General features: G+C 68.6%; 59 protein-coding genes (1 of these 59 only partly in view). 34 read left to right on the forward strand and 25 right to left on the reverse strand.

Features of this window, described 5'->3' with window-relative positions; genetic code table 11:
- On the reverse strand, positions 1-10 hold the 5' end (the start) of the coding sequence (locus tag FZC61_RS15665) for a glycoside hydrolase (protein WP_148615109.1). It extends 1,466 nt beyond the left edge of the window; the window shows 10 of its 1,476 coding nt (coding positions 1-10); it begins with the start codon at positions 8-10; its stop codon lies beyond the left edge, outside the window.
- Positions 11-175: 165 nt separating this feature from the next.
- Here FZC61_RS15665 and lpdA point away from each other — a divergent pair, with 165 nt between their 5' ends.
- Positions 176-1,558 carry a dihydrolipoyl dehydrogenase gene (gene lpdA / locus FZC61_RS15670; protein ID WP_148615110.1) on the forward strand — a complete coding sequence of 461 codons (1,383 nt, stop codon included), beginning with the start codon at positions 176-178 and terminating at the stop codon, positions 1,556-1,558.
- Between the two features lie 17 nt (positions 1,559-1,575).
- Positions 1,576-3,432 (forward strand): 2-oxoglutarate dehydrogenase, E2 component, dihydrolipoamide succinyltransferase, encoded by a 1,857-nt coding sequence (gene sucB, locus FZC61_RS15675; protein ID WP_148615111.1) that lies wholly within the window; start codon positions 1,576-1,578, stop codon positions 3,430-3,432.
- A gap of 337 nt (positions 3,433-3,769) precedes the next feature.
- Here the strand turns inward: sucB and FZC61_RS15680 are convergent, their stop codons facing one another.
- Entirely contained in the window at positions 3,770-4,225 is a 456-nt protein-coding gene (locus FZC61_RS15680; protein WP_148615112.1) for a tellurite resistance TerB family protein, read from the reverse strand.
- 131 nt (positions 4,226-4,356) lie between these two features.
- Here FZC61_RS15680 and FZC61_RS15685 point away from each other — a divergent pair, with 131 nt between their 5' ends.
- A complete protein-coding gene (locus FZC61_RS15685) occupies positions 4,357-5,271 on the forward strand; it encodes a TIGR01777 family oxidoreductase (RefSeq protein WP_148615113.1) in 915 nt (304 codons plus the stop codon).
- Here the strand turns inward: FZC61_RS15685 and FZC61_RS15690 are convergent.
- The gene (locus FZC61_RS15690; RefSeq protein WP_148615114.1) at positions 5,243-5,791 is read right to left on the reverse strand and encodes a hypothetical protein; all 549 of its coding nucleotides are present in this window, start codon (positions 5,789-5,791) and stop codon (positions 5,243-5,245) included. The genes FZC61_RS15685 and FZC61_RS15690 overlap by 29 nt on opposite strands.
- A 90-nt stretch (positions 5,792-5,881) precedes the next feature.
- Here FZC61_RS15690 and lipB point away from each other — a divergent pair, with 90 nt between their 5' ends.
- The 7 genes from lipB (at position 5,882) to FZC61_RS15725 (ending at position 12,779) form a co-directional block, all read left to right on the forward strand.
- On the forward strand, positions 5,882-6,628 hold the full coding sequence (gene lipB / locus FZC61_RS15695) for a lipoyl(octanoyl) transferase LipB (protein WP_211357275.1): 747 nt from the start codon (positions 5,882-5,884) through the stop codon (positions 6,626-6,628).
- 204 nt (positions 6,629-6,832) lie between these two features.
- The gene (locus FZC61_RS15700) at positions 6,833-8,008 is read left to right on the forward strand and encodes a lactonase family protein (protein ID WP_148615115.1); all 1,176 of its coding nucleotides are present in this window, start codon (positions 6,833-6,835) and stop codon (positions 8,006-8,008) included.
- A 130-nt stretch (positions 8,009-8,138) separates the two neighbouring features.
- Entirely contained in the window at positions 8,139-9,086 is a 948-nt protein-coding gene (locus FZC61_RS15705; RefSeq protein ID WP_148615116.1) for an ABC transporter ATP-binding protein, read from the forward strand.
- Positions 9,083-10,090, forward strand: coding sequence for a hypothetical protein (locus FZC61_RS15710; RefSeq protein ID WP_148615117.1), 1,008 nt, complete (start codon positions 9,083-9,085; stop codon positions 10,088-10,090). The genes FZC61_RS15705 and FZC61_RS15710 overlap by 4 nt, the downstream gene beginning before the upstream one ends.
- A gap of 40 nt (positions 10,091-10,130) precedes the next feature.
- Positions 10,131-11,000, forward strand: a complete 870-nt coding sequence (locus FZC61_RS15715; protein WP_148615118.1) for an NAD-dependent epimerase/dehydratase family protein — start codon at positions 10,131-10,133, stop codon at positions 10,998-11,000.
- A 29-nt stretch (positions 11,001-11,029) separates the two neighbouring features.
- Positions 11,030-11,980: a lipoyl synthase gene (gene lipA / locus FZC61_RS15720; protein ID WP_148615119.1), complete on the forward strand. Its 951-nt coding sequence runs from the start codon at positions 11,030-11,032 to the stop codon at positions 11,978-11,980.
- Between the two features lie 58 nt (positions 11,981-12,038).
- Entirely contained in the window at positions 12,039-12,779 is a 741-nt protein-coding gene (locus FZC61_RS15725; protein WP_148615120.1) for a DUF4191 domain-containing protein, read from the forward strand.
- A 19-nt stretch (positions 12,780-12,798) separates the two neighbouring features.
- Here the strand turns inward: FZC61_RS15725 and FZC61_RS15730 are convergent, their stop codons facing one another.
- Together FZC61_RS15730 and FZC61_RS15735 are read right to left on the reverse strand one after the other, a co-directional pair.
- Positions 12,799-13,632, reverse strand: coding sequence for a hypothetical protein (locus FZC61_RS15730; RefSeq protein ID WP_148615121.1), 834 nt, complete (start codon positions 13,630-13,632; stop codon positions 12,799-12,801).
- A 52-nt stretch (positions 13,633-13,684) separates the two neighbouring features.
- Positions 13,685-14,116, reverse strand: a complete 432-nt coding sequence (locus tag FZC61_RS15735; RefSeq protein ID WP_148615122.1) for an RDD family protein — start codon at positions 14,114-14,116, stop codon at positions 13,685-13,687.
- Positions 14,117-14,319: 203 nt separating this feature from the next.
- Here FZC61_RS15735 and glnA point away from each other — a divergent pair, with 203 nt between their 5' ends.
- Complete coding sequence (gene glnA, locus FZC61_RS15740; RefSeq protein WP_148615123.1) at positions 14,320-15,738, forward strand: type I glutamate--ammonia ligase; 1,419 nt, start codon at positions 14,320-14,322, stop codon at positions 15,736-15,738.
- A gap of 18 nt (positions 15,739-15,756) precedes the next feature.
- On the opposite strand, the gene FZC61_RS15745 is transcribed toward glnA, so the two are convergent.
- Complete coding sequence (locus FZC61_RS15745) at positions 15,757-16,071, reverse strand: hypothetical protein (protein WP_148615124.1); 315 nt, start codon at positions 16,069-16,071, stop codon at positions 15,757-15,759.
- 47 nt (positions 16,072-16,118) lie between these two features.
- On the opposite strand from FZC61_RS15745, the gene FZC61_RS15750 reads away from it, so the two are divergent.
- Positions 16,119-16,394: a helix-turn-helix transcriptional regulator gene (locus FZC61_RS15750; protein ID WP_148615125.1), complete on the forward strand. Its 276-nt coding sequence runs from the start codon at positions 16,119-16,121 to the stop codon at positions 16,392-16,394.
- Positions 16,395-16,499: 105 nt separating this feature from the next.
- Positions 16,500-17,687, forward strand: coding sequence for a site-specific integrase (locus FZC61_RS15755; RefSeq protein ID WP_148615126.1), 1,188 nt, complete (start codon positions 16,500-16,502; stop codon positions 17,685-17,687).
- Between the two features lie 129 nt (positions 17,688-17,816).
- Here FZC61_RS15755 and FZC61_RS15760 read toward each other — a convergent pair whose 3' ends face one another.
- Positions 17,817-18,620: a restriction endonuclease gene (locus FZC61_RS15760; RefSeq protein WP_211357276.1), complete on the reverse strand. Its 804-nt coding sequence runs from the start codon at positions 18,618-18,620 to the stop codon at positions 17,817-17,819.
- A 96-nt stretch (positions 18,621-18,716) separates the two neighbouring features.
- Here FZC61_RS15760 and FZC61_RS15765 point away from each other — a divergent pair, with 96 nt between their 5' ends.
- Positions 18,717-19,181, forward strand: coding sequence for a hypothetical protein (locus FZC61_RS15765; RefSeq protein WP_148615127.1), 465 nt, complete (start codon positions 18,717-18,719; stop codon positions 19,179-19,181).
- Between the two features lie 483 nt (positions 19,182-19,664).
- On the forward strand, positions 19,665-19,943 hold the full coding sequence (locus FZC61_RS24155) for a ScoMcrA-related endonuclease (protein ID WP_484214016.1): 279 nt from the start codon (positions 19,665-19,667) through the stop codon (positions 19,941-19,943).
- Positions 19,944-19,968: 25 nt separating this feature from the next.
- On the opposite strand, the gene brxL is transcribed toward FZC61_RS24155, so the two are convergent.
- The 7 genes from brxL to FZC61_RS15800 form a co-directional block, all read right to left on the reverse strand.
- Entirely contained in the window at positions 19,969-22,131 is a 2,163-nt protein-coding gene (brxL, locus tag FZC61_RS15770) for a BREX system Lon protease-like protein BrxL (RefSeq protein WP_148615217.1), read from the reverse strand.
- A gap of 11 nt (positions 22,132-22,142) precedes the next feature.
- The gene (pglZ, locus tag FZC61_RS15775) at positions 22,143-24,641 is read right to left on the reverse strand and encodes a BREX-1 system phosphatase PglZ type A (protein WP_148615128.1); all 2,499 of its coding nucleotides are present in this window, start codon (positions 24,639-24,641) and stop codon (positions 22,143-22,145) included.
- On the reverse strand, positions 24,638-28,108 hold the full coding sequence (gene pglX, locus FZC61_RS15780) for a BREX-1 system adenine-specific DNA-methyltransferase PglX (protein WP_148615129.1): 3,471 nt from the start codon (positions 28,106-28,108) through the stop codon (positions 24,638-24,640). Before pglX ends, pglZ begins: the two co-directional genes overlap by 4 nt.
- The gene (gene brxC / locus FZC61_RS15785) at positions 28,108-31,572 is read right to left on the reverse strand and encodes a BREX system P-loop protein BrxC (RefSeq protein WP_148615130.1); all 3,465 of its coding nucleotides are present in this window, start codon (positions 31,570-31,572) and stop codon (positions 28,108-28,110) included. Before brxC ends, pglX begins: the two co-directional genes overlap by 1 nt.
- 4 nt (positions 31,573-31,576) lie before the next feature.
- Positions 31,577-32,179, reverse strand: a complete 603-nt coding sequence (locus tag FZC61_RS15790) for a DUF1788 domain-containing protein (protein ID WP_148615131.1) — start codon at positions 32,177-32,179, stop codon at positions 31,577-31,579.
- On the reverse strand, positions 32,179-32,787 hold the full coding sequence (locus FZC61_RS15795) for a DUF1819 family protein (protein WP_148615132.1): 609 nt from the start codon (positions 32,785-32,787) through the stop codon (positions 32,179-32,181). Before FZC61_RS15795 ends, FZC61_RS15790 begins: the two co-directional genes overlap by 1 nt.
- 86 nt (positions 32,788-32,873) lie before the next feature.
- Positions 32,874-33,074: a helix-turn-helix domain-containing protein gene (locus FZC61_RS15800; RefSeq protein ID WP_107767050.1), complete on the reverse strand. Its 201-nt coding sequence runs from the start codon at positions 33,072-33,074 to the stop codon at positions 32,874-32,876.
- Positions 33,075-33,343: 269 nt separating this feature from the next.
- Between FZC61_RS15800 and FZC61_RS15805 the strand changes: the two genes are divergently transcribed.
- The 8 genes from FZC61_RS15805 to FZC61_RS23145 all read left to right on the forward strand — a co-directional run bounded on the left by FZC61_RS15805 (position 33,344) and on the right by FZC61_RS23145 (position 38,022).
- Positions 33,344-33,658 (forward strand): hypothetical protein, encoded by a 315-nt coding sequence (locus tag FZC61_RS15805; RefSeq protein ID WP_107767049.1) that lies wholly within the window; start codon positions 33,344-33,346, stop codon positions 33,656-33,658.
- Between the two features lie 98 nt (positions 33,659-33,756).
- Positions 33,757-35,106, forward strand: a complete 1,350-nt coding sequence (locus FZC61_RS15810) for an ATP-binding protein (protein ID WP_107767048.1) — start codon at positions 33,757-33,759, stop codon at positions 35,104-35,106.
- Positions 35,107-35,611: 505 nt separating this feature from the next.
- Positions 35,612-36,019: a hypothetical protein gene (locus tag FZC61_RS15815; RefSeq protein WP_107767046.1), complete on the forward strand. Its 408-nt coding sequence runs from the start codon at positions 35,612-35,614 to the stop codon at positions 36,017-36,019.
- A 111-nt stretch (positions 36,020-36,130) separates the two neighbouring features.
- Complete coding sequence (locus FZC61_RS23140) at positions 36,131-36,295, forward strand: hypothetical protein (RefSeq protein WP_170286123.1); 165 nt, start codon at positions 36,131-36,133, stop codon at positions 36,293-36,295.
- Positions 36,292-37,008, forward strand: coding sequence for a hypothetical protein (locus FZC61_RS15820; RefSeq protein ID WP_148615133.1), 717 nt, complete (start codon positions 36,292-36,294; stop codon positions 37,006-37,008). Before FZC61_RS23140 ends, FZC61_RS15820 begins: the two co-directional genes overlap by 4 nt.
- Positions 37,009-37,039: 31 nt before the next feature.
- A complete protein-coding gene (locus FZC61_RS15825) occupies positions 37,040-37,489 on the forward strand; it encodes a hypothetical protein (protein ID WP_148615134.1) in 450 nt (149 codons plus the stop codon).
- Between the two features lie 119 nt (positions 37,490-37,608).
- Positions 37,609-37,836, forward strand: coding sequence for a hypothetical protein (locus FZC61_RS15830; RefSeq protein ID WP_148615135.1), 228 nt, complete (start codon positions 37,609-37,611; stop codon positions 37,834-37,836).
- 9 nt (positions 37,837-37,845) lie between these two features.
- Positions 37,846-38,022 carry a hypothetical protein gene (locus FZC61_RS23145; protein ID WP_170286124.1) on the forward strand — a complete coding sequence of 59 codons (177 nt, stop codon included), beginning with the start codon at positions 37,846-37,848 and terminating at the stop codon, positions 38,020-38,022.
- A 32-nt stretch (positions 38,023-38,054) separates the two neighbouring features.
- On the opposite strand, the gene FZC61_RS15835 is transcribed toward FZC61_RS23145, so the two are convergent.
- Positions 38,055-38,921 (reverse strand): hypothetical protein, encoded by an 867-nt coding sequence (locus tag FZC61_RS15835; protein ID WP_148615136.1) that lies wholly within the window; start codon positions 38,919-38,921, stop codon positions 38,055-38,057.
- 220 nt (positions 38,922-39,141) lie between these two features.
- On the opposite strand from FZC61_RS15835, the gene FZC61_RS15840 reads away from it, so the two are divergent.
- From FZC61_RS15840 to FZC61_RS15880, 9 genes are all read left to right on the forward strand, one after another.
- The gene (locus FZC61_RS15840; RefSeq protein WP_148615137.1) at positions 39,142-39,507 is read left to right on the forward strand and encodes a hypothetical protein; all 366 of its coding nucleotides are present in this window, start codon (positions 39,142-39,144) and stop codon (positions 39,505-39,507) included.
- Complete coding sequence (locus FZC61_RS15845; protein ID WP_148615138.1) at positions 39,497-41,020, forward strand: hypothetical protein; 1,524 nt, start codon at positions 39,497-39,499, stop codon at positions 41,018-41,020. Before FZC61_RS15840 ends, FZC61_RS15845 begins: the two co-directional genes overlap by 11 nt.
- Positions 41,021-41,192: 172 nt before the next feature.
- Complete coding sequence (locus tag FZC61_RS15850) at positions 41,193-41,942, forward strand: hypothetical protein (RefSeq protein ID WP_107767039.1); 750 nt, start codon at positions 41,193-41,195, stop codon at positions 41,940-41,942.
- Between the two features lie 156 nt (positions 41,943-42,098).
- Positions 42,099-42,641: a hypothetical protein gene (locus FZC61_RS15855; protein WP_148615139.1), complete on the forward strand. Its 543-nt coding sequence runs from the start codon at positions 42,099-42,101 to the stop codon at positions 42,639-42,641.
- 171 nt (positions 42,642-42,812) lie between these two features.
- Entirely contained in the window at positions 42,813-43,445 is a 633-nt protein-coding gene (locus tag FZC61_RS15860) for a hypothetical protein (protein WP_107767037.1), read from the forward strand.
- Positions 43,445-44,266: a hypothetical protein gene (locus FZC61_RS15865; RefSeq protein ID WP_148615140.1), complete on the forward strand. Its 822-nt coding sequence runs from the start codon at positions 43,445-43,447 to the stop codon at positions 44,264-44,266. Before FZC61_RS15860 ends, FZC61_RS15865 begins: the two co-directional genes overlap by 1 nt.
- A 79-nt stretch (positions 44,267-44,345) precedes the next feature.
- A complete protein-coding gene (locus FZC61_RS15870; protein ID WP_107767035.1) occupies positions 44,346-44,600 on the forward strand; it encodes a hypothetical protein in 255 nt (84 codons plus the stop codon).
- A 312-nt stretch (positions 44,601-44,912) separates the two neighbouring features.
- Positions 44,913-45,707, forward strand: coding sequence for a protein NO VEIN domain-containing protein (locus FZC61_RS15875; RefSeq protein ID WP_148615141.1), 795 nt, complete (start codon positions 44,913-44,915; stop codon positions 45,705-45,707).
- A gap of 5 nt (positions 45,708-45,712) precedes the next feature.
- Complete coding sequence (locus tag FZC61_RS15880; RefSeq protein WP_148615142.1) at positions 45,713-46,396, forward strand: hypothetical protein; 684 nt, start codon at positions 45,713-45,715, stop codon at positions 46,394-46,396.
- Here the strand turns inward: FZC61_RS15880 and FZC61_RS15885 are convergent.
- From FZC61_RS15885 to FZC61_RS15910, 6 genes are all read right to left on the reverse strand, one after another.
- Complete coding sequence (locus tag FZC61_RS15885) at positions 46,369-47,607, reverse strand: competence protein CoiA family protein (protein ID WP_148615143.1); 1,239 nt, start codon at positions 47,605-47,607, stop codon at positions 46,369-46,371. The genes FZC61_RS15880 and FZC61_RS15885 overlap by 28 nt on opposite strands.
- Before the next feature lie 40 nt (positions 47,608-47,647).
- Positions 47,648-48,436 (reverse strand): GIY-YIG nuclease family protein, encoded by a 789-nt coding sequence (locus tag FZC61_RS15890; protein WP_211357277.1) that lies wholly within the window; start codon positions 48,434-48,436, stop codon positions 47,648-47,650.
- A 17-nt stretch (positions 48,437-48,453) separates the two neighbouring features.
- A complete protein-coding gene (locus FZC61_RS15895) occupies positions 48,454-49,161 on the reverse strand; it encodes a hypothetical protein (protein ID WP_148615145.1) in 708 nt (235 codons plus the stop codon).
- The gene (locus FZC61_RS15900) at positions 49,158-49,943 is read right to left on the reverse strand and encodes a hypothetical protein (protein ID WP_148615146.1); all 786 of its coding nucleotides are present in this window, start codon (positions 49,941-49,943) and stop codon (positions 49,158-49,160) included. Before FZC61_RS15900 ends, FZC61_RS15895 begins: the two co-directional genes overlap by 4 nt.
- A gap of 72 nt (positions 49,944-50,015) precedes the next feature.
- Positions 50,016-50,270, reverse strand: coding sequence for a hypothetical protein (locus tag FZC61_RS15905; protein ID WP_107767028.1), 255 nt, complete (start codon positions 50,268-50,270; stop codon positions 50,016-50,018).
- Between the two features lie 236 nt (positions 50,271-50,506).
- Positions 50,507-51,463, reverse strand: a complete 957-nt coding sequence (locus FZC61_RS15910; RefSeq protein ID WP_148615147.1) for an ATP-dependent DNA ligase — start codon at positions 51,461-51,463, stop codon at positions 50,507-50,509.
- A 62-nt stretch (positions 51,464-51,525) separates the two neighbouring features.
- On the opposite strand from FZC61_RS15910, the gene FZC61_RS15915 reads away from it, so the two are divergent.
- Positions 51,526-51,828 carry a hypothetical protein gene (locus FZC61_RS15915; RefSeq protein WP_148615148.1) on the forward strand — a complete coding sequence of 101 codons (303 nt, stop codon included), beginning with the start codon at positions 51,526-51,528 and terminating at the stop codon, positions 51,826-51,828.
- An 8-nt stretch (positions 51,829-51,836) separates the two neighbouring features.
- Positions 51,837-52,094 (forward strand): hypothetical protein, encoded by a 258-nt coding sequence (locus FZC61_RS15920; protein ID WP_148615149.1) that lies wholly within the window; start codon positions 51,837-51,839, stop codon positions 52,092-52,094.
- Between the two features lie 242 nt (positions 52,095-52,336).
- Here FZC61_RS15920 and dprA read toward each other — a convergent pair whose 3' ends face one another.
- Genes dprA through FZC61_RS15935 form a run of 4 tightly spaced genes read right to left on the reverse strand, consistent with a single transcriptional unit; the run spans position 52,337 to position 54,993 of the window.
- Complete coding sequence (gene dprA, locus FZC61_RS15925; RefSeq protein ID WP_148615150.1) at positions 52,337-53,383, reverse strand: DNA-processing protein DprA; 1,047 nt, start codon at positions 53,381-53,383, stop codon at positions 52,337-52,339.
- Positions 53,352-53,543, reverse strand: coding sequence for a hypothetical protein (locus tag FZC61_RS23150; RefSeq protein WP_170286125.1), 192 nt, complete (start codon positions 53,541-53,543; stop codon positions 53,352-53,354). Before FZC61_RS23150 ends, dprA begins: the two co-directional genes overlap by 32 nt.
- 15 nt (positions 53,544-53,558) lie before the next feature.
- On the reverse strand, positions 53,559-54,587 hold the full coding sequence (locus FZC61_RS15930; protein WP_148615151.1) for a DUF4192 domain-containing protein: 1,029 nt from the start codon (positions 54,585-54,587) through the stop codon (positions 53,559-53,561).
- A 16-nt stretch (positions 54,588-54,603) separates the two neighbouring features.
- Positions 54,604-54,993, reverse strand: coding sequence for a single-stranded DNA-binding protein (locus FZC61_RS15935; RefSeq protein ID WP_148615152.1), 390 nt, complete (start codon positions 54,991-54,993; stop codon positions 54,604-54,606).
- Positions 54,994-55,433: the final 440 nt, after the last annotated feature.

Here is a 55,433-nt window from a genome sequence, read left to right on the forward strand (position 1 = left end):
GTGCGATCACTCGGAGCATCCTCCTGCGTCGGCGAGGCCCGGGGCAACACACCACTCTGCGCCCGGCTGCGGACTTCGAGGGACCGGTGAGGCGCCCTTGCCGCGCGGCTCCCCGGTAATGCAAAGATGGGCGTCCCAGCGCCCTGGCGCTCACTGACCCTCGGAAAGGACCAGCGTGGCCGACTTCGACGTCCTCGTCCTCGGAGCGGGCTCGGGCGGCTACGCCTGTGCCTTGCGGGCGGCGCAGCTCGGCCTCAGCGTGGGCCTGGTCGAGAAGGACAAGCTCGGCGGCACCTGCCTGCACGTCGGCTGCATCCCCACCAAGGCCCTCCTCCACGCCGCCGAGGTCGCTGACAACACCCGCGAGTCGCAGCAGTTCGGCGTGCGCGCCACGCTCGAGGGCATCGACATGCCGGGCGTCAACGCCTACAAGGACGGCGTCGTCTCCCGGCTGTTCAAGGGCCTGGCCGGGCTGATCAAAGGCCGCGGCATCACCGTGATCGAGGGTGAGGGCAAGGTCACCGGCGACCGTCAGGTCACGGTCACCGGCGCCGACGGGCAGGAGGTCCACACCGGCAAGCACCTCGTGCTCGCCTCCGGCTCCTATGCCCGCACCCTGCCCGGGCTCCAGGTCGACGGCACCCGGGTGATGACGTCCGAGCACGCGCTGCGCCTGGACCGCGTGCCGGCCTCGGTGGTCGTGCTCGGCGGCGGCGTGATCGGATGCGAGTTCGCCAGCGTGTGGCGCAGCTTCGGCGCCGAGGTCACCATCGTCGAGGCGCTCCCCCGGCTCGTCGCCGCCGAGGACGAGGCGTCGTCGAAGGCGCTCGAGCGCGCGTTCCGCAAGCGCGGCATCGTCTTTCGCACCGGCACCCCCTTCCAGAGCGTCAAGACCACCGACACCGGCGTCGCCGTGACCGTCGAGGGCGGTGACGTCATCGAGGCCGAGCTGCTGCTCGTCGCGGTCGGGCGTGGCCCGTCGACCGACGGCCTGGGCTACGAGGAGGCCGGCGTCGCGATGGAGCGGGGCTTCGTGCTCACCGATGAGCGCTGCCGCACCAACGTCGAGGGCGTCTACGCCGTCGGCGACATCGTGCCCGGGCTGCAGCTGGCCCACCGGGGCTTCCAGCAGGGCATGTTCGTCGCCGAGGACATCGCCGGGCTCGACCCGCAGCCGATCGACGAGACCGCCATCCCGCGCGTGACCTACAGCAGCCCCGAGGTGGCGTCGGTCGGGCTCGACGAGGCAGCGGCCCGGGCGGCGTACGGCGACGAGGTCGAGACCCTCACCTACGACCTCGGCGGCAACGGCAAGAGCCAGATCCTCAAGACCCAGGGCTTCGTCAAGCTGATCCGCCGCAAGGACGGGCCGGTCATCGGCGTCCACCTGGTCGGCGACCGGGTCGGCGAGCTGATCGGCGAGGCCCAGCTCATCTACTCGTGGGAGGCGCACGCCGAGGACGTCGCCCCGCTCGTGCACGCCCACCCGACCCAGAACGAAGCCCTCGGCGAGGCCCACCTGGCCCTCGCCGGCAAGCCTCTCCACGCCCACTCCTGAAGGGGAACCGCCCACCCATGGCCACCGAAGTCAACCTCCCGGCACTCGGGGAGTCCGTCACCGAAGGCACCATCACCCGCTGGCTCAAGCAGGTCGGTGACAGCGTCGCGGTCGACGAGCCGCTGCTGGAGGTCTCGACCGACAAGGTCGACACCGAGATCCCCTCGCCGGTCGCCGGCACCCTGCTCGAGATCAAGGCCGCCGAGGACGACACCGTCGAGATCGGCGCCGTCCTCGCGGTGATCGGCGACGAGGGCGAGTCCGCCGGCGACGCCACCGGGTCCGCCGCGCCCGAGGCGCAGCCCGCCGACGAGGACGAGGCCGCGAAGAAGGCCGAGCAGGAGGAGCAGATCGCTGCCGAGACCGGCGAGCTGCCGCCCGGCGACGAGACCCCCGAGGCCGACAAGGCCGAGCCCGCACCGGCCGCGGCACCCGCGGCTCCCGCGGCCCAGTCGGCAGCACCGTCGGGCGGCGGGTCCGCCACGGCGGTCGTGCTGCCCGCGCTGGGCGAGTCGGTCACCGAGGGCACCGTCACCCGTTGGCTCAAGCAGGTCGGCGACGACGTCGCGGTCGACGAGCCGCTGCTGGAGGTCTCGACCGACAAGGTCGACACCGAGATCCCCTCGCCGGTCGCCGGCACCCTGCTGGAGATCAAGGTGCAGGAGGACGAGACCGTCGAGGTCGGCGCCGAGCTCGCGTTGGTCGGTGACGGCGCGGCCGCGCCCGCGGCTGCCGAGCCGGAGCCCGAGCCCGAGCCCGAGCCGGAGCCCGAGCCCGCCAAGGCACCGGAGCCGGAGCCGGAGCCTGCGAAGGCCCCCGAGCCGGAGCCCGCCCAGGCCCCCGAGCCCGCCCCGGCGCCGGCCGCCGGGTCGCAGGGTGACGGCCCGAGCGGGAGCCCCGCCGGTGAGCCCGCGAGCACGTCGAGCGCCCCGTCGTCCGACGGCGCCGGCTACGTGACTCCGCTCGTGCGCAAGCTCGCCGCCCAGAACAGCGTCGACCTCGCCACGGTGACCGGGTCGGGCGTGGGCGGTCGCATCCGCAAGCAGGACGTGCTCGACGCCGCCAAGGCCCAGGAGAGGGCTGCGGCGCCCGCGGCCCCCGCTGCGCCCGCAGGCCCCGCCGCCGCGTCGGCACCCGCCGCTGCGCCGGTGACGCCGTCCCCGCTGCGCGGCACGACCGAGAAGATGAGCCGCCTGCGCAAGATCATCGCCGAGCGCGTGGTCGAGTCGCTGCAGGTCAGTGCGCAGCTCACCCAGGTCATCGAGGTCGACGTCACCAACGTCGCACGGCTGCGCGACGCCACCAAGGCCGACTTCCTGGCCCGCGAGGGCGTCAAGCTGTCCTACCTGCCGTTCTTCGCCAAGGCGACGGTCGACGCGCTCAAGCAGCACCCGAAGTTCAACGCGACGATCGACACCGAGGAGGGCGTGGTCACCTACTACGACCGCGAGAACCTCGCCTTCGCGGTCGACACCGAGAAGGGCCTGATCTCCCCGGTCGTCAAGGACGCGGGTGACCTCTCGATCGCGGGCCTGGCCAAGAAGATCGCCGACGTCGCCGAGCGCACCCGCACCAACAAGATCGGCCCCGACGAGCTCGGCGGTGGCACCTTCACGATCACCAACCTCGGCAGCGTCGGGGCCCTGTGGGACACCCCGATCATCAACCAGCCGCAGGTCGCGATCCTCGGTCCCGGTGCCGTGGTCAAGCGCCCGGTCGTCATCGACGACGCCAACCTCGGCGAGACGATCGCGGTGCGCCACATGGTCTACCTCGCCCTGACCTACGACCACCGTCTCATCGACGGCGCCGACGCGGGCCGCTTCCTGCAGGACATCAAGAAGCGCCTCGAGGCCGGCCAGTTCGAGGTCTGACCCACCCGCAGCGACGAACGCCCCCTCCCGAGCACCTCGGGAGGGGGCGTTCCACGTCCGGGCCCGACGTCGACGTACGCACGTCGGCTCAGCACGACAGGGGCGACCCGATCGTCAGCGCGGCTGACGGCCAGGAGGCGAGCAATGGAACTGGACCAGCAGAACGGCGCCGGGCCACGACGCCAGGCCGACCACAGGGCGCACGGAGCCGGAGGTCGGCCCCAGCGTCTGGGCGGCCGCCACCCAGACCGGCGGCAGCCCTCGAGGACGACGGGCGGCCAGCCAGACGCGGGCCGACCGTAGGCGACCAGTCAACAGAGCCGGAGGCGACCCACCATCACAGCTCGAACTCGGCGGGGTCGATGCCGACGGCGTGGCAGGCCTCGCGGACGACGGCCTTCTCCTGGTCGTCGAAGTGGCCGTCGGCGCCGCCGATGATGATGCCGATCTGGATGACGGCGCGGGCCTCCGACGGCTTCTTCTTGGTCTTGCCGACCACCTGGATGAGCTCGACCTTGCCGAGCTGGTAGTCGGCGGCGAGCTTGTTGCAGCTCTCGTCGAAGCGTGAGCTGAGGGTGTCGGGCGGGAAGTTGGACAGGGCGGCGTTGGAGGTGATCAGGCCGGAGACCTTCTGGCGCTCCGAGGCGTCGACGCTGCCGTCGGCCGCGGCCACCAGCGCGCACATCGCCATGCTGGCGTCGCGGAAGGACCCGCTCTGCAGCTCGTTCTTCTTGGCGAGGAGCTGGGTCTGCATGTCCTGCGTGGCCTGGCGGAGCCGGTTCCAGATGGGCATGGTGGTGACTACCTCGGGTTTCGTCGGGGGCTGGACTGTCATGGTGCCCCACGACGACAACCGCGCCCGGTGTCGTCGTCCCCGCACTGCCGGGGGAGGTGGTCGTCGGGGCCGTCTGCCAGGATCGCGCCATGGCCTCACCTGCGCTCTCGATCGTGCTCGCCGGCGGTTCCGGCTTCCTCGGCAGCCACCTGCGCACCGCGCTGCGCAGCCGTGGCCACCAGGTGACCTCGCTCGTGCGCCGTGAGGCCGGCGGGCCCGACGAGTCGACCTGGGACCCCTACGCTGGCCAGGTCGACCGCACGCTGGTCCGCACCGCCGACGTGGTCGTCAACCTGGCCGGCTCCCCCACGCTGGGCAACCCGCACTCCAAGAAGTGGGCGCGCCAGCTGCGCGAGAGCCGGGTGACCACGACGGCGCTGCTCGCCGAGACGATCGCCGAGGCCGACCGACCCCCGGCGTTCCTGGCCGGCAACGGGATCTCCTACTACGGCGACCACGGCGACGCCGTGCTGACCGAGGCCGCCGACACCCGCGGGCACGCGCTGCTCACCGACGTCACCCGTGAGTGGCAGGCCGCCGCCGACCCGGCGGTCGCGGCCGGCTCCCGGGTCTGCGTGCTGCGCACCGCCCCGGTCATGGACCGGCGCGCGGCGCCGCTGCAGCAGCTGCGGCTGCTGTTCCGCACCGGCCTGGGCGGTCGGCTCGGCAAGGGGCGCCAGTACATGCCGATGATCTCGCTGCGCGACTGGGTGGGTGGGGTGGTCCACCTCGCCGAGCACGCCGACGCCTCGGGGGCGTTCAACCTGTGCCTGCCCCAGGCGCCCACCAATGCCGAGTTCACCAAGGCCCTCGCGGCCGCCTGCCACCGCCCAGCGGTGGTGCCGGTGCCGGCCGCGGCGATCAGGCTCGCGGGCGGCGAGATGTCGTCGGAGCTGCTGGGCTCGCTCAACGTGCGCCCGGAGGCCCTGCTCGCGTCGGGCTACGTCTTCGCCGACGCCGACCTCGACTCGATGCTCACGACCGCCCTCGCGGCTCGGGACTGACCGACGCGACGCGCCACCGCCCGACCGGGCTGCGTGCCAGCACGATCCGCCGCGTCGACGGCCGGTCGTGCGGGAGCACCAGGTCGCCGGCCGAGACGTGCGCGACCCGGTCGGTGACCACGAGCACCAAGCGTCGCGGGCGGTCGAGGAGCACCTGCAGCCGCAGCACCTGGGTGGTCAGGCCGGTGACGCGCAGTCCGCGGCCGGCCCAGGCGCGCAGCATCGCCGCGTCACGCCGTCCGGCCACCGACCCCGGCGTGTAGAGCCCCGCGAGGGCCCGGACGTCACCGCTGGTCCAGGCCCGAGCGCGCTCGGCGTCCCAGTGGCGCAGCACCTGCCGGGCCCGGGCCGCGGGTGGCGTGGCCACGGGCGTCGCCCGACCGTCGGCCGGACGCGCCGAGGGCGCCGGTGGCGCCGCGTCGGGCGACCGCACGACCAGCACGCCGCAGGTCACCACCACCCCGCACAGGGCACCGGCCAGCACGCTGAGCAGCACGCGCGAGACGACCCGGGACGACATGGCTCCAGTAGAGCCGAGGTCGCCGTCCGCGCGCAGAGTCCATCCACAGGCTCGGACCCGGGTGGTCGTGGCCGGGCGTAGGGTGAGGACGTGACTGCCGACCTGCCCCTCGACCTGTCGTTCGAGGTCGCCGGACTCGGGTCCGGGGCCGTCGACTACCTCGCCGCGTGGGACCTGCAGCGCGAGGTGCACGCCGGCGTGGTCGCGGGCTCGCGACCGCCGACGGTGCTGCTGCTCGAGCACCCGCCCGTCTACACCGCCGGCAAGCGCACCGACCCGCACGAGCGGCCGGTCGACCCCGGCGGCGCGCAGGTCATCGACGTCGACCGCGGCGGCAAGATCACCTTCCACGGCCCCGGCCAGCTCGTCGGCTACCCGATCGTGCGGCTGCCCGACCACGTCAAGGTCGTCGACTACGTGCGCCGGGTCGAGGAGGCGCTGATCGCGGTGTGTCGCGACCTCGGCGTCGAGACCGCCCGCGTGCCGGGGCGCAGCGGCGTCTGGCTGCGCGCCACCGACGAGCGGCCCGAGCGCAAGGTCGCCGCGATCGGCATCCGCGTCAGCCGCGGCGTCACCATGCACGGCTTCTCCCTCAACGCAGACGTCGACCTCGGCTGGTACGACCGGTTCGTGCCCTGCGGCATCGCCGACGCCGGGGTCACCACGCTCTCGGTCGAGACCGGTCGCCCGGTCACGGTGCGCGACGTCCTGCCGTCGGTCGAGCAGCACCTGCGCCACTACCTCGCCTGGGCGCCCTACGACCCCACGCCCGACTACGAGCCGCGCCCCGAGCCCGGCCGTGCGCCGCGCATCGAGCTGGTCCGTCCCGGCGGCTGAGAGCACTGCTCGCGCTTCCCTCGTCGTCGAGCCGAGCAGCGCAGGCCCGCACCGGCGGACAGCACCCTCAAACGCGCAATCACCCTGTAATACAGGCTTTCAGGTCGATGACGGAACGTCTCGCGCCCTTCTCGCGGCACTCCCGCGGTGGTCAACTCGAGAGGCACCCCACCTCTCATCCGCACTCGACCACAGGAGCTCGACATGCAGATCCACCACAGGGTCGGCGCCACCGCCAGCGCGCTCGCCCTCGCCCTCACCGGGCTCGCCGGGACCACCTCCGCACAGGCCACGACCACCCAGTCGACCACCCCGTCGACCACCGCGGCATCCCCCGTCGTCGGCCACACCTACGTCAACGACAACAACGCCGGGGCCAACGCCGTGGCCGCCTTCGACCGGCACGCCGACGGGAGCCTGACGCCCATCCCCGGCTCCCCCTTCGCCACCGGTGGCAGCGGTCTCGGCCGGGGCCTCGGGTCGCAGGGGGCGATCCAGCGCTCGGACGACGGCCGCTTCCTCCTCGCGGTCAATGCCGGGTCCGACAGCATCTCGGTCCTGCGGCTCGGCGCCGACGGCGTCCCGACCCCCGTCGGCACCCCCGTGCCCTCGGGCGGCAAGAAGCCCGTCTCGATCGCCGTCCACGACAGCCTGGTCTACGTCGCCAACGGCGGCGAGGGCGGCGAGAACTACACCGGCTTCCGTCTGTCGGGCACCGGCTCGCTGACCGCGATCCCCGGGTCGACCTTCGCCCTGCCCGACGGGTCCCACGCGGGTGACGTCCTCTTCGACCCGAGCGGCAAGCGCCTGATCGGCACGCGCGACGACACCTCGCAGCTCGACTCGTTCAAGGTGCACGGCGACGGCCGCATCGCCCCGGTGCAGGTGGGGACCCCGACCGCCGTGGCGGGGCCGATCGGCGCGCAGTTCAGCCCGACCCACGCCGACCAGCTGTTCGTCACCCTCGCGCACGGCGGCCCGGGCACGGGCACCGTCGCGGCGTACGACGTGTCGCGCAACGGCACCTTCGACCCGATCGGACCGGGTCTGTTCCCGAACGGTCAGACCGCCACCTGCTGGGTCGAGATCACTGCTGACGGCAGGTACCTGTTCGCCGTCAACACCGCCGCCCTGACGATCTCCCGCTACGCGGTCAGCGACGACGGCGAGCTCGACCTCCTCGGCAACACGCCCTTCAACGACGGTGTCGGCGCCGTGGACGCGCGGCTCTCGCCCGACGGCCGCACCCTGTCGGTCACCGGTGGCCGCGGTCGCGTCGTCAGCGTCTTCGCCGTCGAGGGAGGCGACCTGACGGAGCTCGCGAGCTCCCCCACGCCGCTGCCGGCCGCCTCCGCGCCCACCGGCATCGTGGTGACCTGAGCCTGGTCGACGCCTCGACGTGGGCGCCGCGGTCCGTGAGGGCCGCGGCGCTCGTGCGCGCGTGGCGTTGCCAGGATCGGCGCTGCGCACGTGATCTGATGACCCGTCGCACTCGGGGAGGGACACACACATGAGCGATCAGCTGGTCATCGAGGCCACCGGCCTGCGCAAGGAGTTCCGCGGCCGCAAGGGCACCAGGGTCGCGGTGGACGACCTCGACCTCGCGGTCCCGGCCGGCGGGGTCCATGGCTTCCTGGGGCCCAACGGCTCGGGCAAGACCACCACGATCCGGATGCTGCTGGGGCTGGCTCGCGCCACGCGGGGCGAGATGCGGCTGTTCGGCCAGCAGGTGCCCGCCCACCTGCCGGCGGTGATCGACCGCGTCGGTGCGGTGGTGGAGTCACCGAAGTTCTCCCCCCACTTCTCGGGACGCCGCAACCTGCTGCTGCTGTCGCGCTCCATCGGCGCACCCGACCGCCAGGTCGACCAGGCGATCGAGACCGTCGGCCTCACCGGTCGCGACCGTGACCGCTACAAGTCCTACTCGCTGGGGATGAAGCAGCGCCTGGCGATCGCCGCGACCCTGCTCAAGGACCCGCAGCTGCTGATCCTCGACGAGCCCACCAACGGCCTCGACCCCGCCGGCATCCGCGAGATCCGCGAGACCATCCGCGACCTCGGCGCCCGCGGGGTCACGGTGCTGCTGAGCTCGCACATCCTCGCCGAGGTGCAGCAGGTCTGCACCTCGGCCACCATCATCGGCAACGGCCGCCTGCTCGCCTCGGGCAAGGTCGACGACCTGGTCGGCGGCACCGCCGCGGCGTACGCCGTCACCGTGCCCGACCAGGCCGCCGCGCGCCGCGCGCTCACCGACGCCGGGCTCGCGACGACGCCCACCGAGACCGGGCTGCGCGTCGAGTCCGACGACCCGGCCCGCATCACCCGCACCCTGGGCGCCGCCGAGATCTGGCTGACCGGCCTGACCCCGCTGCGTCGCGACCTCGAGTCGGTCTTCCTCGAGCTCACCGAGGCCGACACGCTCGGCCAGCACACCACCGCGCCGGGCGGTGCCGCATGATCCGCCTGCTGCGCGTCGAGCTGACCCGACTGCGGTGGCGCCGGGCCGTCCTGCTGCTGGTCGCGGCCGCCATCGTCATCCCGACGATCATCCTCGCGGCGCGTGCCTACGAGACCCGGCCGGTCAGCGACGCCGACCGCGCCGACGCCCAGGAGCAGGCCGACGTCGAGCTCGGCTTCCAGCGCGAGCAGATCGAGCGGTGCCTCCAGGCACCGCGCCAGTTCGGCATCGCCCCCGACAACGCCGAGCGCCAGTGCGAACGGCGCCTGTCCTACCCCGTCGACCCCGAGCAGTACCTCTACCGCGAGCAGCTGCGCCTGGACTCCGAGCTCAGCGGGGCCGGGCTGGCGGTGGTGGCCGTCGTCGCCGTGCTGATGCTGCTGGCCGGCACGACCTACGTCGGGCACGACTGGGGGTCGGGCTCCATGAGCAACCAGCTTCTCTTCGAGTCCCGCCGGCTGCGGGTCTGGGGCGCCAAGGCGCTGGCGGTCGGCCTGCTCGCCCTCGGGGTGGGGCTGGTCGCGCTCGCTGTGTTCTGGGGTGGGCTGCTCGCGTTCGCCCAGGCCCGTGACCTCGACCCGTCGGGACAGGTCGTCACCGACGTCGCCCAGCAGGCCGGTCGCGGCCTGGCCATGATCGTGGCGGCGGCCGTCGGCGGCTACGCGCTGACCACCATGGTGCGCAGCACGGTGTTCACCATCGGGGTGCTGTTCGGGGTCTCGGTGGCCGGTGGCCTGCTCTTCGGCGCGCTGCTGCCCGACGGCGCGCTGCGCTTCGAGCCCGCGACCAACGCTTTGGCCGTGGTCAAGGGCGAGGTCACCTGGTACGTCGAGCCCCCGGCCGACTGCGCGGTCGTCGTCTACGACATGACCACGACCGACTCCGACCGCTGCGCGACCCAGGCGCGGCTGACCCAGCGCGGCGGTGCCGTCTACTACGGCGTGCTGCTGCTGGCCCTCGGGTCGGCCAGCGCGGCGTCGTACCGCCGACGCGACGTGCCGTAGCGCCGCGGAATATCGTCCGCCCACGCTCGTTGGGCCAGACATGGAGATCCTGCTGACCGGCGCGACCGGTTACATCGGCAACGCTGTCCTCGCCCGCCTGCTGGCCTCCGAGCACCAGGTGCGGGCCGTGGTCCGCAACGAGGAGAAGGCCGACGCGGTGCGCGTCGTCGGGGTCACCCCCGTCGTGGGCGACCTGTTCGACCCGGCCTGGCTGCGCGGGCAGCTCGACACGGTGGACGGGGCGATCCACACCGCCGCAGGCAGCGACGAACGCGACGCCGCGCTCAACGACGCCGTGATCGAGGCCGTGCTGGCCTCCTTCGCCGGCACCGAGAAGCCGTTCGTGCACACCGGCGGCGTGTGGACCTACGGCGACAACCCCGACATCGCCGACGACGACCCGCAGCAGCCCCCCGCCATCACCGCGTGGCGCCCGGCCGGCGAGCAGCGACTGCTCACCTCGGGCGTGCGCGCCTCGGTGGTCCGTCCGGGCATCGTCTACGGCCACGGCGGCGGCATCCCCGCGATGCTGGCCGCAGGGCCCCGTGACGAGGCGGGCGCCCTGGTGCTCATCGGCACCGGCGACCAGCACTGGCCGACCGTCCACGTCGACGAGCTCGCCGACCTCTACGTCCTGGTGCTCCACCAGGCGCCCGGCGGCACGGCGTACGTCGGCGCCAACGGCACCAACCCGACGGTGCGCGAGCTCGGCGAGGCCGCGGTCGGTCCCGACGCGACCGTCGTCGCGGGCAGCGCCGAGGAGGCCGCTGGCCGGTTCGGGGCGGCGTTCGCCGAGGCCCTGCTGCTCGACCAGCAGTCGGCGGGTCGCGCGGCCCGGGCGCTGGGCTGGGAGCCGTCGGCGCCCTCCCTGGTCGAGCTCCTGCGCGACGGCTACCCGGGTGGGCGCTGAGTGCCGCCGCGCGACGTAGGATCGACGAAGTGACGACCACACCCCCCGTCAGCCCCACCGCTCCCGACGGCCGCAAGCTGCTGCGCCTCGAGGTCCGCAACGCCGAGACCCCGATCGAGCGCAAGCCCGAGTGGATCAAGACCCGCGCCAAGATGGGCCCCGAGTACAAGGCCCTGCAGAAGCTCGTCAAGGACGAGGGCCTGCACACGGTCTGCCAGGAGGCCGGCTGCCCCAACATCTTCGAGTGCTGGGAGGACCGCGAGGCGACCTTCCTCATCGGCGGCGAGCAGTGCACCCGGCGCTGCGACTTCTGCCAGATCGACACCGGCAAGCCCGACCCGCTCGACCGTGACGAGCCGCGTCGCGTGGCCGAGTCGGTGCAGAAGATGCAGCTGCGCTACGCCACGATCACCGGCGTCGCACGCGACGACCTCGACGACGGCGGCGCGTGGCTCTACGCCGAGACCGTGCGGATGATCCACGAGCTCAACCCCGGCATCGGCGTCGAGAACCTCATCCCCGACTTCAACGGCAAGCCCGACCTGCTGACCGAGGTCTTCGAGTCGCGCCCCGAGGTGCTGGCCCACAACGTCGAGACGGTGCCGCGCATCTTCAAGCGCATCCGCCCGGCCTTCCGCTACGAGCGCTCGCTCGACGTGATCACCCAGGCCCGCGACTTCGGGCTGGTCACCAAGTCCAACCTGATCCTCGGCATGGGCGAGACCCGCGACGAGGTCTCGCAGGCGCTGGTCGACCTGCACGCCGCCGGCTGCGAGATCATCACGATCACGCAGTACCTCCGCCCCTCGGCGCGCCACCACCCCGTCGAGCGCTGGGTCAAGCCCGAGGAGTTCGTCGAGATGGCGGCCGAGGCCGAGGAGATCGGTTTCTCCGGGGTGCTGTCGGGCCCGCTCGTGCGTTCGTCGTACCGTGCCGGTCGCCTGTACCGTCAGGCGATGGACGCGCGCGCGTCCGTCTGACGTACCGACTGACGTACCGACCCGGCGTACCAGCACGAGTAGCGAGGCAACGACACCGATGGCCAAGGAGCCCAAGGCCCCCAAGACCGCCCCGGTCAAGGAGACCGACCCGACCAAGATGAGTCGGCGTCGCCAGATCATCGAGACCTACCGGATGTCGAAGGACAGCGACCCCCGGCTCGGGCTGTGGCTGCTCGGCGCGTTCCTCGTCTTCGGTGCGATCGGCTTCGGCCTGGTGTTCCTCGCCTTCGGCGGCAGCACCTTCGGCCTGGTGTTCTCGATCCTCATCGCGGTGCTGACCGGGTTCCTCGGGATGATGATCATCTTCAGCCGCCGCGCCCAGCGGGCGGCGTACACACGCCTCGAGGGTCGCCTCGGCGGTGGCGCGCAGGCGCTGACGATGCTGCGCCGGGGCTGGACCGTCGAGCAGATGGTCGGTTTCACCAAGCAGCAGGACATGGTCCACCGCGTCGTGGGTCCTCCCGGCGTTGTGCTGGTCGGCGAGGGCAACCCCCACCGGCTGCGCGCGCTGATGATCTCCGAGCGCAAGAAGCACGACCGCGTCATCGGCGAGACCCCGATCCACGAGGTCGTCGTCGGCAGCGGCGAGGGCCAGGTGCCGCTGCCCAAGCTGGTGCGTCACATCCAGAAGCTCGGCCGCCAGGTCAAGCCGGCCGAGATCACCGACATCCTGCAGCGACTGCGGGCCCTCGACGCCCAGCGTCCCAAGGTCCCGCTCCCCCGCGGCCCCGTGCCGACGTCGATGAAGGGCATGCGCGGCAACCTGCGCGGTCGCTGAGCCGCTCGGCGTGCCCCCGTCAGGGCGCCTCGACGGTGACGGGTGCGCCCCAGGCGCTGTAGTCGGTGCGCAGCAGCTGGCCGCTGTCGACGAAGGCCTGGTCGACGCGCACCGGCAGGCCGGTGTCGTCGACCGAGAAGGTCACGTCGACTGCGCCGGTGAGGTCGTCGGGCACCTGGGCGCCACCGACGAGGTCAGCGGCGTCGACGGTGAAGGTGAAGCTCGCGACCGGGGTGCCGCCGACCTCGGCCGGCCCGCCCGCGGCGAAGTCCGAGGCGCCCTTGAGCGCCGCCGCGAGGTCACCGAGCACGTCCCAGCCGGGCAGGGCGCCGATGGCGCTGCCCGCGTTGGCCGGGTCGTCGGGGTCGACCTCGGCGAAGTCACCGTCGGCCGTCGTGCGCACGTAGGTCGTGCCGGCGACGCGGCGCACCTCGATCGTGGTGCCGGGCACCGCGGAGATCTCGGCGCTGTAGTCGTCGCCGCCGAGGTACTGGTGGTCGGCCTCGACCCCCGGCGGCGGGGTCGCGTTGCCGACCGACAGGTGCACGGTCTCGAAGCCGCCCATCGCCGCACCGACCGCCGCGAAGAGGTCGTCGGCGGTGGCGATGTCGCCGGTGAGCGGCGGGTCGGTGGTCGGGCTGGTCGGGCTGGTCGGGCTGGTCGGGCTCGGCTCAGGGGTCGGGGTAGGAGTCGGCGCCGGTGCCGTCGACTCGGTGCCGATGGTCACCGATGACCCCGGGATGACCACCGGCGTCGGTACGGCCTGCTGGGCGTCACCGCTGCCGCACCCGACCAGGAGGGACCCGGTCGCCACGATCACCAGCAGCGTCGCCGTACGACGTCCCCTCGACATGCGCCGACCGTACCGGCGCCGGGTCGCGCCGTCCGCGAGACGGCGAGAACCGTCAGCCGCGGCCGGGCCGCGACGCACCGGCCACCAGGGCGCGGAAGGTGTCGGCGGTGACCGTGGCGGTGCCGGCCACGACGTCGTGCAGACCGCGACCGTCGGGCCGGAAGACCAGCGGCGGGACCACCAGGGCGACGAGGACCTGACGGGCCAGCAGGCGCAGCAGGTTCATCGGCCGCATCACGCCGTCGGCCGGCACGACGCGCAGCCCCGTCGCGATCTTGCCGAACGAGCCGGCCAGCAGCCAGGTGAACAGCGCCGACTCGACGACGTAGACCGCCAGGGTGACGAACCCGCCGGCGCTGCCGGTCTCGAAGTAGTGGTCGGCCCCGCCGACGATGACGATCGCGACCAGGGTGGAGGCCACCCAGTCGACCAGCAGGGCGCCGAACCGCCGGCCCCAGGACGCGGTCGGGATCGAGTCGCTCACGGCACCAGCCTAGGCGGCGGGCCGCTCATCCCGGGGTGGAGCCACCCCTCGACACACCTGTTACACCGGGGAAACAAACCCGATACGGTCGCGAAACGGCTCGAGAGTTACCTTTCGACCACACCGGGCGCAGCGACGCGCCCGGGTCCACGTCACCGCTACGCGTTCGGCTGCACCTGGGAGGGCGCGGCCAAGGAGGACGAATGTTCAGCAACAGCGACGACCTGCTCGCCTACATCAAGGACGAGGGCGTCGAGATGGTCGACGTCCGGTTCTGCGACCTGCCCGGCATCATGCAGCACTTCACCGTCCCGGTCTCGTCGTTCGACCAGAGCGTCTTCGACGACGGTCTCGGCTTCGACGGCTCGTCCATCCGCGGTTTCCAGGCCATCAACGAGTCCGACATGGCGCTCTTCCCGGACCCGACCACCGCCTACATCGACCCGTTCCGCACGGCGAAGACGATGGTCATCAACTTCTTCATCCACGACCCGATCACCGGCGAGCCCTACTCGCGCGACCCCCGCAACATCGCGCGCAAGGCGCTGGCCTACCTCTCGACCACCGGCATCGCCGACACGGCGTACTTCGCGCCGGAGGCCGAGTTCTACATCTTCGACAAGGTCCGCTACTCGACCGGCGTCAACGAGAGCTATTACCACATCGACTCCGTCGAGGGCTGGTGGAACTCCGGCGCCGAGGGCGACAACCTGGGCTACAAGACGCGCCTCAAGGGCGGCTACTTCCCGGTGGCTCCCTACGACCACTACACCGACCTGCGCGACGAGATGGTCAAGAACCTCGAGGGCGTCGGCCTGCAGGTCGAGCGGGCCCACCACGAGGTCGGCACGGCCGGTCAGGCGGAGATCAACTACCGCTTCGACACGCTGCTCAAGGCCGCCGACGACGTGATGAAGTTCAAGTACATCATCAAGAACACCGCGTGGGCCAACAACAAGTCGGTCACCTTCATGCCCAAGCCGATCTTCGGTGACAACGGCTCCGGCATGCACGTGCACCAGTCGCTGTGGAACGGCGGCGAGCCGCTGTTCTACGACGAGACCGGCTACGGCGGCCTGTCCGACATGGCGCGCTGGTACATCGGCGGCATCCTCAAGCACGCCCCGTCGCTGCTGGCCTTCACCAACCCGACGGTCAACTCCTACCACCGCCTGGTCCCCGGCTTCGAGGCCCCGATCTCGCTGGTCTACTCCTCGCGCAACCGCTCCGCCTCGGTCCGGATCCCGATCACGGGCTCCAACCCCAAGGCCAAGCGCATCGAGACCCGCTTCCCCGACCCGTCGGCCAACCCCTACCTGGCCTTCGCCGCGCTGATGCTCGCCGGTGTCGACGGCATCAAGAACAAGACCGAGCCCGCCGCCCCGATCGACAAGGACATCTACGAGCTCCCGCCGGACGAGATGGCCGAGATCGACCAGGTGCCCACGTCGCTCGGTGCCGTCCTCGACGCGCTCGAGGACGACCAGGAGTACCTGCACCAGGGCAACGTGTTCACCTCCGACCTGATCGAGACCTGGGTCGACTACAAGCGCACCCAGGAGATCGCCCCCGTGCAGCTGCGCCCGCACCCGCACGAGTTCGAGCTCTACTACGACATCTAACCGGGCCTCCGGCTGCGGTCATTCAGCAACGCCGAACGACCGCAAAGAACAGCCGCTGACCTGCACAAACGCCGCCGAGCGACCTTTTGGTCGTTCGGCGGCGTTTGCTGTTGGTAGCCGCTCGTCTGTTACAAATCCGGTACAAATTTGGGTAGCGCCATCTCCTGCCACACGGTCCTCAGGGGACTCTTCGGGTAGGTCGCGGCCCGGGTCGGTTGCCCGAGCCACCAGCCTGGCATCGCACAGTTGGGCAACCATCGCCGCGATGCCCGAGTCAGCTTGCTGCCACATCGTTTCCGCCGACGTGATCGCTCCCATGCCGCCGTCGGACATAGGTGCCCGTAGACCAACTGTCCGTCAACGCCGCGAGGAGGGGCTGGATGATGGCAACGAACTCGAACGTGCCGGCTATGGAACCGGGAATCTTTGGGCCGCGGCGGCGCGGAGACCGCGGAAGCCGGGCACCCAGGCTGGTCGAGGCCCAAGAGCTGTGGGACATCGACGATGTCGCTTCCTACCTTGGCGTGACAAAGCAGACCATCTACTCCTGGCGGACGACAGGTTACGGCCCGGCCGGCTTCCGTGTCGGCAAGCACCTGCGCTGGCGGGCAGCAACCGTGATCAATTGGACGCTGCGACTCGAGGAGAATCAGTGATCCCGACAGGCCATCAGCCTGACCCGGAATCGACTCCATCGCCACCAGCGAGCAGATGCTCATCAGCATGTTTGGTCACCCGGTCCGACGCTGCCGAGGGCTGCCATGGCAAGCATTAGCTCTGGGAGACCAGCCGACGACGGCAGCCCTCGCTACGTCGTCAACTACCGAGATCCCGAGGGGCGGCAGCGTCGTAAGACCTTCCGACGCAAGGCCGAGGCGGCTGCGTTCCGCAACACGGTCGAGGCGGACAAACTTCGTGGAACCTACCTCGATGTCGACGCCGGCAGGATCTCATTTCGCGCCTACGCCGAGGGGTGGCTCGACAGTCGGACCTTCAGTCCGCTGACCTACGAGGCGACCGAATTGCGACTCAGGCTCCATGTGTTCCCGACGCTAGGACACCTCGAGCTGCGACAGATCAAGCCGTCGACCATCCAGAAGCTCCTACGGTCGATGGAGATGGCCGAGACCTATCGGCGCGTCATCTTCTCTAACGTGTCTGCCATCTTCTCGGCTGCGGTCGACGACGACATGATTGCCAAGAATCCGTGCAAAGCGAGTTCAGTGACAAGGCCCGCAACGTCGCGCCGCAAGGTGGTGCCTTGGCCGACCGAGTGGGTCTCCTCCATGCACGACGCGCTTCCGCCGCAGTACAGGATCGCAGTCACGTTGGGATCGGGGCTGGGACTACGCCAAGGCGAGGTATTTGGGCTCGCGGTCGAGGATGTCGACTTCCTCCGCGGAGTTGTGGAGGTCAGGCGGCAAGTCAAGGTGTTCGGAGGCAACCGCCTGGTCTTTGGCCTGCCGAAGGGCGACAAGACCCGAACCGTCCCCTTGCCCGAGAGCGTCGCGACGGAACTCAGCAACCACCTCGCTACCTACCCGCGACGGAGCATCACGCTTCCGTGGGGAACGCCCCAGGCGGACAAGAAGTCGAGCGCAGGGCTCATACTCACCACACGCGAGCGTTCTGCCCTCAACCGCAACTACTTCAACACACGGCTCTGGAAGCCCGGCCAAGCCCATGTGGGCATCGAGCAATCGCGTGACAACGGCATGCACGCTCTACGCCACTGGTACGCCTCCGTGCTGCTAGACGCCGGCGAATCGATTCGCGCCGTGTCCGAATACCTCGGCCACAGCGACCCCGGGTTCACCTTGCGCACCTACACCCATCTCATGCCCAGCAGCACGGAGCGAACCCGTGCAGCAGTGGATGCGGCCTTTGCAGCCGGGCGCCACGCGGGCAAAGAGGCTGACACAGAACTCGAGCAACCCTCTCGGGGCTAGCGGGCGCCAGCCCAGCAACGCAAGTTGACTGACTACCGCAGCGACAGAGGTCGACCCGCTCATGGTCTGCGGGAATGGGCCTTCTCAATGTCTAACACTAGGAGGTCTTGGCACGATCAGCCGTCACAACTAGCTGTCGAGGAAGTCCCATTCGGCCCCAAGGACCCAGCGGATCGCAGAGATCTTCCCGGAGAGCATGCCCCAGTCGAACTGAGTCTCGGTGTCCTTGCGGAGCAGCTCGACTCCGTACTGTTCCTCAATTCGGCGGGCGGCCGCCTGTGCTGTCGCCCAGATCTCCGCCGAATAGCCCTCGGGGCGCTCGTCACCAGTCGACGCCTCCGAGCGCCCGTACCAGAGCCGATCGAACAGCTCGTGTTCGACCTCCATGATTTCGGAGACACGACGCAGTGCAGACGTCTCAACCTGATGCCTGAACGCGAGATCCATCCGGTCAGCCAGCAGCCTCCGCAGTTGCGGCATTTCCCACGTCCTCACGCGGAACGCCGGCCTCGTCTGGTTGAAACTTGAGATCCAGTCCTTCGCTCCGTTGGTGAAGAATCCCGAGGCAACAAACAGCACCGTGTCCGGCCGCTCGGCCGTGGCCCAGGCGATCGTCCCTTGTAACGCTTCGGGCGGCACTCCACGTACGTAGTGCTTGCAGTCGACGAACCACGTCTCGAGATACTGGTGTCCGTCAACGTCGCGGCGTTCGAGCTGAGCCACGATGTCGCGCCCGCGATCGGCCGGCGAGGATTCCTTGGGCGTTCCCTTCCGCCAGTCGACGTTCACGAAACCCGTCTCTGACATCAGGTCGAAGCAGAACTCTTCGAAGTCGGTCGGGCTGAGTGCGTCGAAGCCGACCGCACCCAAGAGCATCTCAGCTGGATCCTCTGGAAGAAGGTCGTCAGCCGAGGAGAGCCCGTCGTCGGTCATGCGCCCACACTAGGACGCCGGCGGCCGGCTACTCCCGTCTCATCAACTCCCGTCCCTGCCAGTTGCGTCAGATCGAATGAGCGCGACAGCCAGGCGATGGACGAGATCACCGACTACCTCGCCACCATCGACGAGAAGCTCGATGATGTACTCCGCGCACAGAAGGACTCGGTCCTGGCCGGAGCGGCCGGGCAGGTCGGCGATCTCGCCACGGCGGCCAAGGCCGCCGAGTCGACGGCGCGCGACCACCCCTCGAAGGCCCGGGCCGTGGTGCACTCTCGCAATCACGTCGGCACTGCGGTCGTCGACTTCCAGGGCCTGCTCGGCATCGAGTCCGGCCGCCATCCAGTGGAGGCACGGCGATGGGTCGAGGCAGCCTCCGCGGTGCGCGACAGGGCGCGCGACGCCGGCGCTGAGCGCGTCGACGCCGCCAAGAGGCTCAGCACCGAGACCCGCGTCCGAGCACGTTCGGCCACCAGCCGGCTCTCTGACGAGATCGCGCAGAAAGCCCGCCGTCGCCGCAGCACCGACCAGGACGTCGTCGACGACTCGGACGGTTGAAGCACGTGCGGTCGACCCCGGGGGCGACATGATGGCGCAGTGGAAGCCTCCGAAGAGCAGGCGGATCGCGAATCAGGCTGCGCGGACCAAGCTGCTGCACAAGGTGGCCGGTGACGACGCCCGAGCCTTGCTGATCCGGTACCGCGAGGTCGACATTCAGGACCTCAGCCGAGTTCTCTCTCGCGCACACTCCACCACCCCGAGGAAGTGAAGGCCGCGCTCACCAATGATCCGCGCTTCGACCTCTCCGAGGCGACGGTGGCACTTCACGCCACCGGTGCGCGGGCGCTGACAGACGCCGCTGCCCCACCGCGCCCGGCCGCCACCTTGGCCGACAACGTCCGGTTCGCCCTGACGGAAACAGACACCGACCGCCTCGTCGTCACTGCTCCGGGTGTCAAAGAGGCATTAGGGGAACTGAGCAACTGCGGTGTCCCGCCGCGTCGCGGGAGGCAGAACATTCCGGGTCGTCATAATTGGCCCATGGTGCATTGGGCTGCGGTTGAGCGCTCGCACGTCCTGGCGGCCCTCGCCGAGTGCGACCGACTTGGCTGCGCCGATTTCCTTCAGAAGTATGGATATTCACCGTCACGCCGTTATCACGTAGTCCATGAGGGCCGCGAGTATCCGTCAAAGGCGATTCTCGCAGTCGCCTACCTCCATGCGACTGGCGATCTACTTGGGCCAGTGCGAGTCGACGGGGGACGTTGGGGTGCAGCTCGCGTCCTGAGGCGACTGAGGTTCGAGGTCACGGGCGACTAGCGCGAGATCTGCCGCTTCTTTCGTGTCAACGAGCAGCAGTCTCCTCCCTGATGTACGTGATGCCGAACGCCTTGACTTGTCGGTACTCCTGGATCTTGGCGGCGAGGTCGAAGGCGTCGCTGGAGACGAACTGGAAGATATCGAGGCCGCGGCCGAGGTTGATGCGCCAGCCGGAGTTGGCGCGGATCGACCGGTCGTGGATGGTGTCGCTGAGCTCGACGTCGAGGGTGATGCCCGCGACGGCTGCGGCCTGCTTGACGCGTAGCAGGAACTCCAGTTGCTTCTGCACCTTCTCGGGGCCGTCGGAGGATTCGGTGGTGATGAGCTTGAGCTTGATTTCGTCGGCCGGGTCCTTGACCGCGGCGAGCGCTTCCACGAACTCCATCAGGTTGCGCGCCTGGTGAAACTGGCGGATGTAAGGGTCGGTGAGGGTGATCTCGGTGGCGCCGCGCAGGTACGGGATCAGCATGGTGGCGTAGGAGACGCCGCGTTGGTTCTCCTGGTATTCGCGGTGCCCGGCGTACAGCTCCGGCTTAACGGGCGTGGCCGGAACCCCGTCGGCCGCGCTGGCTGTGGCGCCTCTCCCCTGCTCGCCGGTTGAGTCGTTGGCGTCGGCGCTCTCGGCGTGGCGGGTGCGGTGATAGTGCGTGGGGTATTCGTCTTCTTCGAGGGTGGTGACAGGGTGCCAGCCGCCGTCGTTGTCGAGGTAGCCGAACTTGACCTCGGCCATGGTGGCGTCGATTCGGAGGATCTGGTCCTTGACGCGCTTGCGGCCCTCGATGGCGAACCGCAGGGTCTCCTCGATCTCCTCCTGGGTCGCTTCCCCGTGGGGGTAGAGGATCTTCATCAGCCCGGAGAAGGTCTTGTGGATGCCGTCGCGGTCGCGGGTCGAGATGTCCGAACCCAGCGTGAAGTGCTGCTGGTAGCGGTCGGAGTAGTCCGCGTTGCGCATCGACTTGAGGACTTCGGCGATGTAGTCGACGACGAAGCCGTAGCCCTCGGAGAACATCTCTCCGCGGATGGTGTCGACTTCCCAGCCCGGGATGAAGTGGTGGAGGCGGTCGAGGTACGCCGCGTCGTGGTAACTCTCGGGCAGCTCGTCGAACAGGTCGGAGTGCTTGAGCATGTACGGCACGTTGTGGGACGTGTTGCCGACGAAGACCATCGACGCTTCTGCGCCGAGCGTCTCTACACCGCGCGAGAACGACTTGTTCGCCATGTAGTTCTTCATGATGTCGACGAGCGCCTTGTCGGTGCGCTTCTTCTTACCGGCGAACTCGTCGAACGCGACGACGTCCCAGTAGCCGACTAGGCCGATGCGACCGTTGGAGTTGTTCACGAAGAGCTTCGGGACCGTGACCTCTCCCCCGGAGATCAGCATGCCGTGGGGTGAGAACTCCGAGAAGATGTGTGACTTGCCGGTGCCCTTGGGACCGAGCTCGACGAGGTTGTAGTTGCGCTCGACGAACGGGATCAGGCGGACGAGCTGGATGAGCTTGGCGCGACGGCCGAACAGGGCAGGGTTGAAACCGATCGATTGAATCAGCAGGTCGATCCACTCGTCGGTGGTGAACTCACGGCGCGAGGTGGTGTAGCTGTCGAAGTCGAAGTTCGAGAGTTGAATCGGCTTCAGCGAGCCGAGTTGCCAGGGCACGACGCGGGCGTCGTCGAAGTGGAAGTAGTCGATGTCGCAGATGCACCAGACGCCACCGACGAGGAGCTTGGGGTGGGCGTTGATCGTGGCCGACTCCACGATGACTCCCTTGATGCCGAGGTTGGAGAACTCTGCCTCGTACCGATCGTCCTTGTCGTTGAGAGAGACAGAGACCTTGTCGATGATCTTGTAGCGCCCGCGTTCCTTGATCGTCGACTTAACCAGCTCGGACTGGTTCCGTTGGACGTAGTGGTCGGCGAGGATCTTGCGCACAGAGTCGATGCCGGCCTGGATGGTGGCTTCGTCGTCGGAGGCTGCGTACTGACCGAGGAGGTACTCCAGCACGTAGGAGGGCACGATCGCGTTGCCCTTGACGGCCTTGACGAGGTCCTTGCGGACCACGAGGCCGGCAAAGTGCTGGTTGATCTTCTTGTCGAGCGCGGACTGCTCGGGGGTCTGGTCCGCAGCCTGCCCCTCGGTGGTGCCGTCGAGGAGGTCGGCGGCGATCACGTCGAGATCGGTCTCTTCAGTCATGTCGGCCACCCTTAGAAGTCGAAGTCCGAGGTGAAGGAGCGCTTGAGGGTGAACATCGCCTTCTCGTACACGCGCCAACGGGTTGTGTTCGGAATGAGCTCCTCGAGGCGGAGCTCGACGGCGCGGTTGTTGTAGTCGTTGGCGTCCTTGTTAAGCAGCAGCTGGACGCTCTGGTAGCGGTCACGCTGCTCGGGCGAGGAGGAGTCGAAGGTCAGCTGAGGCGGCGGGTCGTTGGAGATCAGCGTCTCCCCCACATACAGCCCCGCGCGCAGCACGCGGGCCTGAATCTTGTCGCTGACAGGCTCGGACTGGAACAGCTTCACGACCAGCTGACCAGTGGTGATCTTGTCGGCGTCGGGGAGCACCTTGACGTTCACCAGGCGGGTGTCGCTCTTGCGCTTCTTGTTGATCGCTAGCACCGGTACGACGATCTCCTGCAGAGTCGCACCGCCGTGGACGAAACGTGTGCCGCCGCCGGCAAGCCTGAGGCGATGGATCGACTTGGGGATCTGGACCTCGATATCGCCGTCGAGATTGAGCTGCTCAGCGCTGAACGTGGCGAAGGCGTCGTCGACCTTCAGCCCGTGACCGAGCACGTAGCGCTTGTTGGAGACGAGGATCTTGTCGCCGTGAGCTCTCTCGGAGAGGAAGAACTGCTCGGGCAGCGCCTCGTCTTGGAAGAGGAAGCCGTGATCGGCGGTCACGAAGATGTTGGTGGCGTTGGCGTTGGCGGTCTTCTTGACCAGGTCAACCAGCTCGGCCAGCGCCAGCTCTGCGGCTTCGAAGACCCGGCGCTCGGTGCCGGGCTTGTCGCCGATAGCGTCGATGACGTCGTGGTAGATGTACAGAACCCGGTTGCTCTTGAACATCTCCCGCCGCTCATCGGCCGTCAGGGCCCTGAATGTCTCGGCTTGGATGGCGCTGCCGCCCACAGTCTCCAGCACCTTCGAGCGCGGACCCACACCGTTGGTGGGCAGTTCGTCGGCGAGCACTGTCTTGCCGTCAGCGGAGTGCTTCAGAGTGCGGTGCGGCAGGAGTGCGGCCATGCCGAGCTGGGTGTAGCTCGGCAGGACGCCGAGGACGGCCTCGAGGTCGGCGTTGAACCGGTCCTCCTGACGGATACGGGAACGTAGCTCGTCGGCGACCTCGTATCGGAGGGCGTCGGAGACGATAACGACCGCCTTCTTGTCCTCGCGGAGGAGCTGTGCCACGTAGTCGCCGTAGAACGAGCGCTGGGAGCGCAGGACGACCGACTGCCAACTGGTCGCTGCGTCGACCTGCTTCTGCCATGCGTTGCCGAGCTCGTAGACAAACTTGTTGGTGTAGGTCTTTTCGACGAGGTCTCGCAGCGCGTCGAGTGGGCTCGGTCCCTCGAAGGAGCGGCGGGCGTAGGTGAACTGGCGGTAGAGCTGGTCGATGCGGAACCAGTCGGTTCGGTAGCGATCAAGTCCCTCGTCGAAGGACGCGATCGTGAAATCGATCGTGCTCAGCTGCGACAACAGCTCAGCGGCTGCGTCGATCGCTGCATACAGCTGGCGGTAACCGTCGATCCACACGCTGCTCTGGCGGGCCCGGACGACATCGGCCACCTCACGAGCGGTCACGGTCTGCTCCGTGACCGCGCGAGCAAGGTCGGCAATGATTTTGCGGTCGGTCTCCTCGAACAGATCATCCGCGATGAGATCGCGGAACGTCGCGTTCTCGATGCTCGCCGTGTAGTCCAGGTCTGCCGAGGCCTGCTTGGCAAGGGTCGACATCGCGACTTGGCTACGCCGATCGTTGCGGAAGCTGGCAAAGTCGAGCTGGATGTTCTGCAGGCCTCCCGGGCGGGCGGACTTGAAGCCTCCGAGAGCGGCGCGGAACATCCACAAGACGAAGTCGTCGACACTCGGTGCGGTCGACTCGTAGCCATAGATCGAAGCCGCACCGAGCCAGAGGAATTCCGCGAGTTCCAGATCGACCAGCGCGTCGTACTTGGAGTGCTGGCCCTTGGATTTCTCGACCAAGAGAGTCCGCGTGATCTCAAGGAGGCTGTGCTCCTTCTGCCCCAGCACCACCGCGGACATCTTGGCGCGCAGACGGGCCGCGTCATCTTCGGGCGTGAGCAGCCCCTTGAGGTTCTCGACGCGCTTCCCCGCGTTGAAGAACTTCTCGTGCAGCGCGACGACCGCGTCGATGCCTTCGGACGTCAAACCGAGGTCTTGCGAAACCAGGGAGCTACGGTCGGCGGTGAAGACGCTGTAGGCCAGCTCGAGGTCCAGGAGCCAATTCCCGACGCCGGAGGGCACCTGCCCTGATCGGTAGACCAAGAACTTTTGGGCGGGTTGCTCCTGGAGAAGGTGGTACTTGATCCGGTACTCGTCGTTTGCCACGCGCAGGGTAGTGACACCCGGCAGGCTGAGACTGTCTACGACGGAGGCGTACTGACTTTCCGGGTCGTGCCAGAAGACGACGCGGTGGTCACGAAAGCGTCGCTCCAGGTGGGGCGTCAGGCTTGCGACTTCGGTCATTCAGTCGCCTCCAAGCCAACAATCTTCCTCAGCGCTGTCCCGAACTTCGGGTAGTTCGCCTTCACGCCGTCGTCCAGGTCGATGGCAACACTCTGAGAGGCCAGCGGGTAGAGCACGTCGTGCTCATACTCGCCGAGCTCCAGCAGCATCTTTCGGAGCCGGTCTGCTTCCTTCGCGTTGTTGGATCGCTCCGCGTGCTCAAGGCTGGCCTTCAGTTTGGCCTGGAACTCTCGCAAGTACTCATTGAGCACCGTCGAGACGGTCGACGGCGAGTAACGGTGCATGTAGATCAGCGCGTTGAACGACCCCTTGGGGCTGGAGAACAGCCAGTAGATCGGGCGCTTCTTGTATCGCTGGATGTGATCGTCATAGAACTTCGACCTGCCCGCCCGCGTGATGAAGTAGTCGCGCAAGGTCTTTACCCCGAGTGACTCTGTGACGAACCGCAGGTTCTCCTCAAAGTGCTGCTCACCGAAAGCGGCGCGAAGAAACTGCCGGAACCGCTCGACGATGTCGTCCTCGAACCAGTCACCCTCAACGATCGGGATGACGTTGTCTGCATCAGGCGTGAAGGTCGGAGAGGCGACCTTCACAAGGTAGTCCTGCAACGTGGTGCCCTGATCGACGAGGATGAGGCCAGCTTCGTCGAGGCTGTACCGACCGAACATGCAACCGACCGCGTATGAGACCAGGTCGATGGCTCGTTGCTCCGCATACAGAGATCGGCGTTCGGCGGCGTCCTTGTGAGCGCCGAACCGCGCCACGCTATTGCCGTGAAGGGTTACCCGGTCGAGGGGTACGTCGAGGTCCACCTCGTCGCTCAAGCCATAGGCGGCAGCAACCTCTGCGTTGACCTTCATCTCGAGATCTCGCGCCCGCTCGGCCCCAGCGATGCCCGCGTCGAAGCTGGCCTGCACGGCCGATGCGACCAGCTGCGAGCCATCGCGAACCAGGTCCAGCCGCTCGAACCCCCAAGATGTTTCGCGGCTGTCCCAGTCGGCCTGATGGATCGCAATCAGTTCCTGCACGGCGGCGGCCGCTTCAGGCGAAAGGTCAATGATTGGGATCTGAGCGAGCGTTCCCACCTCGACGTTCAGGGTCGGCGAGGTAGCGGCAAGCATGTCGCGGACCACCGCGCTGTTACAGATGCCAGCGATCGACAGCAGTTGTTGTTCCGAACTAAAGATCGAGGTCCCCGCGACGTCGAACAAGAACCCCTTCGGGAAGTAACGAAAGGCGGGGACGCCGGATCCAACCTTAGACCAAGACACCGACGGCTTGAAGTACAGATGGGGGCTTCGGATGACGGACTTCGGGCGCTCGGCCATCAACTCGGCACCGCCATTGGCCCAGTTCACGACCCATTCCTGGTTGCCATACCACTTTCTGAAGTCCCCGCCCTTGTTGTAGGGGTACCACTTGCAGCGGCTTTCGGCTGCCTCCTCACGGCTCAAGTCACGGCCGAATCGACTGCCGCTCACTTCGCTCCAAAGGCGCAGGAAGCGTCCGTTGTCTGCGGTCGCCATCCCCTGCCGCGGGTCACCGACTTCAGCAAGTGGACGCCCCAGAGTGAAGGCCTTCAACATGGAATCAGAGAGCCAGTACGCGACTCGTGAGTCAGGTACGGCCCGCAGGGCCGCCGGAGCGATCTCGGCGAACCGCTCGTTTCGGACGGGATACTCGAGCGGGACGCCATTCGAGTCCGTCTCGAAGTACCTCACACACTGGAACGTTGCCCGCGAGTCGCCGGCGCCACCGTTGCTGATGACTGTGGCAGAGGTACCAAAGTTGATCCCCATGCTCGTGCTGCCCTTACCGAGATAGGGCATGTGGACCATGGAACGGATCGCCTTGCGGTCAATGATTCTGCCTCGCAACTCCTTGTAGCTGGACAGGAACATCCAGGCCTCCATCGTGACCATGGCCGCGTAGCCCCGAGGAGAAACGAGATCAAACGCGCGATCCATGAACATCGAGAAGAGGTCAGACTTGGTCTCCGGGTACTCAGTCTTCGCCCAGGCCGCCAGGCGTGCGTCCATGTTCTTGCTGCCCATGTAGGGCGGGTTCGCGATGAGCACGTGGTAGGTCTGGGAGAGCAACAGCGCCTGGTGAATCACGGTCTCTGCGGCCTCGACCAGGTCGACGGCGAAGAGGTCGCCGGACAGTTGCTGAATCCCGTCGACGTCTAGACGAGCTAGCACGGCGGCGGACGACTTGATGAGAGATCCGTACAGGTCGGCCCGCTCAAACTGGAGCCAGAAATCCCGGTCCTCGGGCCGTCCGCCCGTAGTCCGGATTAGCGCGGCAATTTCGTCGGAGTCGAATGTGATCGGCTCGAGGGCGAGAACGCTCGGCACGAGTGGCCGGCTGAAGAAGGTGCGCTGCTTGGCACGGGCCTTCATGGTGAGCGCGAAGGCGGCCAGCGCTCCTGCGCGAGGGTCGATTTCGGTGCCGTAGATGTTGTGCGTGAGGATCAGGCTGGGAATCTCAGCCGGTCCGTAGCCCTCCTCCTCGTAGATCGCGTACAGGAGGTCGAACGCGTAGGTGAGCATGTGGCCGGAGCCGCAGGCGGGGTCGATGACCTTGAGTTCTTCGGGCTTAGTGATCTTGAGGAAGTCGGTCTCTTGATCGACAGGCGCGATGTAGTAGTCCATCTGGTTGACCAGGCCAGACGACGGGCGGTTGAGCAGCCAGAGTCTGCCAAGGGAGTTCTCGACGAGGTAGCGGACGATCCAATGCGGGGTGAAGAGCTGTGTTGCGGCGGGAATTTCAGGGGCGCCGGCCTTCCTGTTCTTCTTGAATCCGGCGAAGACCTCGTCCTTTCGTTCCGAGATGTAGAACTGGTAGAGCCAGCCGATGACTTCGACGTCCTTGCACACGTTCTGGGTCAGTACCGTGACGGATCGGTTGAGCACGGAGTCATCGGCGAGCAGATTCGCCGGGATGAGGAGCTCGGTGTAGTCGCCCTCGCGCTCGAACATGAAGGGCATGGCGCGGTTCCAGTACCGGCAGTAGTCCGCGAGCAGGAGTGCATATGCCTCGCTTTGAGGGTCGCTGCTCGAGCGGGTCCCGTCGAGCAACCCGGCGACCGCCGTGCGGGTGTCCTGGCTCGCCACCTCGGTGTCGATGACTCCGCGCTTGGCCTCGGCGAGGATCTCGGGTTGGCCGACCTCGATTCCCGCCTGTGGGGAGACCACGCCGATGCCGGTGTACCCGTTGGCGTCCATGAAGCGCAGCGCGATGATCCGGTTGAACCAGGTGTAGGCGACTCTCTCCGCGACGGCCGCGCGGCCCTCGTCGCCGCCGCCAGCGGCAGCCACCGCCCTGTCCAGGGCAGCGATGGCCTTGGACTGCTCAACTCGCTCCGATGAGCCTGGAGCGAGCACAGCGGCGATGCGGGCGTTGACCTCGCGGATGAGCGCGTTGCGCGCCCAAGTCGCGAAGTTCTTCAGCGGTGCGGTTTCCATCAGAGGGTGATTCGCTTTCCATCGTTCAAGGTCTGGATGAGCGCGCTGCGCAGGGCGCTCAGGTAGGTCTCGACGTCTGCCTCCGTCTCAAGGACGCCGGAGGCACCTGGTACATGAACCGTTTTCACCGAGACGGTCTGCTTGAGCGGCTCGGGATCGGGGCTCGGCGTGGCCGGCGACGAGGCAAGCAGATCGAGTAGCTCCGGATACTCGCTGGACTCGAAGTTCGAGCCGATCTGCTGGATGAGCGCGACCTGGTTCTCGGTGGCGATGCGGGCGAGCGTCTCGTCGATCCGCTGGACGGCGCGCTGCTGGGCCTCCGGTGTGGCGGCCGTAAAATACGCCGTGCTGGCGAGCTCGCTGCGGCGGTGCTCCAGCGTGCTGGCCACCTTCGCCCGATTGTCTGCGACGACAGTGTCGATCTGGCCCCGCAAGGCGTCCGCGGCTTGCTTGAGCTGGGCCATCTTGTTGCCACGGAAGGCGTTCGGATCCGCCAACACTGTCTTGATGCCCTCATCGCTGCCGGCGGGCAAGTAGTTGAGGTTGCTGGTGTGGGCGGCGAGAAGCGCTGCGGCGTCGTCGTAGATCGTCCGCTGTGGTCCGTTGACGAAGGACTGGATCGGGTCGATGACGTGGTCCTTGGCTTCGAGGAGGTCGTCGCCGAGGGTGAACTCGTTGAGGTACCAGTCGTCGTTCTTGCCGATTGTCTGTTCCAGGAGGCCGATCGGGCCGTTGAGCTGCTGGACGAATGGGTAACGCGAGACGTTCACGGCAGCGCGCAGTTCGTCGAGCTTGCCCTGGAGCTTGTCGGCGCCATGGCGAGCCAACTCGAGGGGATCCTTCGGAGCGCTGGGCTCATCGAAGAAGTCGACGCAGAACTTGCGGAAGTTTGCGACCTTGCGCTCGTCGAACGTCTTCTGCGGCGCGATGACCTGGTGACCGTGCTTCTGCGTGTTCCGCAGCGCGGTGGCGATCTCGGTCCGTTTGAGGACGTTGCCGTCGATGGTCAGAGTGACCTTCGACGCGCCGATCAGGGAGGCGACGATGACCTCGATAGATGCCAGATCCCATCCGTAGGGCTTGGCCTGGAAGGTGTCGACGATGCTCTTCATCGTGACCTGCTCGCCTTGGCCGGTCTTGCGCAGGATCGCCGAGAGAGCCTCTTGGGCCGCCTGGTCGATTTTCATCAGCGCTTCGGCATCGAACAGCCCGCTGTCGGGGTTCGCGGCGCCCGCCACCTGCTGCTCGTTGTAGGTGACACCACCGAGCAGTTTGAGCTGGGTGTAGGTGCGGCTTATGAGTTCCTGGAAGCCTTCGGTCACTCGTCCGATCGCGTCACTCGAGCTGGCTGGGACGTCGGCGGCGTTGATGATCAGCCCGGCCTTGCCGACAGCGGTCTGGATACGCTGGGCGAGTTCCTTCTCCCGCTCGCGGTTGAGGGTCGCCTTGGCCTGGAGGATCTGCTCTTCGATCGCGGAGAGTGAGCTGGTGCGCTTGCGCTTGATGTACTTGTCGGTCTTGAGCAGCAGCCGCAGGTCGGTCAGCACGCGCTCGTCGGGGTCGAGGACGACCCGCAGCTCGTCCTTGCCGGCGCTGTGCATCCGGGTCTCATCCGCGGTGTAGGGGTAGTCCGGGGTGATGAAGTGGACCGAGAGTTCCTTCTGCTGCCCATGGACCTGATCGTCGAGCTTGAACCCGAACGGGAAGTCCTGGCCGTTCTTGGCGTAGCGGATCTTGTTGGTCCTGATGACGTCGGCAGAGAGCACCTTGAACAACTGGGAGCTGACCTCGGAGCTGTCGATGTCGACGTTCTTGATTTCCTCCTCGATGACCTGCTCTTCGTTGGTGAGGTACTCGTAGACCTGGCCGTTGCGCTGGATGTAGGTCTGCCGCTCCAGCTCCGCGAGCGCTTCCTTAACGTCCTCGGCCAGCGCCGGCAGATCGAGCCCGAAGCGGTCGTAGACGAGCACGGTGAGGTTGCGGGCGGTGGCCTGGAAGCTCTCGACGTACTTGACGAGGAAGAGCGCCTTGAGGAGTCGGATGGCCAGCTCGTTGTCGAGGTTGCGCTCCGCGACGAGGATCTGCTGCTGGGCCTGTGCCTTGAGCGAGGCGCGGATGCCTTCGAACATGCGGTCAAAGGTGGCCAGCGTTCCGAGCTCGCCGGTGCCGACAACCTTGGCGACGTCCTGGACGACGCCAAGCATCGACCGCTCGCCGACGGAGCTGTTGCGGCCTTCGAAGGCGTTGTGGTCCGAGATCCCGATGATCGCGGCCTGGAAGAGCGGAAACTGGTAGCTGACGAAGGGGTAGGTGCCGACGAAGTGCTCCTCGTCGGTGTAGTTGCGGTAGTTCTTGGCGCCGTCGACGAAATCGAACAGTGTCTTGAAGTTGGCCGACTCGGTGGCGTAGATCGCTTGGAGCGCGACGGCTCCGTCGTCGTTCTTCTCGAGGAGTCGCTTGCGGATGACCTCCTCGACGTCGGCGCTGGTGAGGTGGACGCGGGTCTTGAACCGGGCCTGGATCTTGGAGAAGTCGTTGCCCTGCTGCTTGGTGCGGTCACCGACGACCTTGTCCATGTCCTCCTGGGAGGTCACGAAGACCCAGGCCCGGCCGCCGCACTTGGTGTTGAGGCTTTCGGCGATGGTCTGGAGGTTGAGCATCAGATGGGTGTTGACCCCGATGAACTGGCCGACCTCGTCGACGTAGAAGTTGAGGCGGAAGCCGTCGGGCTGCTGGTCGAGCCACGCCTTGACCTCGTCGGCGAAGTCCTCGATCGAGACCGCGTAGGACTGCTGGTACTGCTTGATGATGCCGTCGGTCGCCTGGCCGTTGATCTCGGCGAAGGCGCGGTCGATCGAGGGCCCCTCCAGCGCGCTCTGTTCGCGGCCCTGGCTCCACGGGACCTTGGCGATCCGCTCGAAGGCCTCCTTAAACGCCTCGTACTGGCCGCGGGTGTCGAGGTCGCGCTCGAAGCGGGCGACGTGGCCCTGGTTGCCGTAGTAGCCGCGGCTCTCGTCGAAGACCTTCACGAACACCTTGAGCAGGGCGTCGGCTTGGTCCTTGGTTATGAGGGTGGCCTTCTGGTCGATGTTGAACAGCAGGCTCTTAGCCGCGATGCGCTCGGCCTTGGTCAGCAGCGCGGGCAGGAACGATCCGGTGGCCTTGGAGCGGAAGTTTTCGGAGACCTGGCTGCGGTCGAAGGCCTGGCCTTCGACGTCGCCGAGCAGGTGGGCGAGCATCTTGAGCAAGTGCGACTTACCGGAGCCGAAGAAGCCGGAGATCCACACACCGTTGGCGTTGGTGTAGTTGGTGTAGGCCTCCAGCAGGAGCTCGAGGCCCTTGGCTGCCTCGTTCGTCAGGACGTATTCGTCGACCTCGGTGCCCAGGTGTGCAGCGTCGTCGGCCTTGATGACGCCTTCGATGGGGCGCTGGACGTCCTTCGCGAAGATCTGGTTCAACAGCATCGGGTCACGCTTCCTGTTCCAAGATGTTCTTGGCTCGGTAGTACTGGTCGTCGGTCAACTTGTTGAACAGGACCAGACTCGACCCGAGCGAGTCGGACTGCCGGTAGTCGCCGGGGAAGAACATGAGCATCGGCTTTCCGGTCACCACGCTCTGCAGGTTGTTGAGCACGTTGTGGGACCGGATGTACGGGAAGACCTCGCCGATGCCGGTAAGGAAGACGATGTCGAAGGCGCCGTCCTGCACCTTGGTCCGCAGTGCCGGGGCGAGGTGGAGTTGCGGGTCGAGCATGGCCTGCAACATTTCCCGCAGGTCGTCCTTGTCGTGGTCGGGCTCGAAGGCGAGCACTCGCTCCCAGACACCGCGTTCCTTGAGAATCTCCACCGACAGGTCGTAGAGGTTGACCTCTCGCACGGTGATGCCGTGCTTGGTCGAGAGCTTGGTCTTGATCCGCTTCTTCGCCTGCGCGACCGCGAGGGAGGCTTCGGGCGGGAAGGGGTAGATAAAGAACGGGACTTCGTTGCTCAGTCCCTCCATACGAAGGAACCGCTGGCTGCTCAGCACGGCGAGCAGATGTGCTTCTTGCGCATTCAGGTCCATCGTCTTCATCAGGCCGCGCTCCGGGTGGGGAAGAAACGGATGTCGCTCGGCGTGCGGAGACTCAGGAGACCGAGGAGTCGCTCGGACAACACGGCGGGCACGATGTGCCCGGACTCCGAGAGCAGCTCGGCCTCCACGAGCATCTTGAACACCGTGGATCGCAGCTTCTGCATGGTTGAGTCCTTGATCGTTGCGAGCTCGTCGTGCCACAGGGCCTTGCTCCGGATAAAGCCGTCGAAGTCCTCATAGGCGAGCGTCGGCGCCAGCAGCAGGAATCGCTCGCGCAGCACCTCCTCTGCGAACTCCGCGATGAGGCTGTAGCGGCGGCAGGCCGCCACCCACATCAGGTGGCCGCGTTCGGTGGCCGTCAGGTCGCCGAGGAGCTCGAGCTCTGGCTCGGTCAGCGCCGAGAGGCGCTTCACCGTCTCGCGGACGAGGCGGACCCCGGTGCGATGCGTGCGCGCCTGGAGAAGGTTATCGGCCACGGCTCGGTCACGGGCCTTCTCCCAGTCCCGTTCCTCGAGGTAGGCGGGCGCCAGGAGGGCGGCCTCACGGGTCAGGAGCGTGCCGGTGGTGAACGACAACGCATAGCGATCGCTGGTCTCGGCGTCGGTCACGGCTGGCACCTCCTTACTGGTGGCTCGGGCAAAGTCGTTCAGGCTATCGGGGACCGGCGACAGTTCTGTCCGGTCGGGCCGACGGATCAGCCGGTGTTGCTCGGTTCATCCGAGGTAGCGGCACCGCCGCGGCGCACCCATTCGTCGACCTCGCTGGTCTGGAACTTCCAGAGCCGGCCGACCTTGTGGGCTGGCATGGCCTTGTCGGCGATCCAGGCGTAGACCGTGTCCTTCGTGACGCCGAGATGGGCGGCGATGTCCTCTGCGGACAACCACGGTTCGGACACGACGCGTCGACCCTTCCCTCGGCGAACCGGCTTTAGCCGGGTGTGTCCGAGCGTAGTCGAGGATGAGCCTGGTTTCGGCCGGTTCAGCAGAACCAACGGCGTGTCTTGCGGCCGCCGGCCCGCTGTCCGTCACCGGCGCTCCGGCCCGGCAACCTGACCAGCTCCCACGACACCCGGGGCGCCCGCTGCCGAGCTGGCGAAATGCTCTCGCCCATCTGATCGCTCCCAAGGTCCGGGATCACCTAGGTGACCAAGCAGAGGAGGACCCAATGAGCACTTCACCCGCGGAGCAGCCGGGCTCGGGCATCGTCACCTTCACCCAGCAGGGCGACCGCGCCCTCGATCGCCTCGCCGCCGACCTTGTCGACCACTGCGACGGCTCCATCGCCAGCATCGCGGACGTCCTCGAGCAGGTGCTGTCGGCCGACATCGCCGAGCTTGCCGACAAGCTCGGTGAATCCCTAGTCGCCGACGAGGCCGGCCTAGCCCCCGAGAGTCCCGACCATGCAGCCCGTCGACGCCTCGGCGCCGACCGGTCCATTGCCGGCGGCGCACCTCCCCCGCCACCCCGGATCGGCCGTTGACGCGCCGGTCACACGCGCGAGAGCTCCTCCGGCCGAGTGAGCTGACTGCCACCTAGACTGACCTAGAAAACCCTCTAAATCTAGGTGAGTCTAGGAAGGTGGCGCTGGTGGATCAGAGCCCATACACGCCCGGTGCCGGCCACAACCCGCCCGTCCTGGCAGGACGAGACGGCCTTCTCCGTGACTGGCATTTGGTGCTCAACGACATTGTCTCTAGCGGCCGCGTCCGCGCACAGGACATGATTCTTGCCGGCCCGCGCGGCGTGGGGAAGACCGTCACGGTGAGCGCGTTCGCGGACCTGGCCAAGGAGCAAGGTTTCGAGGTGGTCAACCTCCAGGCTGTCTCGGGCCACGCTGGTCTGGTAGAGGCGCTGCTCCAACGCGCTCGCACCCGTATGGCCGAGGAGGCCGGCCCGTGGCAGCGCGCCCGCAAGGCCTTCGAGCGGGTCGGTGGGGTCAACCTGAGCATCGCGGGTATCGGTGCCGGTATCTCCACTCGCCCATCAGACGCTCCCGCAGCAGGCTTGGACGCGGGAACGCTCGCTGACGCCCTGGCCACGCTGGCGGCTGAGGTCCGCAAGGACGCCCACAGCGGGGGCCTGCTGATCACCGTCGATGAGCTCCAGGTCGCCTCTGGCCCTGACCTCGCCCTGCTCGCGGCGACGCTGCACCGACTCAACGTCGACCACCCCTCCGCGCCGGTTCTCTTCGCCGGCACCGGGCTGCCCTTCACTCCCGATGCGCTCCGCAAGGCTGGCGTGACCCACCCTGATCGCCTCTTCGTGCTGGAGCCCATCCCCCTCACTCTCCAACCCGATGACGCCCGCTACGCCGTGGTGGAGCCAGCACGCCGGGTCGGTGTCGCGTGGACCCCCGAGGCGGCGGCAGTCGTGGTAGAGGCCAGCAACGGCTACCCGGCCCACCTGCAGCTGTTCGCCCACGCAATCTGGACATCCGCGCCCGGGCCCGACCAGATCACCCTCGGCGACGTCGAAGCCGCACTCCCCCGGGTTGCCGACATGCTCGAGCGCCGCACCCTTGGCCCCCGCTGGGACCGAATCAGCGATCGACAGATGGAGTTCCTTGCCGCCCTCGCTCTGCACGGCGGGCGCGCCTCGACAGCGGCGATCGCCAAGACTCTCGGTCGCTCCCAGCAAGAGCTGTCCTGGCTCCGTGAGGAGCTCATCGAGGAGGGCGACGTCTACGCACCCAAGCGAGGCCAGCTGGCGATGGCGGTCCCGCTCTTCAACCGCTTCGTTCTGAGCCACTACGAACGCACACGACCCGAGGCAGCGACCGAGCTGCTGAGCTTGCAGGAGATGATCGCGAACGCCGGGCTGGATCCCTCAGCAGCGCACGCGGGTGGGGACATGCTGCGCCTAAGCGAGCAGAACGAAACCCGCCAGTTGCCACCGCCCAGCGCCGGATCTGGGCGGCCGCGTTCCTGAGTGGCGGCGCACCTCTACCGAACGGCGTTGGCATACATTCAGTTACACAACGCAGCTGAGTAACGGGCTTGGAGCGGGCCGACACGGACCGCGATAGCGCTAGAGCTGGCGGCTGGCCCGTCGCAACATGGGCCCTGTCACGTCGGGCAGCAGCGCGGCAAGGGGATACGGCGGCGCGACATCGGCCAAGCTTGTCGAGCAACTCGGAGTCGTCTGACGTCAGTGTCTCCGTCGTCGGGGCGCAGTAGGCGTTCCACTCGCTGACCCCCACGGCGAGCCGGCGATAGGCCTCGACATCCTGGGGGCGTTGAACCACGCAGGGCGGACATCGCGAACCCGCCGCGCGATCAGGGCCCCTTTGTCCTCGATGGCTGCTCAGTCTCCCGCCTCGCAGGAATGGAGGGGACCCTGCGGTTGTCCACAGCCGGCCGCCGGCGGCCACGCGTCCGCCGCGAGATCCGGGAGACTCGAGTCAGCGACACCTCTCGGCAGGAAGGACAACCCGGTGGACGACAACGACCAGCTCGAAGCGGGCGGACACGCGGCGGCCGCCCGCGAGCACGTCTACGGCTTCAACCGCGCCACGATGTGGGAGCGCGACCAGATCCCGGCCGAGACCTCCGACCAGCTGGCGGAGTTCGCCGACCTCGCGGCCGCGCTCCCCCAGGCCTTCTCGCAGCTCTCCAGCAGGCTCGAGCAGGCCCTGACTCACCAGGTGCTCAGCATGGACTCGATGACCGACGAGTCCGACCCGGCCATGGCGATCGGCGTCGCCCGTCTCGTCCTGGAGGAGGCCCGCGGTCTCGCGGTCGACCTCCACAAGCACCTCAACGCCGCGCGGAACGCCACCGCGCACATCATCAGCCAGGGCGCCGACGACGGGCAGGAGTCGATGTCCTGGGACCAGCCCTGACCCGGCTCCACTTGAACATCGCGAGATTTTCTTCGCGTCGGGTGATCGCCCCGACGGGTCGACCTTCCTTTGGTGACTGAGAGATGACCCCGGTCCACCAAGGAGCTGCCCGTGAGCACGCCCACCGATTCCCCGTCCGTCACGGCCAACCGTGACCCGGTTCAGGAGGCCCGCGCCTACCTCGAGCTGGCCGAGGCTGCGCTCGATCGACTCCGCGAGGTACTGCCGCCTCCCACCGCTCCCCGGCCCGAAACCGGAGACGGTGAGTCGGCATGACCACCGACACCACGCTGAACGCCGCCGACGCTGTGTTCGAGGCCGAGCAGGCCGTGAGCAGAGCGTGCTGGGTCGTGGAGGAGCTCCAGGAGACGATCGCCTCCGCACTCCGCGTGCTCGACGACGCCGAGCTTGACTCGGCCAAGGCCAAGCTGTCCGAGCGCGGCTCGTTCTACCTCGAGGCCGCCGGCGAGCACCTGGGCCGGCTGCGCACGCGGTGCAACGACATGCCGAACCTCACCCACGACCTGTTCGCGCACCTCCACCGCGCATCGCAGTCGGTCACCGACGCCCGCACCCTCCTCGACCTGGCCGACACCTCCGATCCCGTCATCGCCAGCGAGATCGCGCAGCTCAAGCCGCGCATCGCGGTCGTCGGCGAGATGGTCGCTCTCGCAAAGCCGGTCGCCCAGCTGGCTGCCCAGCACGTCGAGACCGCGCACCAGGCCAGCCGGGACGTCACTGCCTTGGGCCTGCTGGAGCCGGTCAGCCTGGAGCGAAGCATCGCGACCGCCGGCAAGGAGCTCGGCCGCGCCGACGAGGACGTGCGCCTGCTCGGCAACATCGTCGACCACGCCGCGGCCAGCGCCCGTGAGTCGGCCGGGATCGCCAGCGAGATCACCGACAGCGCCCGCCGACGGATGTCCGAGCGGAGCCGGGACCCGATCCCGAGCGCATCGTCGCTCCCGACGCCCCGGTCCCCGAGTCGGTAGAGGGAGCCATGGACCTCGACCAAGGCAGGTCATGGACGGGCAGCTGACGATGGCCGCGAAGACGCTAGCCCGGTGGTGCTACGCCCGTGGCCTCGACGAACGACTCCTCGGCCGTGGTGAGCAGCTGCTCAAAGCGGTCGTCGACCAGGCGCTCGGTCAACCGGCGCCGGCGCACCTCGAGCGTTTGCTGTGGCGACAGACCGCCACGCTGCTACGTCAGCGACGCGACTGGGACCGTGACCACCAAGTGAGCCCACCGACGACCGCGGCGTGCCTGCCCTGCGTCGTGGCGGTCGACCAGTGCCCCACCCACGCCGGCCGGCGATGTCGTGCCTGCGGTGGCCAGCTGCACCGCGTCGTCGTCGACGAGGGCTTCGACACCCATCCGTGCTGCGACCGCCCCGGTGAGCATGTATCCCTGGCGGTCGTCGAGCACACCGCCCAGCTGCTGGGAGCCACGCTGCTGGCACAGCCGACCTGACCTGCCCGGGGCGCCAACCGGATCAGCCGAAGTGATCGCTCCCACAGCTGGTCCGCACTTAGGAGACCAAGGAGGACTGGCGCAGCCGGTGCCGGTCCACGGGATCCATGGGAGTTCAGATGAGTGACGCCGCTCGCGAGGAAGCCGCGCTCGAGGAAGAGGCCCGTCAGCGCGCCGAGGAGATCAGGGCCACCGAGGAGGCCGCCCAGGCCGCGGCTGCCGACACCGGCCCCTCCCCCGACGCCGAGATCGCGCAGGTCCACCGATCCGGCCGCCCGCACGACCACACCGACACGGCCGCCTACCAGCGGCCCCAGCTCGGCCGCCGCCGCGGCCCGCGCCGCTAGGGGGTCGCGATGGCTACCGCACTCGCATCACTGGACGCCAGCCGCATCGTCGGCCGAACGACGGTCCGCTGGGTCGACTGCTCCCACAAGCTGGGGTCGCTGCCGTGCATGAACCACAAGCCGCACGAGGGCAACGGCCGCGGCTGCGTGCACCACTCAACGTCCGGCTTCCAGGACGACGAGTAGCCCGCGGACCTGTAGCGCCCAAAGAGAGCTCCTCAGCCGTGCACCAGGTGCAGCCGCGGTCGCGGCTGCTGGTCGACGGCTGTCTCCAGGCGCTGCAGCCGCTCGAGCGTCATCGGATGCCTATGACGCCGGAGCAGACCAGCCAGCACGGAGCCCAGGCCGAGGGAGACCACCAGCTGGTCGGCCGCGGTCTCCGACCAGGCCTCGATCCGCCGGCTGGCCGCCGGCACCAGGTAGGTCAGGGCGATCACCGCGCCGCCCAGGATCCCCGGAGCGGCCCGGCCCTCAGCGACCGACTGCACGATGCAGATCCCCCCGACGACACCCCGCAGCGTCCACGCCAGCCGCATGAACGGAAGCCAGGCGAAGGCTCGGCCCACGCCACGGAACGTCCCGACCACCAGCCGCCACGGCGTCGTCGCGGCGAGCACAGCGAGCTCCAGCCGTGGCCGGATCGCTCGCTGACGGCCGACGGCATGAGCCATCGCGGCTGCCGCTTCCGCAGCGGTCACTCCCCCGCGGTATCTGGCGTCGACCAGTCCGGGGGTGACCACGACGGCGCGATCCGCGATCGCCACAGCCACCGGGGTGCTCGGACCCTGGCGGCGGCGCACGAACAGGGCGTCGACGTCGACGCTGCGGCCACCCAGCTCGGCGAGCACGGGCGCCATCACCTGGAGCTCAGCTGCGGTCGCGGGACGCGACCGGGTCAGCGTCGCGATCGCCGGCACCTCCAACTGGCCGAGCGCCAGCGCAGCGAGCAGGCCGGCTGCAACCAGGAACGCCACCAGGCCAAGGGCCGGCGGGAGCAGGGCGCACACCACCACGGTGAGGACAAAGCTCACCAGCAGCGCCGGCGCCAGCGTCACCACCCTCAGCACGGTCATCGGGAACCTCATCATCACGACCCTCCTCCATCTGTCAGCACTAGTGCGAATCTCTTGACTTTGCTCGCGGTGATCGTCCGGCGACCGCCGTACGACATAGGCGAACGAGACCAGTTTGTGCCCAGCCGCCGACACGACCCCGAGTTATCCACAGCCCGCCGCTCAGCGGAGCGAGGACCGACCCGGACGTGGGTTCATGGGCCAGACCGACCTCCGACCGAAAGGAACACCCGTGGACACCCTCAACGCTGACGGCACTTGGGACCGCCTCGGCTCGATCGCCCTCCTGCTGCACCAGGCCGCCACCCAGGTGTGGAGCGACGCCGACCGGTCCGCCGCCGACTCGCCGCTGCACGCCCTCGGTCTCGGCGTCTATCTCGCGCACTCCCAGGCAAGCGCCCTGCTGCCCGATGACTACGAGCTGCCCGACGTCGACGAGGACGCGGAGCTCGAGGAGCGCACGCCGCTGCAGCTGCTCACCGAGGCCGAGGAGTTGACCCGTCCCCTGCCGCTGCACCGGCCCGACCTGGTGCACGGTTCCCAGCTGGTCGTCGACCTGTGCGACCTCATCCGGGAAGCCCGCGGCCTTGGCTACTGACCTGCGGCCGGCGTACGCCGACATCGATGAGGAGCTCTTCGACGTCGACCAGATCCCGATGACCTCGCGTGATGTGCGCAGCGTCGGCGAGATGCTCTTCGACGTCGACTACCTGGCGCGCCAGCTGCTGATGGACGTCGACGGAGACGCCGCCGGCACGCTGCTGCGCAGCTGGCCGACGATGGTCGCGGCCGCCGAGGACCTGTGGGCATCCCTGCCCGGTCGACGACCTGCCGTCGACGAGCGCGACCGGCCCATCACCAGCCTCTCCGCCCAGGCCGCCACCATCGAGGCCAGCCTCTCCGGCCGCACGGCGTGGCCAGGGCAAGGCCCGACCAGCCCCCGCATCGACCAGATGACCCTGACATTCCTCAACGCCGCCTCGCTGGTCCGCCGCTACGGCGCCGAGATCCGCCACGAGCAGCCGGACGCTCACCGCGACCTCGAGGCAGCACGCACCCGGATCATGCACGGGCTCTACCTCACGGCCCACGCCGTGAACGTCGCGCTCCACGAGCACGGCCGCGACCGCGTCAACGACGCCCGCAGCGCCGGCCGACGGATTCACCTGGCACAGCGCCACTCCCCCTACGCGATCGCCCCCACCGGTGTCTGGATCGACCGGATCTCCGCCTGCGAGAACACCGCCCGCAGCTACCTGACCGACCGGTTCGCCCAAGCCCTCCCCGGCGAAGCGATGCGCCCCGCCGAAGACCCTGGCCGGCTGGCGCAAGCACTGGCCAACTGGGACATCCAGACCCACCGCGCGCTGGCCCGCGACCTCGAACCTTCCAACATCCTGCTGATCTCCCGCACCCAGGGGCTGATCGCCGGCGCGAGCATGGTCCTCGTCGACGCGGCCGCGACCGCCGGCGTGCTCGAGCGTTCCGATCGCCTGGTCCCGGCCATCGCCGACGCAGGGCGGTCCTGGAGCAACCTGGCCAGCCGCTGGGGTGACCTCGCTCCCCCAGGAGCCCGCCTCGAGGAGCCGCTGGCCCGCGCGGCCGCGGAGGTCCGCGCCGCGTACCGCCAGGTCACCCACGACAAGACCACCCTGGCCAGCCCCGAGGTCATCGCACGCCGCCCAGGGCTGCCCCAAGCCGTGCGCGCGACGCTGCGTGCGATCGAGGCGGGGTCTGAGCTCGCGGTGGTCGTCGCCGAGAAGGCCGCCGCACCCGACCTCATCGGGCCGGCCCGAGCCCTGTCGCGCCGGGCGCACAACGATGTTGAGGCCGGCATGGCCACCCCGCCGGCCGAGGGCGACTTCGTCTGGGTCTCCCCCACCGACATCTTCGCCAAGCGCCTCGTGCCACTCCCCCCGCCTGTCGCGGAAACCCTGCGCGCGGCCAGCGACGCCACGATCGACGCCACCAGCTCGGCCTCAGCGGTGGCCACACTGCATCAGCGCGAGGCCATGGCAGCAACTCATGACGGGGACCCTGGGTTGCGCGGCAGAACCGTGCCCGAGGCCGGACGCCCACCAATCGCGACGTCCACCGGGCCGCGGCGGTGACCCGCACAACGCCTGTCAAATGCGGCCGGAGAGAACACTGCCACCCAGCATGCAGAGGGCCACATTGGCGTCAGAAGCTGCAGATGAAGGAAAAGCAACCCGCCAGGCCGAGACCACCAATCTCATCTTGAACACAGGAGCCGGCCGCACCGCAGCAACTACTCTCAGGAACATGGGGCGAATCAAGGGGCACTACGAGTGGGATGACGACGACCTCACCCCAGGCCATAAGAAGGAAGGTGGCCTCCACCAGAACCTCTTCGACGGCGATGGCAACCTCAAAGGAAGCGCCCGCTTCATCCCTGACGACGAAACCGAGTCCGACGAGCTCGTCATCACAGAGACCGTCTACGTTCCGATCGAACAGCGTCGGAAGTCTCGCGAGCAGGAGGAACTCGAGGAGGCAATCGCCGCCATCGTCTCCCACCTGATCGATCGGGGAATAGCGCGAGCGAAGCCCATCCTCGCGCAGTGGTACCGGGAGACAGCCCGGCCGGCCTTCGACGCCCAACGAGCCAAGATCGTTGCGCGGCGCGCACGCGGAAAGGCGCGCAAGACCGGCGTGGTCGAGGTAGCCAACGTTGAGCCAGGGCAGGAAGTCATCGAGGCGCCGGCCGAGGACCGACCGGACATGTCGCGAGCCGAGGCGCAGGCTCGCTACTTAGCTGCCCTCGCAGCCCGTGCCTACAGCGATGAGCAGATGAGACTGGTGGCGAGCGCCAACATCGGCGACAGAGAAGGCGACGGCATTGCCGAGCTCGAGCAGTCGCTGGCGGAACTCCCGCCAGCTCAAGTAAGAAGCTTGCTCGAGGCCATGGCGACCGATCCGACCATGCTCCGCGAGGACACACTGGCGGAGTTGGCAAGCATCCTCGGGCGACGAGACCCGTCGCCCGCCGAGAACGTCCGACGGCTTCATTGAAGGCAGCGCGCAGAACCTCCGGAATCGGTCTCTCGTGTCGGGCGCCTGTGCTTCCCTTGCAGCACCGCCAAAACGGGCGGGCCTGAACAGAGAAGGACCGGCAGGATGGGCTACGCCTATCGCTTGCAACCCGCCCACCGACGGAAGCTTCGTCGGATGCGGGAGCTCGTGGACGCTGCGGACGGATCACTCACGCCTGATGAACTTGCCGCCGCGGAGGAGTACCTCTCCCTCCATACTTCCTGCGAGGCGTATCTGCAGGCCCAGATGACCCAGACGGCTCCGCCAGAGCGACCTCGCTGCGCACAGGGCTACGGCAAGCGGGGCAAGGTCACCGCACCCGTCCAGACGAAGGTTTGCCCGGTCTGCAAGAAGCAGAAGTCGGTGCTCTCCTTCGACGACGAGCTGGGCAAGTGCATCAAGTGCAAGTACAAGAAGACCAGCAGAGGCACCGGCAAGGGGAAGAGCGGCGGCGAGACGAAGAAGCCCGCGCCCACTCGAACCCGGAAGTGCCCAGTGTGCTTGCAGAGCGTGACCGTCACGCTGAAGGCGGGCGACTGGACAGTGGAAGCCCACACCAAGCAGACGCGCGCGGGCGTGACCGAGTGCAGCGGCGGCGGGCAGGTCACCCACCACGAACGGCGGGACGCCATGGATCGCCTCGTTCCCGGCAGCTTCGAGGGAGGCAAGAGGCGGTAGTCATCCCAGGCCTCTCGGACGGCGCACACCGGTCCCCATCGCCGCTCCTCGCCGACGGGAGGGATCGGTTCAAATCCATTCGTTGCGTTAGTCAACACACAGGTAGGATGGGCCTACCGATGCCCAGGGACCACCGAGGTTCAGGGCCGGCCCCTACCGAAGGGACAGCACATGCCGCTGCCGACGTTCGCTCCGCCCGCGACACCCACGCATAAGTCCGACACCCTCACCCGCACCCAGGCCGCCGCCCGGCTCGAGCTCAACCCTGCCGGCGTCGACAAGCTCGTCCGGGCTGGGATCCTGAGCACGCCGATCACAGCCACGGAGGTCGAGCACCTGACCGGCCGTGACCGGCTCCTGGTAACGTCGGGCGCCCTCACCGTGCTGCGCACCGATGCACGGGAAGAGGCCGACCGCACGAAGTACCCCGCCGACCCCCGCCGGTGGATGGGCTTCCACGTCGAGCACAGTGACGACGAGCTCGAGGCCGCCAGCCTCCGGTGGTGGCGCTCCGACCCCGCCAAGGTCGTCGACAACGAGCTGTTCGTCGTGACCGTGGCGACCTTCCCGGTCGCGGCCTACCGGATCCTCGAGCGAGCCGACAGCGTCACCAGGGCCGACGAGGACGTCCCGCGGCACCACTACGCAGGGCAGCTCCTCGCACGCGTTCACCCCGGCATGTCGGTGACCTACCCCCAGAACACCCCGGGCCACCTGCGCCGGATGGCCAAGCAGATTATGGAAAGCCGCATCGTCGTCTCCAGCGGCGGTCCGATCGGCTACCTCGAGCCGAAGGCGACTTAGTGAGCACCACGACAGCCCACAAGGCAACACCGGACCCTGGCTCAGGTCCGTGCCTGCTGTGCGGAGCGCTCGCCGGTCCGACCCTCGAGCACATCATCCCGCAGACCCTGTGGAAGCGGTTCGGCATCGACCCCAACCGCGAGGACCTCGCTCAGTTCTGGACGACCCTCTGCGATGCGCACAACCAGGCGACGAGCGCCCTGCACATGCGGCCCGACATGATGAGTCTGATCGAGACGGGCGCGCCCGTGACCCGCAAGACGCTGGACCACCTCGGCGACTGGGCGGTCTGGGTCACGCTGCTCTTCGCCCTCGAGCGCGGTTCCGGGGTGCTGGGCGCCGAGGCCAGCAGGGAGTTGCACCTGCGACGCTTCAGCACAGGCCACGGCGGCACGCCCAAGGGCGTTCGGGTATACGCCGCGCGGGTGGCCGACTACGTCGGGCCCGCTGATCCGCCCAGGGTCCCCTACGCCCTCGCGCTCCACGGGGACTCCCGGGTCTACCTCGACGCCCTCCGTCGACCGAGCGGTTTCAGCATCCAGACCGGGCCAATCAACGCCTCCGAGTCCATCGGCATCGGCAAGGTCGTGCTGCTGGTCGTCGGCCGCACCTACCCGTCGGGACCGGATCACGACGACCGCCTGGACCGGGCCGCAGCTCAGGTCGGGTTGGAGCGCATCCGCCCGCTCGGCGCCGCACTCCCGGCACTGAACCCGGCCCGGATCAGCATGACCGACGTGAGCAAGGTCTTCACCGTGATCCCGTTCGGCGCCGACATGTCCTTGATGCCTGAGCGGATTCGGGCCCTGCCTTCTCTGTAGCGCCGCCCAAGAACCATGGCCCGGGCTGCCTCGTTCTGTTCTCGCCCGGCCAAGGGGCCCGGCGTGCCACGATTCACCCGTGGGACTCTTCAAGCGCAGCGAGGCCGTCCGGGCCAAGAAGATCGGGGCTCATGCCCGATACGTCGACGAGGACGTCCAGCGCATCGACCTCAAGGTCACCAGCATCGACGGGGAGACGGCGACGATCGACCTGAGCCTCGACCAGACCCGTCAGCTGGTGATCGACCTGACCAACGCCTACGGGGCCTGCCGGCCGGCGCTCCTCGACCAGCAGCAGGTCGACCGGATCACCTCGTTCTTCGGGATGCGCTGATGGTCCGCTACGAGTACGACGAGGAAGCCAGCGCGGCCGAGCAAATGGACGTGGTGTACGAGGTGGACGATAGCCAGGCACCGGTCTCGAGGTGGGTGGACGCCATGCGTCGCCTCAACACGATCAACGACCCGCTCGCCCGCAAGCTCATCGCATTACACCGCGACTGCGGATCCGGCTCAGGAGCCTGCGACGACATCGACGACGATCCCGACCCGATGGATCGCCGCGCCGGCTGGGGCTGCGAGACGACCGAGATCATCGCCTGCACTTCGACATCGAGTACCCGCGAGGAACGGCGAACGATCCCCCGTGAGCTCGCACGACTCCAACGCCCGGCTCGTCGACCTCATCCGTGCCGGCCTGAGCCGCGCCGACCAACTCGGCCGCGCCCGGGTCCCGCTTAAGCTCTACCCGGCCGAGGAGCAGGAAGAGCTCCTCACACTCCTCCACGCCTACCTGTGGGACACCGCGGCGCCCTACGACGACGGCTGGCACCGCTCCCCCGGCAACATCATGACCCTGTGGGCCGAACTGCTCGAGATCGGCACCGAGACCCGCCACCGGCTGATCCCGCTCCGCACGGACCTGGTCAAGGTCCTCACCCAGCGCGGCCTGGGCTACCGGACGCACCCACGGTCGGTTCCCGTCCTGGTGCGGGAGTACAGCGGCCCCATCGAAACACCGGTCCACCCCGGCGACCCGCGCGAGACCTCGAGCACGATCGCCGTCGGAGCTTGGGGAGCCGGTTTCGGCGACGCCGCTACGAATCGCAAGGTCGAGCTGGCCGCTGAGGCCGCGGTCCAGCATCACTACGAAGCAGCAGGATGGGACGTGACCCGCGTCGCCCACCTCAAGTGTGGATGGGACCTGACCGCAATCCGCAACGACGGCCAGGAGCGTCACATCGAGGTCAAGGGCGTCTCGAGCTCCATGCCCTCGGTCCTCCTGACGCGCAACGAGCTGCGCACCGCCGAGACCGACACTGCGTGGCTCCTGGCAGTGGTGACCAACGCGCTCACCGACCCAACGCTGGCCGAGTACGACCGCAAGACCGTAGCCGCGGCCGCGGATCCGACCGTCTACCGCGTCAACCTCGCCCCGTGACGCCGATGGAAACGCGAGTCGTTGCCGTCGACGTCGGCTCGGTTCGGAACAACTTCGCCTGGGCCGCTCTTGACCTTCCCGGCCGACGACCGGTCGGCGAGGGTGGCAGCCATCCCGAGGGCGCAGCCCTCGCCGTGCTCGAGGCACTCGCCGGCGGCGTGCCCGTGGCGCTCGGGTTCGAGGCTCCCCTGATGGTTCCGGTCAGTCCGATCGGGCCCGTCGACGGATGGAGGACCCTGGGGCAGGCGCGCCAGGGCGAGACCGTCGACGGTCGCTCCAGGCCCTGGTCGGCCGGCGCCGGCAGCGGCGCCCTGGCCACGGGGCTGGTGCAGATGGCCTGGGTGCTCGAGCGGGTGGGCTCCGGGGTCCCCGGGCTGCGGTGCACCACCCGGCCCGACCCGTGGCTGGCCGGCGACGCAGAACTGTTCGTGTGGGAGGCATTCGTGTCCGGCGCCGGAAAGCCCGTACCGGCGGGGATCACCCAGCACGCAGCTGACGCGGCCGCGGCCGCCGACACCTTCGCCGACCGCCTCGAGGACGGCTCCCTGAGTGCCTCCGACGTCGTCTGCACTCCAGCTTCGTCGTTCAACCTGGCAGCCGCGGCCGCGGCGTACGCCGGTCTGGCGATCGCCAGCAACGAGCTCCGCGACCAGGTTCAGGTCTACCGCACCCGCCCGGCCCTCCTGTAGGTCACCCCGGGCGGCCGCGGCTGTTCCGGAATCTCCACCTCGAACAGCACGATCCGTTGCTTGGATCCGCACGCCCGCGCGAGGGCGCGCCGCTCAGCATCGGTGGCGACGAACAGCGTCAGGCCGCGGAGCCGCTCGAGGACCTCGGCCGAGATCCTGCTGACCACCGGGCTGATCACCCCCTGCGGCATGTCGTGGACGAACAGCGGCACGCCCATCGCCCACTCCGGGGCCGCGTCTCGCACGCCGACGTAGCCTCGCGCCTCTCGGCGAACGAGCTCGACCGCCGGCGGCGTGAGTGCCTGCTGGCGGGCGAGCTTGGCCGCGATCGCCGCCAGGTGGCGCTCACGCTCCGCGTCCGCGAGTTCGTCGTACTCACGCCGGCGCTCCCCTGCATCCAGTTGGGCGCGTTCGGCGTTGACGTGCGGCCGAGTGGTCCACACGATCGGCGCTGGGAGGGGAAGGAATGTCACGGATCTGCCCGGGACGACCTGGTGCGTTCTGACCGTGCCGGCCAGGACGCCGGCGACTAAGACTCCGAGGCGCACGGCGGGCACGACCGGCCCCCACCAGCCGTGGCCAGGGCACGGGCCAGGAGCGCCGCCGTCGTTCTCACAGCGCCGACTCGGGCACCACCGCTCACGGAACACGCTGGTCCCGTCGACGACCTCGGCATCGGTGGCTGCGGCCTGCGATGGCTCGGTGGGCTGGGAGATCTGAATCGCGGGTACTGCTCCGATCCACGGCCGGTCATGATCGGTGACCCAGCACACCGGCACCCCGGAGGCCTCCATCCTCGTGGTGCGCTCGCGCAGCTCGTCGACGGTGATCTGTGCCAGCTGTGTCTCCCATGCCATCCGCCTCGTGCCGTCGGGGCTGGTGGCAAGCACGTCGGCCCGCCAGCCCTCGCCGGCGACCTCGAGTTCGGCGTACCAGCCAGCGTCGCGGATCGCCGAGGCCAGCTGCAGCTTGAGCAGCCGGTGGGCCATGGTCTCGCCGACCAGCGAGCACGTCGACGCGGCCCGGTCGTGGGCGAAGAACCTCAGCCCCTTTGGCGAGAGCTTGGCGTGGAGCCCATGCCCGCACTCGCGACACGTCAGGGGCGCGCGTGGTCGCGCTCGGTGGATCGCCTCCCAGGGCGCACCTTCGCCGAGCGGGTCAACGGTTGCGTCGAGCACGCCTGCCGCGGCGTGCTGCGCCGTCAGTGGCACGAGGGAACTCTGCCGCACAGGACTGACAGAAGTGGGCGGATCAGTTGCGGTTGAGGCCGTGCCGGCGTGAGTCGAGGGCGTACTTGTAGTGGCTTTCGGCGGCGTCGATCTCGCGGCTGGGGGTTGCCGGGTCGAAGACCCGCAGCACCGACAGGCGGAAGCTGGCCGGGTCCAGGTTGCGGAGCTCCACGTTGCCGCCGTGGCCGTTGGTCGCGTAGGCGGCCCAGCGCTGGAGGATGTTCTCGGCGCCGTCGGCCTTGCCGACGTAGTGGCGGCCGTCGCGGGTGTCGGTGATGAGGTAGACCCCGATCACTGATGAGAGGGCGGTGCGCCATGCGGCGTAGCGGTGCTCTCGGATGACGGCCTGCAGCTGGGGGTAGTCCAGCGTGAGGGCGTCGAAGCCGGGGAACCTCACGGGCTCGGCGTCGGCGATCTCCATCACCGGATACGCGGCCGCGGTGGTCGCGTTGATCCTCCAGGTTCGCGGGGAGCGCCACTGGATCACCAACCGGTTCCGCAGGTCGCTCATCAGTTCCGACGGCTCGAGGTGGAAGGTGCGAAGCAGCCCGTCGTGCGCGGTCTCGCCGTGATTCACCAGGACCGACCACAGCCGTGCGCGGTCCCCACCCTCAGGCCGGAACACGATCCAGACGCGGGGAGGTGCGGCCGGGAAGGTGCGGGTGTTGGCCGACTGGACGCTCGTATAAGCCAAGATCTCGGCGTCGGAGGAGTCGCCGTGGATGCCCACTGTGCCGTCTTCGTGCTCACGCACGTAGGCGTGCCGGATGACCAGCGCCTCGGCCGGGTCGAGGCCAGCGCTGGTGATCACTGAGCCGAACGTGAGCGTCATCGAGGGCCTTCCGTTCTAGGTGCGGCGGCCGGCGCCGCGGCGATGCTGACCAGGATGTCGTGACCGAGCGAGGGATCGACGGTGACGTGGAGGCCGAGATCGGTGATCCGGCCGTCTTGCGGATGCCAGTCGCGGTCTGCACGAGTGCGGCCCAAGAGCGGGTCGAGGGCGTCGATCGTGGGCTTCCAGAGCGTGAGCCAGTTGCGCTGCGGGCCGACGACGAACGCCAGCTGCAGATGCACGGCGCCGGTCGGGATCGTGGCAGCGTCGACCACCGCGGACCGGACCTGCTCCTTGAAGGCCGTGGTCGCGGCCGACGCGGTCGTGCGCACGGTGTAGGTGGCGCTGGGTGCCGCACTCTCGGCCGCGGGGGCGACGAGTACCCGTGAGGTGTCCGCGTGCCGCTTGCTGCACCACACCGTCACCAGGTCCTCGTTGCGGAGCCGGGTGGCCAGTGGGAAGGCATAGTTGTCCAGGTCGGCCATGTCGATGAGGTCGCGCCCGGCTGGCAGCCCAATGTCGAGTCGGAGCGCCCAGGGGCCGAGGACCATGGCGGGCGCCAGGAGCTCGGCGGTGTCCTCGAGGTATTCGCGCAACCGGACCTGGTCGGGGTCGGTCGCCTTGTTCCAGCTGGCCAACCGCGGCGCCTTTCGGAGTGTGAGGTCCTGGCCTTCCGGCCGCAAGTACCACCGGGCGACGGTCACGGCCGGTGCACCGCGCCGGTCTGGTCGACCCACCACACGTCGATCTGCGCCGCGGCCAGTGATCCGGCCGTCTCGGCGTGCAGGTCGCGGTAGCGCGGGAAGTCGGGCAGCGCGATGACGCTGCCCCAGGTCGGCTCCTTGCCACGCAGGCGCATCGCCGCGAGCACCGCCTGGGAGTACCAGTGGCCGGCCTGCGTGCTCGGGCTGGTGAGCTTGAGCTCGCCTGCCCGGGCCGGGTCGGCGTAGCCGCGGCTGGGGAACCCCTTGACCTCAACTCCGACGGTCTGGCCGTTCCGGGCGGCGATCACGTCGATGCCGTGCTCCTTGGTCGCGGTGTTGGCCACCGACAGGATGCGCCACCCCTTGGCTGCGAGCGCGGTCACCAGGGATGCCTGGACGTTGGCCTCGGTATGCCACTCCCCCGCCAGCTCCGCTGGCTTCCCCTCGACGGGATCCTGCGCGGGTGCCGGAGCAGCTAACGGCGTGGCCGCGCCGCGGACCGCCGGCGGCTCGGTGCGCGGCTCGACATCGCCGGCGACCTCATACCCCAGGGCCGCCAGGTGTCGGCGGGCGGTGTTGGACATGAACTCCGATCGCGGGATGCCGGTGGCGAGCTCGAATGCCTGGATGACCGGGAACCAGGTGCCCTTCACCTTCACGGCGTGCTTGCGGATGGCGTCGGGCGCGACGTCGGCGAGGCGGCTCTCGACGTCCTGGCGGGCCAGCTCGTAGCGGTGGCCGTTCAGGGTGAACCGGATCGACGTGCGGCCCTGAGTCTCCATGGCCAGAAAGTACGGCAACCGGCCGACACGAGGAGACCGGTTTGCCGCACTTCTCTCCACCTGGGCGCTACCTCACGGGCGGTAGCGCCCCTCGATGATCCGGATCGGGTCGCCCATGCCGGCGTCGGTGTCGATCAGCTCGCGGTCGCGGCACCACTCCGCGACCGTGAGGACCGAGCCGAGCGGCCAGACCAGGCGCTCGGCGAAGACCTCGACCGGCACCTCGTCATCGACGGTCGGGCACAGCTCGTCGTAGACCGCCATGAACCGCGCGACCGTGGTCGACGGCATCGGGGTGACCCCGGCCGGCATCTTCATCTTGTCCATCTCAGTGCTCCTTTCGTGAGCACTCCGATGAGCGCTCACCATATGTATCGGCATTTCGGCGCCCCAAACCCCGATCGCGCCTTTGGGAGTACTTCGACTGCCCGGCGACCGGGATGCCTGCCCGTGTGGCGGGTCCGCGGTCGGCCGCGTTTCTACCCTTGGCTCGAGCGCATACGGGAGCAGCTGCGGCCGGACTGGCGGATTCCTCTCTCCGCGTCGACCGCGGGGGTCGATCCTCAGCTGGAGAGGTCCAGGCGCAGCCGGCAGTAACGGGTCAGATGCCGCCACCGACCGTGCTCAAACGCGGTGTCCGCCTCAACCTCGACGATCACCGTGGGGGTCACCCGGGTGATCGCAACCGGCTCGCGGCTGAAACGCCCCAGCTGACGGGTGCTGAGTTCAGCCGGCCACGGGTGGTCATCGGTGCCGACGAGGACCGCTGCGAGCTCGGCCGACTCCCTAGAGCTGAGCGGATGGGTCGCGCCGGCCACCCTCAGTGTGCCAGCGGCATCTCGGAGGCCAAGGATCAGCCGAACTGGTTGGTCGACGCGACCGATGACCGCGCCGACCGTGGCCTCGCGGGTGTTGCGGATCCGGAACTTCACCCACCCCCGCTGACCAGGCAGGTAGCGCTGCCCGGCTCCCTTGGCGACCAGGCCCTCCACACCGACTTCGGCCGCGGCGTACTCCGTCAGCCAGCGCTGCGCCTCCGCCGGGTCCGCGGTCTGCGGCGTCAGCTGCATCGGCGGCTGCCACGATCCCGCCAACTGCTCGAGCACTGCCCTGCGATCGCGCAGCGGCTTGGTACGCAGGTCGACGTCGCCCGCAGCCAAGACGTCGAAAGCCAGGAAGGAGGCAGGTGGGAGGTCCGCCCGCGGCCCGAGGCGGCCGCGGTATGCCAGCCGCGGGGCCAGTGCCCCGAAATCGAGTCGGCCGTCCCGCCACACGACGAGTTCACCGTCGATCACCGTGCCCGGCTCCAGCTGCTCGGGGGCGGCTTGGACGATCTCGGGGAACCCTGCCGCTAGGTCGGCGCCCTTGCGTGACCACACCCGGCACCCGGCGCTCGTGCGCTCGAGGATGGCCCGGTAGCCATCCCACTTCGGTTGGTAGACAGTGCCGCCCAGCAGGCCGCCGACCGCTGGCAGCGTGGCTGCCGGCTTGGCCAGCATCGGCTCCCAGGTGGTCGGCACCCATTCAGCGTACGAAACCAACGCCGCCCATCACTTCGAACATGTGTTCTACGCTATGGGCCATGGCGGGCGGCGGCTACGGGCGCGGGGCGGGCATCCCCTTGAAGGACCGCGTGCGCGTCGACCGAGGCGTCCACCAGGAGCTAGCGCCGACGGCGAGCGCAGCCGGGCCCGAGCACCCGGGGCGGCACTGCTGGGTCAGCGTTCCCGTCGACGCGTCACAACCACGCCCAGGCCCGCTCCTGGAGTGGCGGCGCGCCGACCACCTCTGGGAAGGCCGAGTCGTCTACGTCGCGCAATTGAGGCCCGGGCGCTGGGCCACGGTCGAGGAGTGGATCCCGGCCGAGCTGCTCACCACCGAGTGAGCGGCGCCGTGTCTGCCAACCCGCCGAAGAACGACGCATGGCGGCCGTACGGCGACGTGAGGTTCGTGCTGATCCGGAATCCAGGCCGGCTCAAGCCGTCCCGGGGGCTGGTCCTGGATTGGAAGCGTGAGGGCCGGCGATGGGAGGCCCTGGTGGTGTGGCATGACGACGCGGCACTCAAACCGGTCGTCAAGATGGACTGGTTGCGGAGGGAGGACCTGATTCCGGTGCCGGTCGATCCGAACTGGACCGGCCCTGGCAGCTAGGGCTCAGCTGGCCCAGTTGAGCAGGTCGGGCGCAGCATCCAGCACGCGCTCGACACTCACGGTCCACATCCAGTCAACGCGGACGGCCGCCGCGGCCGGGGGCTCTGCGGTGAGGGTGATCATCGGTGTTCTCCTTGTTCGTTTGCGTTCCTGGCGGCGACCTCGAGCACGCTTCGTACTGTCAGCAGCGTAGGTGGCGTTTGGACGGAACCAGGGTTATCCACAGATTGCTGCAGATCGCCTCAGCGACGGGGGGCGGCGACCGGGGCCACTGAGCCGGGGACGCCGCTCCGCATGGAGCTCACGGGGCCGGGAATGAACGACTCGTCGAGCTCCCCGGAGGCACCATCGGCGGAGGTGGCCGCAGCGTTGGCGTGGGTGGTGAGGTCGGTGATGACGTCCTGGGCGCTTGTCACCATGCTGGCCTGACCGAGCCGCACGAGCTGGTTGACGCCGGTAGACGCCGCGCTGCTGACGGGGCCGGGGACGCCCATGACAGGTCGGTGCAGGTTGGTGGTCCAGTGGGCGGTGTTGAGTGCGCCGCTGCGCAGTGCGGCCTCGACGACGACCGTTCCCTCAGACAGGCCGGCGACGACCCTGTTCCGGGCCAGGAAGCGGGTTCGGGTGGGTCCGGCTCCCGGGGGTGCCTCGGAGACGACAAGGCCGCGTTCCGCGATCGCCTCGAGCAGCTGGGCGTGTGCGGCCGGATAGGGCCGGTCGACGCCGCCGGGCAGGACGGCGATGGTCGGGCCGCCGGCGATGAGGGCGCCGCGGTGCGCCGCCTGATCGACGCCGTAGGCGAGGCCGCTGATGACGGTGTGGCCCATGGTGGCGAGGTCGCGGCCCAGCTCGGTTGCCTGCTCGGCGCCGTAGCTGGTGGCGGCTCGCGATCCGACGACCGCGACGGAGTTGCCGGCGAGCTGACGCAGGTCGTGCGCTCCGCGGACCCACAGGCCGACGGGTTCCCCGCCGCGTTCGTGGAGGGCGCCGGCGTTGCGGAGTGCGCCGAGCTGGGTGGGCCACTCGGCGTCGCCAGGGACGATGAAGCGGATGCCGCGGGCGGCGGCCTGCTCAAGCACCTGGGCGGGGTCGACGCGGCCGAGCTCCTGGGCGAGCGCGAAGCCCCAGTGGGATTCGACGTCGCCCGCGGCCTCGAGGTAGCCGAGGACCTTGCCGGCGCCGAGCTCGCTGACCAAGCCGGTGACGCGGAGGTCTCCGGGCTCGATGGACCTGCTGAGGGTGACGCGGCGGAGTCGGTCAACGTCGACGTCGATGCGGGTGGTGCTCATGACTGGCCTCCCCACAGCAGGTCGAGGTCGGGTTCGTGGATGACGTCGAGGCGCTTATCGGGGCATAGGCCGCGGGCTCGGGCACGACGAGGCGGCGCAGCTGGCGCTCGGTGGCGCTGGGCTGGGCGTCGTCGATCGGGTCGGTGTCGTCGTAGCTCATCGCAGTGTCCCCTTCTCAGCGGCCCGGGGCGGGCCGGTCGGCGGTTGGCTGGGTGCGCGGCAGGTCCCGCTGCTGTTCGGGAGGCTTGGGCACGAAGGACTCGTCGAGCTCGCCGGCGAGGTCGCGCATCTGGGTCTGGTATCGCTCCCACTCGCGGGGGTGGATGCCGTTCTGCAGGGCCGAGGCGACAATGGCGGCCATGGAGTACGGCCGGTCCGCGGGCACCTGGTCGAGGGCGCACCAGGCCTTGGCGCCGTCGCCGTGCAGCCAGCTGGCGAAGCCGAGCATGGAGGCCGGCGCTGCGCGGACCTCGTCGGGGGCGCGGCGGGTCAGGTCGTTCCAGAGGGCCATGTGGGAGGTGTGGTTCTCCCGGCTCATGTCCTCCCACAGCGCGTCGCGGGTGCTGATCGTCTCCAGGGCCACCAGCATCCGTGCGCCGTCGACATCGGAGATCCGGTTGCCGTCGGTGTGGAACTGCTCGAGCCGGTCCAGTGCCCAGCCCCGCTCGACGGCGGGAGTGCTGCCCGCGGCCGCGGCCCGGGCCGCGCGGATCAGCTGGGCGATCGGCTCACGGTCCCCGACCATGGACGCGGCCAGAGAGGCCCGGCTGACGGCCGGCTGGGCGGCGCCGGTCAGCACGGTCGCGGCCGCGATCCGCTCGGCGGTAGCCGGGGTCTGAAGCCCGGTCTGGCCGGTGTTGAACTCACGCCACCGCTCCCCGTCGGCCCACAGCCGGATGTGGGTGGTGATGCCCACGGTGTCGAGGCGGTTGGACAGATGCTGGCTGGCCAGCTCGGCGCTGCGGCGGTCCTCGGTGAAGCAGAGGATCGCCAGGCGCGCTCCGGGGCGGGCGTGGCGGCCGTAGGGGCCGCGGAGGGCGTCCCAGACCTCCTCGCGGTCGGCGGCCGTCTTCGGCAGGTCGACGCGGGTGATGGGGAGCCCGGGCCGGAAGGGCACGAGGACGATCGACTCCTCAGGCTTGAAGCCGAGGACGTGCGGCACTGCGGCGAGCAGCTCGTCCGGGGACTGTACGACGAGATCCATCGGAACCTCCGCGCGGTCAGCTGGCCTGGGCCGGGCGGGCGGCACGCTCGATGCGCGCGGAGACGTACTTGAGCGAGACGCCGACCTCGCCGAAGCGGTTGTCGACGACCACGACGTCCTTGGTGCGCTTCTCGCCGGTCTCCTTGTCCGGCCAGCTCTCCGTGCGCTCGAGGCCGTGGACGAAGATCGGGTCGCCGGATCCGCAGCTGTCGTGCACGTGCGTGGCAGCCGAGCCGAAGATCTTGACGTTGTGGGCAGTGGGCTCGTCGTTGCCCCACTCCCCCTCGTCGTTCTGTACGCACCGGTTGACCAGGACCCGGCAGCTGACGAAAGCCTTGTTCTCGCGGGTGTAGAGCAGCTCGGGAGCCTCGGCCAGGTTGCCGGCGAAGGTGATGGTGGTGGACATGACTTCCTCCTCGGTGACTGCGAGACGTTCGGATCGGTCCCGCAGTCACCTAGGTCCCATCGGGGGCCGGCAGCGATCACATCGGCCGAACTTGTTCGGATCCGCTCGTGCTCGCGTGGGACTGCTCAGCAGGGCACCAGGTAGTCGAAGCGGTACTTGAAGACGACGACGCGGATACCCTTGTAGGTTGGTCCGCCTGACGCCGGAGAGGTGGTAGTCGCCGACCCGGCACTCCGAGCTGGCCAGGTGGTTGTTCAGCCGCCACTGCCGGTTCTTGAGGGAGCGGTAGGACTTCGTGAACCAGCCGCGCTTGACCAAGCAGCCGCGGAAGGTGTGCCGCATGCCGTCGTGGGCGTAGGAGGTGTCGAAGACGCTGTCGGAGGACCAGATGACCATCCGGCAGCCCATGTCCTCGACGGGCTCAGCCGCGGCCGCCGGCG

The organism is Nocardioides rubriscoriae (assembly GCF_008087085.1).
Taxonomy (GTDB): Bacteria; Actinomycetota; Actinomycetes; order Propionibacteriales; family Nocardioidaceae; genus Nocardioides; species Nocardioides rubriscoriae.

What these genes read in the sequence shown, in the direction of transcription:
- FZC61_RS15690 (WP_148615114.1), bottom strand. Translation starts at nt 5,791, where the DNA reads ATGTCGTCCCGGGTCGTCTCGCGCGTGCTGCTCAGCGTGCTGGCCGGT.
- FZC61_RS15745 (WP_148615124.1), bottom strand. Translation starts at nt 16,071, where the DNA reads ATGTCCGACGGCGGCATGGGAGCGATCACGTCGGCGGAAACGATGTGG.
- FZC61_RS15825 (WP_148615134.1), top strand. Translation starts at nt 37,040, where the DNA reads ATGGACGGGCAGCTGACGATGGCCGCGAAGACGCTAGCCCGGTGGTGC.
- FZC61_RS15680 (WP_148615112.1), bottom strand. Translation starts at nt 4,225, where the DNA reads ATGCCCATCTGGAACCGGCTCCGCCAGGCCACGCAGGACATGCAGACC.
- FZC61_RS15905 (WP_107767028.1), bottom strand. Translation starts at nt 50,270, where the DNA reads ATGGACAAGATGAAGATGCCGGCCGGGGTCACCCCGATGCCGTCGACC.
- FZC61_RS15880 (WP_148615142.1), top strand. Translation starts at nt 45,713, where the DNA reads ATGGAAACGCGAGTCGTTGCCGTCGACGTCGGCTCGGTTCGGAACAAC.
- FZC61_RS23150 (WP_170286125.1), bottom strand. Translation starts at nt 53,543, where the DNA reads ATGAGCTACGACGACACCGACCCGATCGACGACGCCCAGCCCAGCGCC.
- FZC61_RS15760 (WP_211357276.1), bottom strand. Translation starts at nt 18,620, where the DNA reads ATGACCGACGACGGGCTCTCCTCGGCTGACGACCTTCTTCCAGAGGAT.
- FZC61_RS15830 (WP_148615135.1), top strand. Translation starts at nt 37,609, where the DNA reads ATGAGTGACGCCGCTCGCGAGGAAGCCGCGCTCGAGGAAGAGGCCCGT.
- FZC61_RS15860 (WP_107767037.1), top strand. Translation starts at nt 42,813, where the DNA reads ATGCCGCTGCCGACGTTCGCTCCGCCCGCGACACCCACGCATAAGTCC.
- FZC61_RS15725 (WP_148615120.1), top strand. Translation starts at nt 12,039, where the DNA reads ATGGCCAAGGAGCCCAAGGCCCCCAAGACCGCCCCGGTCAAGGAGACC.
- FZC61_RS15915 (WP_148615148.1), top strand. Translation starts at nt 51,526, where the DNA reads ATGGCGGGCGGCGGCTACGGGCGCGGGGCGGGCATCCCCTTGAAGGAC.
- FZC61_RS15935 (WP_148615152.1), bottom strand. Translation starts at nt 54,993, where the DNA reads ATGTCCACCACCATCACCTTCGCCGGCAACCTGGCCGAGGCTCCCGAG.
- FZC61_RS15850 (WP_107767039.1), top strand. Translation starts at nt 41,193, where the DNA reads ATGGGGCGAATCAAGGGGCACTACGAGTGGGATGACGACGACCTCACC.
- FZC61_RS15855 (WP_148615139.1), top strand. Translation starts at nt 42,099, where the DNA reads ATGCGGGAGCTCGTGGACGCTGCGGACGGATCACTCACGCCTGATGAA.
- FZC61_RS15835 (WP_148615136.1), bottom strand. Translation starts at nt 38,921, where the DNA reads ATGAGGTTCCCGATGACCGTGCTGAGGGTGGTGACGCTGGCGCCGGCG.
- FZC61_RS24155 (WP_484214016.1), top strand. Translation starts at nt 19,665, where the DNA reads ATGGTGCATTGGGCTGCGGTTGAGCGCTCGCACGTCCTGGCGGCCCTC.
- FZC61_RS15730 (WP_148615121.1), bottom strand. Translation starts at nt 13,632, where the DNA reads ATGTCGAGGGGACGTCGTACGGCGACGCTGCTGGTGATCGTGGCGACC.
- glnA (WP_148615123.1), top strand. Translation starts at nt 14,320, where the DNA reads ATGTTCAGCAACAGCGACGACCTGCTCGCCTACATCAAGGACGAGGGC.
- FZC61_RS15755 (WP_148615126.1), top strand. Translation starts at nt 16,500, where the DNA reads ATGGCAAGCATTAGCTCTGGGAGACCAGCCGACGACGGCAGCCCTCGC.
- dprA (WP_148615150.1), bottom strand. Translation starts at nt 53,383, where the DNA reads ATGAGCACCACCCGCATCGACGTCGACGTTGACCGACTCCGCCGCGTC.
- FZC61_RS15820 (WP_148615133.1), top strand. Translation starts at nt 36,292, where the DNA reads ATGACCACCGACACCACGCTGAACGCCGCCGACGCTGTGTTCGAGGCC.
- pglZ (WP_148615128.1), bottom strand. Translation starts at nt 24,641, where the DNA reads ATGACCGAAGTCGCAAGCCTGACGCCCCACCTGGAGCGACGCTTTCGT.
- FZC61_RS15715 (WP_148615118.1), top strand. Translation starts at nt 10,131, where the DNA reads ATGGAGATCCTGCTGACCGGCGCGACCGGTTACATCGGCAACGCTGTC.
- FZC61_RS15930 (WP_148615151.1), bottom strand. Translation starts at nt 54,587, where the DNA reads ATGGATCTCGTCGTACAGTCCCCGGACGAGCTGCTCGCCGCAGTGCCG.
- pglX (WP_148615129.1), bottom strand. Translation starts at nt 28,108, where the DNA reads ATGGAAACCGCACCGCTGAAGAACTTCGCGACTTGGGCGCGCAACGCG.
- FZC61_RS15900 (WP_148615146.1), bottom strand. Translation starts at nt 49,943, where the DNA reads ATGGAGACTCAGGGCCGCACGTCGATCCGGTTCACCCTGAACGGCCAC.
- FZC61_RS23145 (WP_170286124.1), top strand. Translation starts at nt 37,846, where the DNA reads ATGGCTACCGCACTCGCATCACTGGACGCCAGCCGCATCGTCGGCCGA.
- sucB (WP_148615111.1), top strand. Translation starts at nt 1,576, where the DNA reads ATGGCCACCGAAGTCAACCTCCCGGCACTCGGGGAGTCCGTCACCGAA.
- FZC61_RS15750 (WP_148615125.1), top strand. Translation starts at nt 16,119, where the DNA reads ATGATGGCAACGAACTCGAACGTGCCGGCTATGGAACCGGGAATCTTT.
- FZC61_RS15685 (WP_148615113.1), top strand. Translation starts at nt 4,357, where the DNA reads ATGGCCTCACCTGCGCTCTCGATCGTGCTCGCCGGCGGTTCCGGCTTC.
- FZC61_RS15805 (WP_107767049.1), top strand. Translation starts at nt 33,344, where the DNA reads ATGAGCACTTCACCCGCGGAGCAGCCGGGCTCGGGCATCGTCACCTTC.
- brxC (WP_148615130.1), bottom strand. Translation starts at nt 31,572, where the DNA reads ATGCTGTTGAACCAGATCTTCGCGAAGGACGTCCAGCGCCCCATCGAA.
- FZC61_RS15790 (WP_148615131.1), bottom strand. Translation starts at nt 32,179, where the DNA reads ATGAAGACGATGGACCTGAATGCGCAAGAAGCACATCTGCTCGCCGTG.
- FZC61_RS15765 (WP_148615127.1), top strand. Translation starts at nt 18,717, where the DNA reads ATGGACGAGATCACCGACTACCTCGCCACCATCGACGAGAAGCTCGAT.
- brxL (WP_148615217.1), bottom strand. Translation starts at nt 22,131, where the DNA reads ATGACTGAAGAGACCGATCTCGACGTGATCGCCGCCGACCTCCTCGAC.
- FZC61_RS15700 (WP_148615115.1), top strand. Translation starts at nt 6,833, where the DNA reads ATGCAGATCCACCACAGGGTCGGCGCCACCGCCAGCGCGCTCGCCCTC.
- FZC61_RS15710 (WP_148615117.1), top strand. Translation starts at nt 9,083, where the DNA reads ATGATCCGCCTGCTGCGCGTCGAGCTGACCCGACTGCGGTGGCGCCGG.
- FZC61_RS15705 (WP_148615116.1), top strand. Translation starts at nt 8,139, where the DNA reads ATGAGCGATCAGCTGGTCATCGAGGCCACCGGCCTGCGCAAGGAGTTC.